This window comes from Flavobacterium sp. GNP010, from assembly GCF_056428945.1.
In genome coordinates this window covers 1-57,671 of record NZ_JBWJVK010000023.1, presented here as the reverse complement: position 1 = coordinate 57,671, position 57,671 = coordinate 1, and the positions used below count along the sequence as shown (strand labels likewise).

The following is a 57,671-nucleotide window of genomic DNA, read 5'->3' as shown; positions in this document are numbered from 1 at the left end:
AGGAAACTATTGAGGGGCTGCGCAAAAAATTAATCTCAGGCGAATATACTTCCGAGCAATTGGTGAACCTATATCTAAAACGTATTGAAAACTTAGATAAAAATGGCGCTAAACTAAATTCAGTTATCGAGGTAAATCCAGATGCAATTGCGATTGCAGTTGCAATGGATAAAGAATTAAAAGCAGGTAAAAATAGAGGACCTTTACATGGAATTCCAATTTTAATAAAAGATAATATTGATACTGCCGATAAAATGCAAACTACTGCTGGTTCATTAGCAATGTCAGGAAATATTGCTTCAAAAGATGCCTTTTTAGTAAAAAAGCTGAGAGAATCTGGTGCAATAATCATTGGGAAAACTAATTTGAGTGAATGGGCTAATTTTCGTTCAACGCAATCGTGTTCTGGGTGGAGTAGCAGAGGTGGTCAGACTAAAAACCCTTATATTTTGGATCATAATCCATGTGGGTCTAGTGCTGGTTCTGGTACGGCAGTTTCTGCCAATCTTTGCGTAGTTGCTATTGGAACAGAAACAGATGGCTCTATTGTGTGTCCAGCTTCGGTAAATGGAATTGTTGGAATAAAACCTACTGTTGGTTTGGTTAGTCGATCTGGAATTATTCCTATTTCAAAAACTCAAGATACAGCAGGACCAATGGCCCGAACTGTTACAGATGCTGTAATATTATTGGGTGTAATTGCAGCAATTGATGAATCTGATCCTGTGACACTAGAGAGCAAAGGAAAAGCTCAAAAGGACTATACTTCGTTTTTAGAAGTTAATGCTTTAAAAGGGAAACGTATCGGAATTGAAAAAAAGCCACAAGGGAATAATAAATATATCAATGCACTTTTAGAAGAGGCAATCAACCTGCTTAAAAAACAAGGTGCTACTATTGTAGAAATTGACTATTTGGAGAAAATTAACTCTTCAGGTCAAGCCGAATTTGAAGTTTTGCAATATGAATTTAAAGAGGGTCTTAATAGCTATTTAGCTACGGCCAATGCAAAAGTAAAAAATTTAAATGAGGTTATTGCCTTTAATACCGCTAACGCGGATAAGGCAATGCCATATTTTAAACAGGAAACTCTGGAGAGTTCTGAAGCCAAAAAAGGTTTAGACAGTAAAGAATATATCACAGCACTGAACGCAAGTTTTGAGGGAAGTAAAAGCGTTTTAAACACTGTATTTAAGGATAATAAACTTGACGCTATTTGCGGAATTACCATGGGTCCAGCGTGCAGTATTGATGTTATTTACGGTGATCGGTGGGGAGGATATTCTTTGACTTCACCAGCTGCGACAAGCGGGTATCCTCATCTTACAATTCCTTGTGGACAAGTATATGATTTACCTGTAGGCTTATCTTTTTTTGGACTGCCTTATACGGAAGGTGAATTGATTGGATTAGGATTTGCTTATGAGCAAGTATCAAAAAAAAGATTGATCCCTGCATTAAAACCTTCCTTTTTATTGTAAGTTCAACACCCATAATTAAGTACTGCGTTTTGTATAAAATAGAATACTCCTAAATTGTTAAACCTATTTAGGAGTATCTTTATGAAAAGTGAATTCAAATACAATTATATATTTAATATTTTATTGGTCTCAAAAATAGTTAAAACTATGTACTTTAGTGCATTTCCCTTTCAGGTTCTAAAAATATTTACCGCAAATTCGCAAATTATTTTTTACGTTGCAAGTCTTTAAATTTGCGAATTTGCGGTGGATTTTACATTTTAACCTCGCAGACTTTCAGTCTGCCAAACAAAATCTATGGACTTTAAGTCCATAGTGGTGTAGTTGTAGCTAAATATACATTAAAGTAAACTCAAAATATTACAGCTTTTGAAAACGTTTGTAATTACTAATCTTTACTTTTTGGTGTAAATTTACATTTAAAGATTGCGATTAATCAAACTTTCAAACTAATATTAAGAGTTATAAAATCAAATAGTACTAATCTTTAAAATCAACTGATAAAGAGTTTACACAGTACCTTTGTCCTGTTTTTGTAGGTCCATCATCAAACACATGTCCCAGATGACTTCCACAATTGGCACATAAAATTTCTGTACGTTTCATCCCGTGCGATACATCAGAAATGTATTGTACTTTGCCTGGTATGGATTCATCAAATGACGGCCATCCACAATGAGCATCAAATTTTGAATTACTCTCAAATAGTGCCTCTCCACAAGCTCCACAACAATAGCTTCCTTTTTCGAAATGCAAATTATAGGTTCCTGTATGCGGGTATTCGGTTCCTTTTTGACGAAGAATTTTGTAGCGTTCCTCACCTAATTGCTCTTTCCATTCTTGTTCTGTTTTTTCGATAGGATATGTCATAATTTTCTAATTTAAAATTCTGTTTATAGGTTTTGAATGAATTGTACTGTTTTTTCTATAACTTTTTGATTTCCTAAAATTTTTCTGTGTCCCAATCCATCTGTTAAAAATAATGTTCCGTTTTTTAAATAGTTATGAATATGAATTCCAGCCTTTACAGGAACTTCTACATCGTTGTTGTCGTGAATTACTAAAACGGGAATGTTGGTTACTTTGGCTGCTAAAAAAGCAGAATAATCATTCATTTTTTCTTTGTATTTCTTCTCAAAGTGTAAACTTAAAAGTGTACTTATTGTTGGTTTTAATTCTAATTTAGCTATAAAATCATCTATAATATCTTCTACAATATCACCACTTCCAATGACTACAGCATGATTTACTTGCAAACCTTTTTTTATCGCATTCAATACTGACATTCCACCCAATGAATGTCCAATGGCAGCATCGAAAGGTCCAAATTGCTTATCAATTTCTAAAATAGTAGTGATAAAATCGACCATGATTGTTGTTTTACCAGGCGATTTGCCATGAGCAGGTGCATCAAAACTTATTGTTGAGTATCCTTGTTTTAGGAGTTCATCTGCAATTTTGAACAACTGAGTACCACGTCCGGACCATCCATGCACTAATAAAACTCTTTTTTTACTTGCGCCATATTTATAAATAACAACATCTTTGTTAATTGCTGGAATCTTAATTAATTTTTGAATCGTGTTTTGATCCATGCTTAATTCTCTTTTTGGAATTTTATGTCTAATAGGCGTTGTAAAGAGTTTAGCGGTAAATAAAATAATCAGTTTTGTTGATATTAAAGCGATTAGTTTACTAGTTATTACTATAATTTTAGGAATTTTTAAAGTTTGTATAGTATTAGAACTGTTTTTTGTCATTTCAATAAATTTTCAAGCGTGTGATTATTTTGTAATTTTTTTAGTAAATTTAAAAAAACATAAAAGTAGTATTTTTTACAGATGGTTTTATAAGTATTAACACAATTGAATCAAATTTTAAGATCAAAAAAAGAAGTAAATAAAAACTATCAAAATTTCATAAATGGAAATATTTCATATTAGTGCAGAGTGTTATCCTGTTGCAAAAGTAGGCGGTTTAGCTGATGTTGTAGGTGCATTACCAAAATATCAAAATAATGCGGGACATAAAGCTCGGGTAGTAATACCAAGTTATGACACCAAGTTTATAAAAGAAAATGATTTTGAAAGTGTTCATTTAGGACATGTAAAACTGGGTAGTTTCAATTTTCCTTTCCATATTTTAAAAGAAAAAAAAGATATTTTAGGATTTGAATTGTATCTGGTAGAAATCCCTGACTTATTTGATAGGAAAGATGTATATGGATACCAAGATGATATTGAGCGATTTTTATCTTTTCAAATTGCAACTCTGGATTGGATTTTAACTAGACCCGACGTTCCGGATGTAATTAATTGCCACGATCACCACACTGGATTAATTCCTTTTATGATGCTGTATTGTTATAAATATGCAAAATTAAAAGACACTCCCTCAATTATTACTATTCACAATGGCTTGTACCAAGGACAATTTGGTTTTGATAAATTGTTTTATTTACCTGAATTTGATTTGGCTCATGTAAAAATTTTAGAATGGGACAATTGTATCAATTCATTGGCAACTGCCGTAAAATGTGCACAAAGTGTAACTACAGTTTCACCAAGTTATTTGAATGAAATCAATTATTCGGCGAACGGATTGGAATCACTGTTTAATTTAGTGCGCTACAAATCCAAAGGTATTTTGAACGGAATTGATTTTGAAGTTTGGGATCCCACTAATGATGCTATGCTTTCAACTAATTATTCAATAAACAATTTTGAAAAAGGAAAACAAGAGAACAAAGCAAAACTATGTGATCTTTTTAATTTAGATCCCACCAAGCCTCTTTTTAGTTTTATAGGTCGGTTATTAGAAGAAAAAGGTGGCGATTTATTGCCACAAGCTTCGGAGTTAGCTTTGTCAGAAAATTTTCAACAGATTAATATTCTAATTTTAGGTTCCGGAAATGAAGTAATTGAAAATCAGTTGAATGGCTTATTATCAGATCATAAAGGAAATTACAACACATTTATTGGGTACAATGAAGAATTAGCGCACCTAATTTATGCTGGTTCTGATTTTTTGTTAATGCCTTCGAGAGTAGAACCTTGTGGTTTGAACCAAATGTATTCGCAGCGTTATGGAACAATTCCTATTGTGAGAAGAACGGGAGGGTTACGCGATACCGTCATTGATTTTGGGGATGACGGGAATGGAATTTGTCACGATCAGGCATCTGTTGGCGACATTTGCTACTCTATTCAAAGAGCGATACGTTTATATGGGGACAAACAACAATTAAACAAAGTTATAAAACGTGGTATGAACGCCGACCATTCTTGGGAGCGGGTTTGCCAAGAATATATAGAAATGTACCAACTATTAATCAACAAAAAATGAAAGCTAAAAAGAAAAATGTAATTGCAATAATTTTAGGAGGTGGACAAGGTTCAAGATTGTATCCGTTGACAGAAACGAGATCCAAACCTGCTGTGCCTATAGGTGGTAAGTATAGATTAGTTGATATTCCTATTTCAAATTGTATGAATTCAGACATTTATAGAATGTTTGTTTTAACGCAATTCAATTCTGCCTCTTTAAATGCGCACATAAAAAACACTTATAATTTTAGTATTTTTAGTCATGCTTTTGTAGATATTCTTGCAGCTGAGCAAACTCCTGATAATCCGACATGGTTTCAAGGTACAGCTGATGCCGTGAGACAATGTATGCCACATTTTTTGAATCATGACTTTGATTATGCTTTAATTCTGTCCGGGGATCAATTGTATCAAATGGATTTTAACGATATGCTAGAAGAGCATATTAAAAATGAAGCCGATATTTCTATTGCTACTTTGCCCGTAAATGCTAAAGATGCGCCTGAATTTGGAATTTTAAAAACAAATGCTCAAAGTTGTATTGAGTCTTTTATTGAAAAACCAGCCAAGGAATTGCTTCCAGATTGGGAATCGAATGTGAGCGACCAAATGAAAAGTGAAGGTAAAAATTATTTAGCTTCTATGGGAATCTACATTTTTAATAAAAAATTGTTGATCGACATTATGTCTAATAAAGAGACTAAAGATTTTGGTAAAGAAATCATACCGCAAGCTGTAGGGCATAAAAAAATATTGAGTTATCAATACGAAGGATATTGGACAGACATCGGTAACATAGATTCATTTTTTGAAGCAAATATTGGTTTAACTGATGACTTGCCCAAATTTAATTTATTTGATAACGATAATAAGATTTTTACCAGACCTCGATTACTTCCGCCATCAAAATTTCAAAAAACAATGGTAGATCGATCGTTAATTTCTGAAGGTTGTATTTTGAATGCCAAAGAAATTAGTAACTCAGTAATTGGGATTCGTGCTAGAATAGGAGAAGGCACAGTCATTCAAAATTGCTATGTTATGGGTAATGATTTCTATCAAAATATGGATGACATGAACGAAGATGTTAGTAATGGCAAGCAATTGGTAGGCATTGGTGAAAGATGTTTTATTAAAAACGCATTAGTAGATAAAAATTGTAGAATTGGCAATGACGTTTTTATAAACGGTGGTCCACACCTTGAAGATTTTTCCAATGAAATATATGCTATAAAAGATGGGATTGTGGTTATAAAGAAAGGTGCAGTAATGCCGGATAACTATGTAATAAAATAATTCACAGACAAATTTTTGTAATAATTCTCTATTTTTAATCAAGTAGAAAGACACCTTTTTTTATGAGCAAAGTTATTTCGCATTCCCTTTTTACTGATTTTGATATCGACTTATTTAAGTCTGGAAAACATTTCCGACTGTACGAAAAACTGGGTGCTCATCTCGTAACAGTTGACGGAGTAAATGGTGTTTATTTTGCAGTTTGGGCTCCTACGGCACAATCTGTTTCTGTGATAGGCGATTTTAATTTTTGGACACAAGGTGAACATCAATTGGAAGTGCGCTGGGATTCATCTGGAATTTGGGAAGGATTTATTCCAAATATCGAACAAGGAACGATTTATAAATATAAAATAGAGTCGACTAATAATGGTATTGTTATAGAAAAAGCAGATCCTTTTGCTTTTTATTGTGAAAAACCTCCGCATACGGCCTCTGTAGTTTGGGATTTAAACTATAAATGGAAAGACGATAACTGGATGGAAACGCGTCAGCAGCACAATGGGTTAGACAAGCCCTATTCCGTTTATGAAGTGCACTTAGGTTCATGGAAAAGGCATGTGGAAGAAAATCGTTTTCTTACTTATTTAGAATTTGCGAACGATTTAGTAAATTATGTCAAAGAAACAGGTTTTACGCATGTTGAATTTATGCCTATTATGGAATATCCGTATGATCCGTCGTGGGGTTATCAACTCGTGGGCTATTTTGCTCCAACTTCCCGTTTTGGGAATCCACAGGAATTTATGTACTTAATTGATACATTACATGAAGCTGGAATTGGAGTAATTCTGGATTGGGTACCTTCTCATTTTCCTGATGATGCGCATGGATTAGGATTTTTTGACGGATCTAATCTATTTGAACATCCTGATCGCAAAAAAGGCTATCATCCAGACTGGAAAAGTTTGATTTTTAATTATGGGCGCAATGAGGTACGCTCCTTCTTGATTAGTAATGCGCTGTTTTGGTTGCATCATTATCATGCAGATGGATTGCGCGTTGATGCTGTGGCTTCGATGCTATATTTAGATTATTCAAGAAAGGAAGGAGAATGGGAACCTAATATTTACGGTGGAAGAGAAAATTTAGATACCATCAGTTTCCTGAAAGAATTTAATGAAGCGGTTTATTTAAATTATGAAGGTGTTCAAACCATTGCGGAGGAAAGTACTTCGTTTCCAATGGTTTCAAGACCAACGTCTATGGGTGGTTTGGGTTTTGGAATGAAATGGATGATGGGCTGGATGCATGACACGCTAGAATATTTTCAAAAAGAGACCGTCTACAGAAAATACCACCAAGATGACTTGACGTTCTCCATGACCTATACTTTTTCTGAAAATTTTATGTTGCCACTATCACACGATGAAGTGGTTTACGGAAAGAAATCTATTGCCGGCAGAATGCCAGGTGACGAATGGCAGAAATTTGCAAATCTAAGGCTACTTTATGGCTATATGTTTGTGCATCCTGGAACAAAATTATTGTTTATGGGTAGTGAATTTGGACAAAGCAATGAATGGAACTTTGAAGGAAGTCTAGATTGGCATTTGTTGCAGTTTCCGTATCACGCAGGAATAAAAAAATTGATTTCAGATTTAAATAATTTGTACAAAACACAACCTGCTTTGCATGAAAAACAATTTAGTCCTGAAGGTTTTGAATGGATTAATTATTCGGATCATCAAAATGCTGTAGTGTCATTTATTAGAAAAGGGAATGATTCAAAAAATGATGTGATAATAGTATGCAATTTTACTCCAGTAATTCGATTAGAGTACCGAATTGGCTTGCCTCAAAAAGGACAGTTAACGGAAATTTTTAATAGTGATGGTACAAATTATGGTGGAAGTGGAGTTTTAAACTCAGATAAAATAGTCATAGAAGCCATGCCTTATGATGGAAGAGATTATTCTGTTGCATTAGTTTTGCCTCCACTAAGTGTAGTAGTTTTTAAAGTTGCATAAATCGAGACGACTGTTTTTACCCTAACAAAACAATGGTTTTCATCACAAATGAAAACCATTGTTTTATCATTGATTTTACGAGAAATTTTGCTACAACGTTTTCGCTAATAAAACACACATATATAACTGTTTACAAAGTAATTTTGTATGTTTGGTTTTTTATAAAAGATTAAAATTAATACCTTAAAATATGATTACGAATACAGAATTAGAATACAAAGGCGATTTATACCCCACAAAAATTGTTTCTTTTGAACATGATGTAGATTCTATATATTTCCATACTGATAATAGTGTTATTTTGAAGGTAACTGTACTCAGAGACAGTTTAATCCGATTTAGGTTTACAACAAAAGGGTATTTTAGTGCTGATTTTTCATATGCAATTGATAAAAGTCATTCTCATGGCTATAATTTTCTTGCGGTTTCTGAACAAGAAGAGTATTACCAAATTAAAACTAGTAAAGTAAAATGTTGTATTCAAAAAACAGATATGAGGTTGTCTATTTTTGATTTAGAAGATGCAATTATTTTAGAGGATGAATTGGGTTTTCATTGGGAGGAAAGCTACGAATACGGCGGAAATATCGTAAAAATGAGCAAGGCATCAAAAGATGGAGAATGCTTTTATGGCCTTGGCGATAAAGCCACACAAATGAATTTGAAAGGAAAACGACTAGAAAATTTTGCGACCGATCAATATGCTTTTCAAAAAGATCAAGAGCCCTTGTACAAAGTGGTACCATTTTATATTGGCTTACAAAACAAGCAATCGTACGGTATTTTCTTTGATAACACTTTTAGAACCTATTTTGATTTTTGTCATGAACGAAGAAACGTAACGAGTTATTGGGCAGAAGGAGGAGAAATGAATTACTATTTCATTTATGGACCTCAAATGCAAGATGTAGTAACAACGTACACTGATTTGACTGGTAAACCAGAATTGCCTCCACTATGGGCACTTGGCTACCATCAATGCAAGTGGAGTTATTATCCAGAAAGTAATTTTAAGGCTATTGCTGCTAAATTTAGAGCACTCAAAATCCCATGTGACGCCTTGTATTTAGACATTGATTATATGGATGGTTTTCGATGTTTTACTTGGAATAAAGACTATTTTCCAGACCCGAAAAAAATGGTGGCTGAACTAGCTGAAGATGGTTTTAAAACGGTTGTTATTATCGATCCTGGAATAAAAATCGACAAAGAATATTCCGTTTACAAAGAGGCTTTAGAAAAAGATTATTTTTGCAAAAGAGCTGATGGGCCTTACATGAAAGGAAAAGTTTGGCCAGGAGAATGTAACTTTCCAGACTATACCAATCCAGCAGTACGAGAATGGTGGGCAGGATTATTCAAAGAACTCATTTCAGATATTGGAGTAAAAGGTGTGTGGAATGATATGAATGAGCCCGCAGTAATGGAGGTTCCCAACAAAACATTTCCTATGGATGTACGCCATGATTATGATGGTAATCCTTGTAGTCATCGAAAAGCACATAATATTTACGGTACTCAAATGGCCAGAGCAACATACCATGGTGTAAAACGTTTCGCTTATCCTAAAAGACCTTTTGTTATTACGCGATCAGCTTATGCTGGAGCGCAACGCTACTCCTCCTCATGGACAGGAGATAATATAGCTACATGGGAACATTTATGGATAGCCAATATCCAAATGCAACGTATGTCAATTTCGGGGATGGGTTTTACGGGTTCTGATATTGGAGGTTTTGCAGAACAACCCTCGGGGGAATTGTATGCGCGCTGGATTCAATTGGGTGTTTTTCATCCTTTTTGTAGAACACACTCTTCAGGCGATCATGGAGACCAAGAACCATGGGCTTTTGATGAGGAAGTGATTGACATTACAAGAAAGTTTGTCAACTTACGATACCAATTGTTACCTTACCTGTACACTATGTTTTGGCAATATATTGAAGAAGGAATTCCAATGCTAAAACCGTTAGTTTATTTCGATCAAGAAGATACCCAAACACATTATAGAAATGATGAATTTATTTTTGGTAATCAAATCTTGGTGTGTCCTATTTTAGAACCCAATGCAGTAGGTAGAAGAATGTATCTTCCGCGCGGTATTTGGTACAATTACTGGACCAACGAAGTGATAAAAGGAGGTAAAGAAATTTGGGTTGACACTAAATTTGACGAGATTCCAATTTTTGTGAAAGCTGGTGCCATCATTCCTAAATATCCAGTACAGCAATACGTTGGAGAATTACAGTTTGAAGAGCTTACTTTAGATGTTTATTACAAAGAAGGAAAAGAAAAATCTGTGGTTTACGAAGATGCACAAGATGGATATGATTACAAAAAAGGAAGGTATAGCTTCCTGTCATTCCAAGCGACAGGTAAAGAAAAGGAATTGAACATTCAGTTGCATAAAGAAGGGAAGTACGATACCAATTATTCGAAGTATAAAATCAATTTAATTGGTTTACCCTTCAAAGTCAAAATGATCGAAATAGATAATGTAGAAGTATCATTTGATATAAATACTTTAGAAATTTCAGGTTATTTAATTGTTGATAAGGAGTTTACGGCTTTGCACATTTCAGGAGAATAACAAATAAAGTTGATACTTTTACTTTTAATTATGTAAATATAAATATTTGTAATCATTGTAATTTTGTTAAACAATTAAAATATAAAATTATGAGAAAACATTTAATAGTAGGGTTTATAGCATTAGGTTTAGTGTATTCATGTGCTACTAATCCTATGACCGGAAAAAAGAGTTTGAATGTAGTTTCTAATGCTGCTTTATTTCCCACTTCTTTTCAACAATACGGCACTTTCTTAAACGAAAATAAAGTAATTACAGGAACCGCTGATGCCAGAAAAGTAGAAGCAGTGGGAATGCGAATCAAAGCAGCAGCTGAAAAATATTTAACCTATTTAGGTAAGACAGATTATTTAAATGCGTATCGTTGGGAATACAAATTGATTGATAGTAAAGAAGTAAATGCGTGGTGCATGCCTGGAGGAAAAATTGTAGTGTATTCTGGTATTTTACCCGTAACCTTAAATGATTCTGGTTTAGCAACAGTAATGGGACATGAAGTGGCACATGCACTATCAGATCACGGTGCACAACGTATGACAACAGCGCAAGCGCAACAATTAGGTGGTGCTGTCGTAGGCGCTGCCACTGGAGGGAAAAGTCAGCAAACGCAACAAATATGGAACCAAGCGTATGGTTTGAGTACTCAGTTGGGCTTCATGCTCCCTTTCAGTAGAGGTCACGAAACAGAAGCAGATCAAATAGGTTTGACTTTAATGACAATAGCGGGTTATAATCCAGAGGAATCAATTACTTTTTGGTCTAGAATGGCTGCAAAATCTACAGGACAAGCACCACCAGAATTTATGAGTACGCACCCTTCAGATGCCACTAGAATTGCAAATCTGAAAGCATTAATTCCAGAAGCTAGAGCTATAGCAGCAAAAGTTGGAGTGATGAAATAATCCAGATTTTTCGATGAACAAAAAAATATGGCTATCCCTAAAAGGATAGCCTTATTTTTTTTGCTCTTTTTATAGTGCACAGTTTCTTATCGTAATGATTTCTTAATGTGTAAAATGTTTGTATTTTTTATGGTTCTTAATTAAAAATAAATACATTCGTAATCAAAAAATAAATCATATGGCTGAATTAGAAAAAGGAAGTAAAAAATTATTAAATGCGTGGGCTTTTTATGACTGGGCAAATTCTGTATACACCTTAACAATTGCTTCTGCAGTATTTCCTATTTTTTACGATGCTTTATTTGCAGATCGCAGCCATTATATTGATGTTTTTGGGCTGCACCTTAAGAACTCCGCTTTAATAAGTTTTGTGACGGCTTTTGCATTCCTAGTTGTGTCTTTTCTTTCGCCATTATTATCTGGAATTGCAGATTATGTTGGAGATAAAAAATCATTTATGAAATTCTTTTGTTATTTGGGAGCACTGTCATGTATGGGTTTGTACTGGTTTAATTTAGAGAACATTTACATCGGATTGATGTTTTACTTTTTTGGATTGATCGGGTATTGGGGAAGCCTCGTTTTTTATAATTCCTACTTACCTGATATTGCTTATCCAGAACAGCAAGATAGTATTAGCGCCAAAGGATATTCATTAGGATATATTGGGAGTGTCATTTTATTAGTGATTAATTTGGGCATGATTATGAAGCCAAAACTTTTTGGAATCACAGGAACTGATGGAGAAGCAGCCATGAAAGCCATGCGTTATTCGTTTGTAATGGTTGGTGTTTGGTGGGTACTTTTCAGTCAGTATTCCTATTATTTCTTGCCAAAAGGTAACAAAAATAACGATCGTAAAGTTACTCGTCATGTCGTATTTAATGGATTTAAAGAATTAAAGAAAGTATGGGTTTTGTTGCAAGAGAACAGTGCGTTAAAGCGCTACTTAGAGAGTTTTTTTGTGTCTAGTATGGCAGTACAAACGGTGATGTTAGTTGCTACGTATTTTGGAGCACAAGAAATTGCTTGGTCTTCAAAAGAGGAAGGAACCATCGGTTTGATAATTTGTATTTTAATCATTCAATTAGTAGCGGTGTTAGGTGCTTTTTTAACTTCAAGAGCTTCAGCTAAATTTGGTAACATTCCTACATTGATTGGTATTAATTGTATTTGGGCGGCTTTTTGTGCACTTGCATTTTTTATCACTTTACCCATACATTTTTATGTAATGGCGTCAATTGCAGGTTTGGTGATGGGAGGAATTCAATCTTTATCACGGTCTACTTATTCAAAATTACTCCCAGAAACGCAAGATACCGCTTCGTTTTTTAGTTTTTATGACGTAGCAGAAAAAATAGGAATCGTAATAGGAATGGTAGTATATGGCGTTATTGATCAGATTACTGGTAGTCCTAGATTAGCAATTGTATTTCTTGGTGTATTCTTTGTGACTGCTGTTTTTCTTTTAAAAAGGGTACCAAAAAAAGGTGTTTTAAATGAATAAAACACCTTTAAAACAATACAAGTACTAGCTAATTTACATTTTTGAAATAGTTCCTGAACCGCTCACCTTTACATCTTTTTTTGTTGGGTTTCCCTTGTAATCAATATCTCCTGAGCCTGAAACTCTAGCGTAAAGAGTATCGCTGCAATAAATAGTGGTGTCGCCCGAGCCAGATATAGTTGCTTTAGCGTTTGTGGCTTTCAGGTTGGCTGCATCTATATCTCCAGATCCATTTAGATTTGTATCTAAATTTACTGTGGTTCCACTAAGTTGTATGTCGCCAGAACCACTCAAATTAATTTCAATATCATTTGATTCTATTCCTAACTTCATATCACCCGAACCAATTAGTTTGACTGCAAATGTTTTGGATTTAATACTGTTTTTAGTAATCACATCGCCTGAACCAGTCAAGGAAACCTGAGTTATGCTTTCAAAGGGAACAACAATTACAATTTGCTTTCCTTTGCTAGACGTAAAGTATTTGTTTTTTTCAGTTGAAATTTTCAATACCTGATTGACTACTTCAACTTTTATGAATGGTACTAAATTTTCCTCTCCTTTTACAGTTATATTTCCTTCTTTTCCTGCAACTAATTCTACATCAAAAAATCCCGTAATTGCGATTTCATCATAAGAAGCGGTACTTCTATTTTCAGTAATAAATTTCCCGTTTCCTTTTATTTTTTGATTGGATGACCATTGTGCGTAAGTCATAGTAGTTAGTAATAGCGAGCAACTAACAAATAATTTAATGGAATTTTTCATGATTAAAGTTTTAGAGTTATTGTTTTTTTAGGAGTGTTACATTTCCGTAATCTGACATTATAGTGATGTTGTTTACTCCTTTTTTCTTATAGAAACCACTGTATTTTTTCAAGTTATTAGAGTCTTCTTTTGAATCTATTTCTAATTCATTGTCATGTTTAAAACTAGCATATTTTACAGATACATTAAAATCAAAAGCAAAATTAGCATCAAATCCAATGTTTAATCCTGTGTAACCCGCTGCAATAGCTATACTTTTGGCTTTTGCACTAATAGTTCCAATAGTTACATTGCTGTATTTGGTCGACAGTTTTAAAGTATTGGACAGTTCACCAATTTTGAGCGTTAAATAATTGCCGCTTGCATCTAAGGATTTTACATTTTGAATTTTGATAGTTCCATATTTACTGCTGTATTTGATAACATCGCTTTCTTGAATTTCGATATCAGTATAATCAGAAGTCAAGTCAAGTTTTATGGCTTCTCCAATTTTTAGGTTTGAATATTTTGCAATGATGCTGGCATTTTTCAGATATGAAATAGTCGAGTTAGAGCAATATTCTACAAGTACATTATTAGAGTTTCCAGATAATCTACCTAATGCAATTTTACCATATTTACATTTAATTTCTGCCTCAGCAAATAAATCAGCCGTAGTGATGTTCCCGTATTTATTATGCAATTTTACACTTCCATTTCTTGGAATTTTCAGGGTATAATTAATCTGAAAACTATTGTTTTTACCATTGCTTTTATAGCTTGAGTTTCCCAAAATTGTTTTTGCAGTAATCAAACCTTTCAGCGCAATGATATCAATATTAATATCGGTTAAGCGTTGGTTCACCCAATTTTCGTTGTCACCACTCACTTTTATTACAATATCCAATTCGGTTTTATCTTCGTCCCAAGTAGTTACAGAAATAGTACCGTATGAATTATCGATGTAAAGACCCGCATCCGAATTTACGAAATACGTTTTCTTGATTATTTTTTGTTTAGAATGAATGTAATCAGGTTCATTTGAAAATCCTAAAAAGGGTATTAAAGCCAATAATAGGACTATTTTAAATTGTTTTTTCATCTGATATGGCTTTTAATTTTTCAGTGTTTTCAATATGTAGCAGAACATTTTGTAAAAAAGAAATTCGTGTTTGAAGATTGCTAATCATTGCATAAATAATTTGTTTGCTCTCGCCATTGGTTTCTAATTCCTTAATTATTTTGGTATAATCACTATCTAAAGATCTCATTTGCTGGAGTGCATCTGCAATTATTCTTTCATTTTCTGGAGACTTTTTTTCCTTAATTTTTTCTAATTCATTTTCTATTAAAATTGTAAAAATAGAATCGGTTTGTTTTGTTTCTTGTGATGCAAACCGCAATTCTTCCGTTTTTTTTGGTGTAGCATTGAAAATAGAAACTCCTAGCATAATTATTATGGAAGCCGCGATGCCAATTGAAACAAAGCGTTTCCAATTTGATTTTTCAGGCTTCATTTTTTTTAGGAATCGTTCTTCATGACTGGCTTCAAGGGTTTCGATGTCCCATTCGTTTTCATATTTTTCAAATAATTGATCCAGTTTTTTATTTTCCTCTTTCATATTTCCTCTAGTTTTTTACGTAAACAATCTTTGGCTCTACTTAGTGTAGTTCTGCAATTGGCATAACTAATATTCAGAATTTCGCTTATTTCTTCTTGATCATATCCTTCAATATAAAACAAGGTCAAAACCATTCTGTAATTGTATTTTAGTGTATTAATAGTCTCTAAAATTTGTTTTACTTTGAGTTCATTAAAATTTGGACTTTCTATTGAATCGGTATCATTCTCTTCAATTTTATAAAGCGTAGTATCAAAATCTTCGGGTTTAAATTGATTGTTTTTTTTATAAAAATCAATACTACAATTCACGATGATTCTTTTTAACCAAGCCCCAAAGACCACTTCTTTCTTGTAATCATTTATTTTAGTAAATGCTTTTAAAAAACCTTCCTGCATAACATCTTCTGCAAAATGTACATCTTTTACAATTCGATACGAAACATTGTACATCGCTTTTGCATAGCGATTGTAAACCTCGCATTGTGCTTTTTGATTTTTTTGCTGGCAAAGCACAATTAATTTTTCGATGGTATAGTTGGTGAAACTCAAACAGTTTATTTTAGTTTATTGTAAGGACTTGTTATTTTCTCGTTTGTTACAGTTTTTATAAAACTAATGTACATTTTTTCTTTTAACCTGTTTCAAATTGTTTTATTTGGTTGCTGTTGCTACAACCAAGAAAAGTTGTTTTGAATGGGAAATAGCACAAAGTGATTGTGTTTTGGCACAGTGATTGACTCTTTTAGAGTTTTGCAAATTATAAGAAGTAAACAATGATTTTATTTAAAAAGAATATTCTGAAACCTTATATTTGCTTAAAAGTTGCAATTTTTAATGACAAAAAGACTTAAATAATACTATGTCAAATCATAAAATACTTACTATTGACAATCTGTCACTTCAAGAATTTGATTCGGAAGCAGATTTAATTCCACTATTGACTCCTGAAGATGAGGAGGAAATGAACAACGAGGCTTTACCCGAATTATTGGCTATTTTACCGTTGCGAAATATGGTTTTATTTCCTGGTGTTGTTATTCCAATTACTGCAGGACGCGATAAATCAATCAAATTAATTAATGACGCTAATGCTGCTGGAAAAACAATTGGTGTCGTTGCACAAATTAACGAAGAAGACGAAGATCCAACTAAAAATGACATTCACCGCATAGGTACTGTTGCTCGAATTTTGCGAGTTTTAAAAATGCCTGATGGAAATATTACGGTTATTCTTCAGGGTAAAAAGCGATTCGAGATTGATACTGTTATTGAGGAACTACCGTATCTAACAGCAAAAATTAAAGAGGTTCCTGAGAAAAGACCGAAAAAAAATGATACCGAGTTTTTGGCTATTTTGGATTCAGTTAAAGAGCTAGCCATTCAAATTATCAAAGAAAGTCCAAACATTCCTAGTGAGGCGACCTTTGCTATCAAGAATATCGAGAGCCAATCCTTCTTGATCAATTTTGTTACTTCTAACATGAATTTGTCTGTTAAAGAGAAGCAAGACTTGTTGGCTATTAATGAGTTGAAAGGACGCGCTTTAGAGACGCTAAGATATATGAATATCGAGTTGCAAAAACTTGAATTAAAAAATGATATTCAGTCAAAAGTTCGTTTTGATTTAGACCAGCAACAACGTGAATATTTCTTGCATCAGCAAATGAAAACCATTCAGGAAGAGCTAGGTGGTGTTTCCCAAGAGGAAGAAATGGACGAAATGCTACAAAAGTCTTTGACCAAAAAATGGGATGATAAAACTAAAAAGCATTTTGATAAAGAACTATCAAAAATGCGTCGCATGAATCCGCAGGCACCAGATTTTGGTATTCAAAGAAATTACTTAGAGTTGTTTCTAGATTTACCTTGGAACGAATACTCTAAAGATATTTTCGACTTAAAACGTGCGCAGAAAATTTTAGACAGAGATCATTTTGGACTGGAAGAAGTAAAGAAAAGAATGATAGAACATCTTGCAGTTTTAAAATTGCGAAATGATATGAAATCGCCAATTATATGCTTAACAGGACCTCCAGGAGTTGGTAAAACTTCTATTGGTCGTTCTATTGCAGAAGCCTTAGGAAGAGAATATGTGCGTATTTCATTGGGTGGTTTGCGTGATGAATCAGAGATTCGTGGACACAGAAAAACCTACATTGGTGCAATGCCCGGACGGATTATTCAAAGCTTGAAAAAAGCAGGAACGTCAAATCCAGTTTTTGTTTTGGATGAAATTGATAAATTATCCAACAGTAATCAAGGCGATCCATCTTCGGCTTTGCTAGAGGTTTTAGATCCAGAACAAAACAATTCTTTTTATGATAATTTCCTAGAAATGGGGTATGATTTGTCTAAAGTAATGTTTATTGCAACGTCTAATAATATGGCGGCCATTCAACCTGCTTTGCGAGACAGAATGGAAATCATCAAAATGTCAGGCTATACAATTGAAGAAAAGGTAGAAATTGCGCGTCAGCATTTGTTTCCAAGACAATTGAAAGAACATGGTTTAACGACCAAGGATTTGACTATTGGAAAAAAACAATTAGAAAAAATTGTTGAAGGATATACTAGAGAATCTGGTGTTCGAGGTCTTGAAGCTAAAATTGCTCAAGTCATCCGTAATGCAGCTAAATCAGTTGCTATGGAAGAGGAGTACAATAAGAAAGTAACAGACGAGGATATTGTAAAAACACTTGGTGTTCCTCGATTAGAAAGAGATAAATACGAGAATAATGATGTTGCTGGAGTAGTTACTGGTTTGGCTTGGACATCAGTAGGCGGTGATATTTTGTTCATAGAATCGTTGCTATCTCCGGGAAAAGGTACTATGACGATTACTGGAAATTTAGGAACAGTAATGAAAGAATCAGCAACAATAGCTTTGGAATATATTAAAGCGAATGCGAAGCTTTTAGGACTGGATTCCGAGATTCTTTCTAAATACAACATTCACTTGCACGTTCCAGAAGGCGCTACACCAAAAGACGGTCCAAGTGCTGGAATTGCCATGTTAACTTCATTAGTTTCTTTGTTTACACAAAAACGGGTGAAGAAAAACTTAGCCATGACAGGTGAAATCACGTTACGTGGAAAAGTGTTGCAAGTAGGCGGAATTAAAGAGAAAATTCTTGCGGCGAAGAGAGCCAACATCAAAGAAATTATCTTGTGTCACGAAAATAAAAGTGATATCGATGAAATAAAATCGGAGTATCTTGATGGGCTTACGTTTCATTATGTAAAAGAAATGAGCGAAGTATTGCAATTTGCTTTAACCGATCAAAAGGTTAAAAATGCTAAAATTTTGTAAGTAAGTAGCTTTCGAAATCATTAAAAATCCAAATTCCTAGACTGTTTTTCAGCTTAAGAATTTGGATTTTTTTATAAAAACGATATCGTTATTGTAATAATGCGTTTACTTTTTGTATAAAAGTAATAGGGAATAATTGTGGTGCTTTCAAGTGGTCTCCCTCATATATCCAAAGTTCTTTTTTGGTTTTGGTATTGTTATACACCGTTTCGCAATGTGCAAAAGGAACATCTTTATCTGATTTTGAATGAATAAACAAAACTGGAATTGATTGTAAGGTTTTAATGTCTTCCTTTGGCGAATAAGGTGACTTTAAGTACATACTTATCATCGAGTGTTGTTCCTGTGGCGCTTTAGAAAGAGCTATATCAGTGAAGGAACTGATAACTCCGTCCAAGATAAGTCCAGCAATTTTTTCTGGATTGTTTTTTGCAAGATTTGTGGCTACTTGCGTTCCCATAGAGGCGCCGTAAATTATTAATTTTTTATTTTGGTATTTTTTATCTTGTAATAAGGAATTCAATATAAATTGTGCGTCAGCTGCAATGTTGATGTGAGTGGGTTTTCCGCTAGATTTTCCGTAGCCTCTCAAATCAAGCATAATTACTTCATAGCCATTTTTAACTAAAGGTTTTACAAAAGGCACATAACTCATACAATTACCGCCTGCACCATGAAAATAAAGAATAGTTGCCTTCGGTTGTTTTTGTTCGGGTAATAATACGACACTATTGATGGTATCTTTTTCAATGTAATAATTGTGCTCTTTGAATTGTAAAGTATCTATTCTGATGGTTTTTGCTTTTTTGGGATAATAAAATTTATCGTCCATTTGTGCTTGTATGTTGCAAAAACATAAAAATAGTAGCGTAGTAAAAAGTAAATCTTTCATGGTTTTTAGTTTTAGGTTTGAATTCTTTGTCAAAACTAGGTGCAAACCAAACGATTCAAAAAGGTTTTATACTGAACTGTTGATTTTAAGGGTTGAATTGTCCCTTTTTAAACTTTTCTTTTTCTAAAAAATAATATCTTCGCACTAGCGTTATCATTTTAAACTTTTGACGCTCTCGCAACATGTTTAAAAAAATTTTGATATTCAGTTTTTTATTTTACGGAGCCGCGTCAATCGGTCAGATAGGAGGTAAAACAATATATCAGTTTTTAAACCTAGTAACTTCTCCAAGACAAGCTGCGCTGGGCGGAAAAGTAATTACAATTTATGATAATGATGTCAATCAAGCTCATTTTAATCCAGCGACAATAAATCCTGAAATGGACAACCATTTGGCGTTAAATTACGGAAGTTATTATAAGGAAGTAACTTATGGAACGGCTTCGTATGCCTATACATACGACCGGCATTTGCAAACATTTCAAGCTGGAGTAAATTATGTAAATTATGGTAATTTTGAAGGCTACGATGAAAATGGTCAGGAGACATCAGGCTTTACAGGTAGTGAAATAGCGTTGTCTTTTGGATATGCTTACAATATTCCGAATACCGACATTCATGTAGGAGCAAGTGCCAAATTAATTTCATCAACTTTAGAAAGTTATAATTCATTAGGAGGTGCTGTAGATGTTGGAGCGCTTTTTATTGATGAAAAAAATGATGTCAATTGGGGCTTGGCAATTCGAAATATAGGAACTCAATTTTCTACTTACAATGGTGTTCGTGAAAAATTACCACTCGAGATAATTGCTGGAGTTTCGCAAGAACTAGAAAATGTACCTATTCGTTGGCATCTTACACTAGAAAACGTACAGCAATGGAATATTGCATTTTCAAATCCAGCTAGAACTACTTCTTCATTTAATGGAGAATCAACCGAAGAGAAGGTTTCATTTGTGAATAATGCGTTGCGACATGTCATCGTAGGAGTGGAGCTTTTTCCCAAAAAAGCATTTAATTTGCGCTTGGGATATAATTTTCGAAGAGCTGAGGAATTGCGGTTAGAAGAGCAGCGCAATTTTTCGGGGATTTCGCTAGGTTTCGGACTTAAATTGAATAAGTTGAAATTTAATTATTCCTACTCTAGGTACACATTAGCGGGAAACACAAGTCTTTTTGGCTTAACCATTAACTTTCAAGAGTGAGGGCTTAAATCAATCAATGACAAGTCAAGTTGATTAATTATTAAAAATTAAATACATTATTTTGAAAAATATTACCATTGCAATTGACGGTTTTTCCTCTACGGGAAAAAGTACGTTAGCCAAACAGCTCGCAAATCAACTAGGATATATTTACGTTGATACTGGAGCAATGTACCGTGCAGTAACTTTATTTGCGATGCAAAACGGATACATAACTGCCGATTTTTTTGACAAAGAAACCTTAATCAATAGTTTATCAAGTATAAAATTGCATTTCAAATTTAATCCTGATTTGGGTTTTGCTGAAATGTATTTGAATGAGGTTAGTGTTGAAGCAGAAATTAGAACTATTGAAGTTTCAAGTTTTGTGAGTAAAGTAGCTGAAGTTTCTGAAGTTCGTGCTAAACTAGTGGAACAACAGAAAGAAATGGGAAAAGACAAAGGAATTGTAATGGACGGAAGAGATATTGGTACTGTAGTTTTTCCAGATGCGGAACTTAAAATATTTATGACGGCAAGCGCTAGTACCAGAGCACAAAGACGATATGATGAGTTGGTAGCCAAAGGTGACGCCGTAACGTATGATGAAGTGCTCAAAAATGTAGAAGAACGTGATTATATAGATACGCACCGAGAAGATTCTCCTTTAGTGATGGCGGCAGATGCAATTGAAATTGACAATTCATATTTGAGCCGTGAGGAACAATTTTTACAAGTTTTAGAATTGGTCAATGAAATCACTAAAACGATATAATTATTTGCAGATATCATTTTTAATGGTAGATTTACGCCTTGTAAATTTTTTAAAGTAAAAAAAACAATTCATCTCATGGGAATTAAAAATAGATTGATCATAATGAGTTTTCTCCAGTTTTTTGTTTGGGGAGCTTGGTTGATTACCATTGCAAATTATTGGTTTGGTACGAAAAGTTGGGACGGAACTCAATTTGGATTGGTTTTTGGAACTATGGGAATTGCATCTTTATTCATGCCAACATTAACTGGAATTATTGCAGATCGATGGATAAATGCTGAAAAATTATACGGAGTATTACACATTTTATATGCTGGGGTTTTATTCTATATTCCGCAAGTAGCTACTCCTGAAACCTTTATTTATATTATGCTTTTGGCAATGTGTTTTTATATGCCTACTATAGCTTTAAGCAATTCTATCTCCTACAATGCATTGAAATTAAATAATAAGGATGTAATCAAGAATTTTCCACCAATTAGGGTCTGGGGAACAATCGGTTTTATTGTAGCGATGTGGATCACAAATCTAACGGGGAATAAGGCAACTGAATATCAGTTTTACATTGCAGGTTTAGCCGCAGTTGTACTAGGGATTTATTCTTTCACATTACCCAAATGTAAACCGCAACGATTGTCTAAAGAAAATGCTTCCATTATGGAAACATTAGGACTTGAGTCTTTTAAATTATTTGCTGATTATAAAATGGCTTTGTTCTTTATTTTTTCTATGTTTTTAGGAGGAGCGCTACAACTAACGAATGCTTATGGAGATGTCTTTTTGGATGAATTTAAGAATTTCCCCAAATATGCTGATTCCTTTGTTGTAGAATATTCGACGATTATCATGTCAATTTCTCAAATCTCAGAGACTTTATTTATTCTTGCGATTCCATTTTTCTTAAAGCGTTTTGGAATCAAACAAGTAATGTTGATTAGTATGTTGGCTTGGGTATTGCGTTTTGGATTGTTTGCTTACGGAAATCCAACAAGCGGATTATGGATGATTATTATGTCTTGTGTGGTGTATGGAATGGCATTTGATTTCTTTAATATTTCAGGATCCTTATTTGTTGAAACAAATACAGATCCAAAAAATCGTTCTTCAGCGCAAGGTTTGTTTATGATGATGACCAATGGTTTTGGTGCGGTTTTAGGAAGTTTTACTTCGGGATGGGCTATTGATAAATATTTTACGAAATCATTTAACAATACTACTGAGTTAGCTGGTTTTCTGGAAACAGAAACGACAAATTCCAAAATGATAGAATTTGTAACTGGTCAAGGGAATGCAATAGGAGCAGATGGATTGTTCAGCAAAGTAATTTTAATGAAAGACTGGCATACCATTTGGTTGGCTTTTGCTATTTACGCGTTAGTAATTGCAGTTGCATTTGCAGTTTTGTTCAAGCACAAACACAATCCTATAGATGTTGAAAATGTAAGTCATTAAGACTGGATTTAACTAAATTGAACTCGATATTTTTTATGAGATATCGGGTTTTTTTTTGCTCAAAAACCAATTGAAGTTAAATAGCCCCGAGTGAAGTGGAAATCCTCCCGATTTTTTCGTAAAATCACTTCGGTTAGCTTATGTTTTTATTGGAGTTCAGTGAACTTCGTTTGTAACGAAAAGTGGAGTTGTGTTGTATTTGTGTATAAAAAACAAATGAATTTTGTTAAATCAAAAATGTCAATTAGTAAAGAGGATATTTTTTATTATTATTGCTCATTTGTACTATTTAATTTTTTTGTAAATTTGTGATTATGAAAAATATTTCAAATACTAACCAAAGAGTACAATTTGCTTTAAAGCAAATGAAAACAGTAATGCCTTCAGTTAAGTTACAAGTAGCTGTTTATGAAGAAAACTTGAAATTGGGGAAAAATCAAAAAAAGCCCATTATTGCCCCACAATTCAAGAATGTCTAAGCCTGTTTTGCTTATAATAGCAGGATGTAATGGTTCTGGAAAATCAACTTTTTCTAAACCGCTAGCTCCTGACAATTTTACTCCTTTTGATTATGATTATCAATTTTTAAGATTCTATAATTCTTTGATTGACTCGGACCTGAAAGAAGCAATGGCTCATAGGATGGCATTTAATGAGTTAGAAAGCCAGGTAAAAAAAGCAATCGATAACAAATCCAGCTTTTGTTATGAAACCAACTTCAATTCCACACCTCTTCATTGGCCTGAAATATTCAAAAATAATGGATATGATTTGCATCTTATTTTTCTGTGTCTTGACTCCATACAAGAAGCTAAAAAAAGGGTAGCCATCCGAGTTGAAAATGGAGGACATTATGTGCCTGAAAATGAAATAGAAAAGCGATACAATGACGGATATAATAATTTAAATTCTTTTTTCAATTATTTTGACTACATAGATTTATTCGATTCGTCAAAATTCCTCAAGCATCCAACCCATATTTTATCATTTGAATCAGGAAAAGTTTCTTCCATAACAAAAATACCTGATTATTTGAAATCTTTGATTCCGGATATAATTAAATAAAAACAAATTAGCTAATGTTTTACAAGTTGCTATCACAAGAAAGGGTTTGTGCAATAGCGGGTAAGAGGCAGGGGAGATTTTGTAAGATTATTGTATAGAGGAAAACAAGTTGATTTGTTTTTTTTAGGAAGCATTTGTTTTTGAATTCCCCAAACGCCATAAATAGCCCCGAGTGAAGTGGAAATCCTCCCGATTTTTTCGGGAGATTGCAACGAAAAGCGGGAGTAATCGTCATAAAAACATCAAAAATGCTGGCTCCTGATTTTCAAACAATTATCGCTGCATAATTATTTTGCAATTTGATATAAATGTGTTACTTTTGCAGTCCTTTTGGTGAATAAGAGTTTCCTTTAGGGTTCAACTAATTATACAAACAACTTCTGTTGTTTTCTAGCACATTAAGAAACTCGAGAGAATACAGAATACAAATTTTTAATCAGCATGTCTGAACAAGTAAAATCACAAGAAGAGTTTTTAGCAAATTTTAACTGGCACAATTTCGAAGAAGGTATTGATGCTGTTGATGAGAAAAACTTATTAGAATTCGAAGCACTAGTTTCAAAAACATTTATCGCTACTGATCAAGAAGAAGTGGTAGATGGTGTAGTTGTTAGAATTACTGATAGAGACGTAATTGTTGATATCAACGCAAAATCGGAAGGTGTTATTTCATTAAACGAATTCCGTTACAACCCAGCATTAAAAGTAGGTGATACTGTTGAAGTATTAATTGACATCCGTGAGGACAAAACTGGTCAATTAGTTTTATCTCACAGAAAAGCACGTACTATCAAATCATGGGATAGAGTTATTTCGGCTAACGAAACAGGAGAAATCGTTAATGGTTTTGTAAAATGCAGAACTAAAGGTGGTATGATCGTTGACGTTTTCGGAATTGAAGCGTTCTTACCAGGATCTCAAATTGATGTTAAGCCAATTAGAGATTACGATGTATACGTAAACAAAATGATGGAATTTAAAGTTGTGAAAATTAACCACGAATTTAAAAACGTAGTTGTATCTCACAAAGCGCTTATTGAAGCGGATATCGAAATCCAGAAAAAAGAAATCATCGGTCAATTACAAAAAGGACAAGTATTAGAAGGTGTTGTTAAAAACATTACTTCTTATGGTGTCTTTATTGACTTAGGTGGAGTTGATGGATTGATTCACATTACTGACCTTTCTTGGTCTAGAATCAACCACCCATCTGAAGTTCTTGAATTAGATCAAAAATTAAACGTTGTAATCCTTGATTTCGATGACGAAAAAACAAGAATACAATTAGGATTGAAACAATTAAACGCTCACCCTTGGGATGCTCTAGATGCTAAATTAGCTATTGGAGACAAAGTAAAAGGTAAAGTAGTTGTAATCGCTGATTACGGTGCTTTCATCGAAGTTGCTGAAGGTGTTGAAGGTTTAATCCACGTTTCTGAAATGTCTTGGTCTACGCACTTGCGTTCTGCTCAAGATTTCGTAAAAGTAGGTGATGTTGTTGAAGCTGTTATCTTAACTTTAGATAGAGACGATCGTAAAATGTCATTAGGTATCAAACAATTGTCTCAAGATCCTTGGACTGATATCACTGCTAAATACCCAGTAGGTTCTAAGCATACAGGTATCGTTAGAAACTTTACAAACTTTGGAATTTTCGTAGAATTGGAAGAAGGAATTGATGGATTAATCTACATCTCTGACTTATCTTGGACTAAGAAAATCAAACACCCATCTGAATTCGTAAACGTTGGTGAAAAACTTGACGTTGTAGTATTAGAGTTGGATGTTGACGGACGTAAATTATCTTTAGGTCACAAACAAACTACTGCTAATCCTTGGGATCAGTATGAAGATTCATTCGCTGTAGGAACTATCCACAATGGTGAAATTTCTGAAATTGTTGACAAAGGAGCTACTGTAGAATTCGGAGATGATATCGTTGCTTTCATTCCTACTCGTCACCTTGAAAAAGAAGACGGAAAGAAATTGAAAAAAGGCGATACTGCTGATTTCAAAGTAATCGAATTCAACAAAGAATTCAAAAGAGTTGTTGCATCTCACACTGCTATCTTCCGCGAAGAAGAAGAGAAAAATGTGAAATCAGCTTCAGAAAACACATCATCTAACTCTTCTACAAATGCACCAGCTGCAACTTTAGGAGATAACAATGATATGTTAGCTGCATTGAAAGCTAAAATGGAAAAATCAGAGAAAAAATAATTCTCCGTTTTTTTATAAATAGAAAGTCCCACAGCAATGTGGGACTTTTTTTTGTGATTGTATTTTTCCAGGAGCTAATCCTGCTATTCGCTGCAATCTTTGATAAAGCTTCTAGCCAAAAGGCTAAAAGCTTTATCAAAGGATTTACGCTGCTATCAGGGCTAGAAAATTCGTATGCAGCATATAAATTCTTTACAAGTTTCACCTATTTTATATTCATTTAACATTAAAATTTACTCAGAATTTTACCAATTTACATTCGTGTGAATTTGTGTAATTCGTGTTTAATAAACAAAGCAATTCTAGATTAGGGATTGACTTTTAACTTGTTTTAATTAGCTGCCAATAATTGAGATTCTTCCGGCGTAAAGTCGTTAATGATGCTGTAGGTATCAATTTTAGCAATGGCCATTTCATCCAGAATGTCAATTAAATTTTTATAGTTGCATTTTTTACTCGGTTTTATGATAACAATTGGTCCTCTTGAAGTATCACCGTAATATTCTTGAATTAACCTTTTTTTACTGTGTAGTTCTTTACGAATTCCATTTTCGTCGTAGGATAGCGTTTTTGGTTTTTCAATCGGGTAGGATAAAAGGCCTTGATAGCTTACTAACTTGTCGTTGTTGTCTATTAAAATGGTTATCGTGCGTATTTCTGTACCTGATCCACAAATTATTCTACCATCCCATTCAGGATTTTTATCGGGTAAACCCAAACCAATACCTTTAGGCTTTGCCAAATCAATAGTGACCATAAAAAACACTATCAAAAGAAATGACACACTAACCATAGCGGTTAAATCTACTCTAGACTCCAATTTTTTACTTCTAATTTTTTCAGGTCGGTTTTTCATAGCTTTAAAATTGAAATCCTAAGGTATTAAAAATAGGTAACGGCTGTTAATATAGTCCTAATTTATTTCGTATTTAATTTATAAAATACTGATTTTTAGCGTTTTGAATACTATATAGGTTTTTATTGTATTTTTTATTAAAACCATAATCATAAAAGGAGCGTAAATGACTTTATATAACTTAAAAAAACAAATTTTATGAAAACTAGAAAATTTTTATCAATTGCATTTATGGCTTTAGTATTTGGAGCAACATCATACGCTCAAAAAACAGTAATGGTAGGCGGAGCAGCAATGTATCCTTCTAAAAATATTGTTGAAAATGCTGTAAATTCTAAAGATCATACTACGCTTGTTGCTGCAGTAACTGCAGCTGGTTTAGTAGAAACATTACAAAGTAAAGGACCATTCACCGTTTTTGCCCCAACAAATGCAGCGTTTGATAAATTACCAGCTGGTACTGTAGAAACAGTATTAAAACCAGAAAACTTAAAAACATTGCAAACTATCTTGACATACCATGTTGTTGCAGGAAAAATGAATGCTTCAGATATTGCAAAAGCAATTAAAGCTGGAAAAGGAAAAGCAACATTAAATACAGTAAGTGGCGGAACCTTGGTAGCAATGATGCAAGGAAAAGATTTAATTATTACAGATGAGAATGGTGGAAAGTCTAAAGTTACAATTGCAGACGTAAACCAATCTAACGGAGTGATTCACGTGGTTGATACAGTTGTACTGCCAAAACAATAAAAGTTGGTTTAAAGTTGATGTTTGGTTAGTTTGAAAAGCCCTGCACTTTTGTGTGGGGCTATTTTTTTATAAGTATAAGTTTTTAATATAGTTTAATGAAATTTAGCATTATTTTCTTATAAATAAACATTTTATAAAAAAACGTTAAAAAAAATTGTATTTTTGTTTAAACATTTTAAACATGAATAAAAAATTACCTTTCGATATTTATAAAATTTTTTATTTCTTCTTTTTTTTTGCAGCTACACATATTTCTTATAGTCAATGTAATGGAATAGCTGGTACTGACAATGTAGCATTGGATATTTGTGATATTACAAATGTATCTAGTAAAAGCATAGATCTTAATGCGCAACTAGGTTTGCATACATCTGGCGGAATTTGGAAAGATGAGGATAGATCTGGAGGACTAAATCGAACCACTGGGATTTTAAATGCTCAATTAATTCGCCGTAGCGGAACATATAGGTATTCTTACACAGTTACAACTACATCAGGTTGCAGTGATACTGCTATTGTAACGGTAAACATAGGCGGATATACGGGAGTTCCTGGTGCCAATTCCTCTATTTGCAATACAGAATCCGCTTATAATTTATTTGAAGCGTTTAATGGAGATTTTCTTCCTCCACAAATAGGAGGCACCTGGGTAGGAAATACCACTAATGTTGGTTTAACAAATAATACCCTAAATACCACAAATTTAATTCCAGGTAGCACGTATGAATATACCTATTCTATACCAGCAATAGGATCTTGTCCAGCTCCACCTGATGTAAAAATATTTGTAACTATTTATCGTTCTCCTATTGCTGGTAGCCCCGATGAAGTAAAATTGTGTTCAAACGAGTTGAATTCTTACAGGAGTTATAATCTTTTTGATGGTCTTACAGGCGAGGATGCAGGTGGTTTATGGAAAGAGAACAGTACGGATGAACTAGACAATAATGATGATACCGATTCTATTATTGATATTCAAAACATTTACAATACACGTGGTCCCGGTTTGTATCGATTTACCTATACTGTTTTTTCAGATAATAATGTTTGTGACGATCAAACATCTGTTTTATTTATTACTTTAGAAAAGCAACTGGATTATACTGGCGGCACTTTGCAAGTAAATGCTCCAATTTGTGAAAACGAATTAGCTTCCACCTCATTTACAGCATCAATTAAAGATGTAGTTAATATTCCTAATGGAGCCTATACGGTAACCTATACTATTTCTGGTAATACCAATGTTTTTTCAACAACTCAAAACTTTACCAATAACGTTTTTACTTTTCCTTTAGCAGCAAGTAGTTTTAGCACATCTGGTAATTATACTGTTTCCATTTCAAATATAGTAAGTGAATCATCATTAGGAATTTGTACTAATATAGTTCCTACTATTTCTGGGGTAGTGCGAATAAATCCTATTCCGCAAATTAATAATGCTACTATTCAAATTGACCCTGTATGTCAATTAACAAATGCAAATGTAGTATTATCGGGACCATGGAATCTAACAGATGGGGATTATAGTATTGTTTATACTCTATCTGGAAGTAATAGTCTTGTTAATCAAACTATGACAATTTCAGTACGTGCAGGAGTTGCATCATTCCAAATTCCTTCCTCTCAAATTCCTAATGCAGGAACGACCAACTTTACAATTAGCAGAATTACTAATTTGGCCACAAATTGTACTAATTCAGCTACTTTGTCTAAATCTTTCTTGGTTAAAGCCCTGCCTGATAGTAGTAATTTAATTGTAAGTATAAAGGAAGTTTGTGCAGGTCAGCCAGTTGTAGTGGAGCTCTCGGGATTAGGAGCTTTAACTGGAATTACAATTAATTATTCTTTATCTGGTGCAAATAATATTGGGGTTCAAATGGTTCCTTTATTTGTAAATGCTGGGAGGACAAGTTATACCATTCCTAGTTCATTTATTCCAAATTCCGGGCTTTCATCATTTAACTTACTAAGTCTTTCAGATTCTAGTACAGGCTGTTCTGCTTCGATGAATACCAATACTAAAAATATCGTAATCAATGCCTTGCCAAATGTACCATTGACTAGTAATCAAGAATTTTGTAAAGTGCAAAATGCAACCGTAGCTAATCTAGTACCTAATGGCTCTCAGTACAGGTGGTATAATTCTATAACGAATACAACTGCACTGACTGCCAAAACGGTATTACATTCAGGAAATTATTATGTAAAAGAGGTAAATGCAACTACAGGGTGTGAATCTGGTTTGGCTCTAGCTCAAGTTGTTATAAATGAATTGCAAACTCCTATACTACTTCAAAATGGAGAAAAATTTTGTGGGTTAGATCTGCCTACTATTCAAAGTTTATCCAGCAATGTAACTTCAAATGGAACTGTAAAATGGTATGATGCTGCTACGGGAGGAAATTTGTTATCTAACACAGCATTACTGCGAGATAATGGAATTTATTATGGTTTTGATTCAACAAATGCAAACAGTTGTTTGTCAACAACTCCTTTACAAGTAACAGTTTCACTTACCAATTGTGATGCAACTCCAGAATTTTTTATACCTGATGGGTTTTCGCCCAATGGAGATGGCGTAAACGATACTTTTTCTATTCCAGATATTGATTTTATTTATCCCAATTATGTATTAGAAATATTCAACAGATACGGAAGTCTCATGTATACGGCTAATAAAAACAAGCCAAAATGGGATGGTACTTCATCAGACTCCAAAACAAGTAGCAACGGAAAAGCGCCTGAAGGAGTTTATTTTTATGTTATTCACTTCAATAAAGGAAGCATTTCCCCTAAGCAAGGACGTTTTTATTTGAATAGATAACAATCTTTATTTTTTAAAAAATAGTACATGAAAAAGTTCATACTACTTTCAAGTCTTTTCTTGATAATTACAAAATTAACAGCACAACAAGACCCTCAATATACCCAATACATGTATAATATGAGTGTTTTAAATCCTGCTTATGCTACAGGCATAGAGTCTGATTTAAATTTGGGTGCCTTGTATAGATCCCAGTGGGTGGGCGCTGTGGGTGCGCCAAAAACATTGACATTATTTGCTCACATGCCAGTAAATAAAAAAGTAGAAGTAGGGTTTTCATTAATATCTGATGATATTGGTGGAGGAGTGAAAAAAGAGAATAATTTTTTTGCAGATTTTGCTTATTTACTAGAGTTTAATAACAATCACAAAGTATCCTTTGGAGTAAAAGCAGGGTTTACCAATTTGCAAACTAATTTTGATGGCTTTGTTTTTGAAAGTGGTACTCTAGGAACAGATGATGCTTTTTCAGAAAATAGAAATGATATCATGCCAAATGTAGGTGTTGGAGCCTTTTATTTTACAAACAATTATTATGTGGGTTTATCTGCCCCAAATTTATTAGCAACAAAACAATTTGAAAATAGGTCAGGTACCAATTCCTTTAACAGAGAAAACACCCATGTTTTCCTAACAGCTGGATATGTATTTAAAGTATCAGAACAATTCAAATTTAAGCCAGCTCTTATGTCAAAATACGTTTCAGGTGCGCCAATATCTCTTGATGTCACTGCAAATGTTTTGTACAATGAAAAATTTGAGTTTGGAGCAGCATATCGATTTGGGGATTCTGTAAGTGCTATGATGAATGTAAAAGCTACACCCAGTATTCGTGTTGGGTACGCTTATGATTACAATACCTCTAGCCTAGGAGAATTTAATTCGGGAACCCATGAGATTTTTGTATTGTTTAATTTAGATTTATCCAGTAGAGGATACGATAAATCTCCACGATTTTTCTAAGACATAAATTATGAAAAAAATATTCTTGCTACTATTGGTACTTTCCATCCAATTATTACAGGCTCAAGACGACAATCTAAAAAGAGCTAACCGACTTTTTGAACGCACTTTTTACATTGAAGCAATTCCATTGTACAAATCAATTATTCAAGATAACACTTCGCAAATTGTACTTAAAAACCTTGCTGACTGCTACTATTATACCAATGATTTTAATACTGCTCAGTACTATTACAAAGTTTTAATCACAAATTTTGGAAGTGAAATTGGGGAAGAATATTACTTTAAATATTCACAAACTTTAAAAGCATCTGGGAAGTATGATGATGCTAATGCTGTATTGCAAAAATATTATGCTTCCTTATCGGATAAAGACATTTTGATTCGATACCAAAAAGGGCTTCAAGTTCTTGAAAATGTTACTGCGATAGGTGAAAGATATCAAATTAAAAATCTAAAAATAAACACACCCAATACGGAGTTTGGAGGTTTTGTAACTAACGATACATTTGTATTTACAGCTGTCAAATCTAAAATGGTTATGTTTGATAAACGTTTTAAATGGAATGGAGAATCCTATCTTGATTTGATGGCAATTCCATTGCGCAATGTAAACGCAGTGGACTCATTAGCCATTGGTTTTGACAGTAAAATAAACACAGCTATGCATGAATCTAATGCTGTATTTACAAAAGATGGAAAAACCATGTTTTTCACCAGAAATAACTATAAAAAAGGCAGACGCGGAAAAAATAAAGATAAAGTTTCCAATTTACAGTTGTTTAGAGCTTCGTGGAATAACGGAAAATGGACAAATATCATTTCGTTGCCTTTTAATAATGATAATTATTCAACAGAACATCCAGCATTAAGCATTGATGAAAAAACATTGTATTTTGCTTCAGACATGCCGGGAACATTCGGTTCATTTGATATTTTTTCAGTAGAAATTTACGGAGATACTTTTGGAATACCTGTTAATCTTGGCAATTTGGTTAATACTGCACGAAAAGAGCAATTTCCATTTTTTTCAAAAGACAACAAATTGTATTTTTCTTCAAATGGACATGAAGGGTATGGTGCATTAGATGTATTTGTTTCGGCTTTACAAAATGGAGTTCCTACGCAAGCTGAAAATGTTGGGTTACCCATAAACTCAGGATATGATGACTTTGCTTTTTTTATCAATTCCGATACAAAGGAGGGTTTTTTCTCCTCTAACCGCTTAGGTGGTCAAGGAAGCGACGATATTTATTCTTTTACAGAAGAGAAACCATTGATTATTGAAGATTGTAAGCAGTATATAACTGGAATCATTACTGATGTGGATACTAAATTACCGTTAGAAAATGTAATGGTACAATTGCAAAACGCTGATGGTGAAATAGTACAACGTAGCATAACAACTAGCGAAGGTAAATTAAGTTTTGAAGTTTTATGTAAAGTCACTTATAAAATTACTGCAGAAAAGGACAATTATACTTCCGCATCCAAAAAAATAGTAATTAATGCTGAGCGCAAAAAAAACAATGATGCTTCCATGCAAATTAAATCAAATGAGGTCATTAAACGAGAGCAGCAACTTGTTTTAGAGGAAGAAGAAAGAAATAGACTTACTGCTTTAGCTTTGCAACAAGAAAAAGAAAAAGTAGCTCAGGCTGAGAAAATAAAAAGCATTGCCTTAACTGCAAAAAGAAATCAAGAATTAGTTGAAGCCAAAAAAATTGAAAAAGTTGCTACTATTTTAGCAAATGAAAAAGATGTTGTAAAAGATAAAGACCGCTTAATTATCAAGACCGATCCTATATATTTTGATTATAATTTGTGGTACATCAGAAAAGACTCTAAAACTATCTTGAATAAAGTTGTTGCTTTAATGAAAAAATATCCAGAAATGATAGTGGAAATAGGTTCCCACACAGACAACAGAGGTAATGGAAATTTTAATAAAGATTTATCCCAAAAAAGAGCACAGGCTACTAGAGATTACTTTTTAGAACAAGGAATTTCACCAAAACAAATTTTTGCAAAAGGCTACGGAGAATCAGTTCAAATTGTAAAATGTATACCCGAAGAAAGCTGCACCGAAGAGGAGCATGAGCTCAACCGAAGAAGTGAATTTGTCATTAAAAGCTTGTAAATAAAAATCCCGATACTTTAATTTAGAGTATCGGGATTTTACATTTAATGAAATAATTACCTCAAAACAGCACCAAGTTCTGTTTCAAAATTCGTTTGTAATTTGTTCATAATTTTATCAATTTGCACATCAGTCAGTGTTTTGGCACTGTCTTGGATTGTGAAACTCAAAGCATATGATTTTTTTCCTTCCGGAAGATTATTCCCTTCGTACACATCAAATAAATTGATGTCTTTTAAAAGCGTTTTTTCTGTTTGACGCGCAATTGTATAAATACTATCATACGTTACGGCTTGATCAATTAGTAGTGCTAAATCTCTTCGAACTTCTGGATATTTTGGAATCTCAGTATATTTTATTTTGGTAGCAATTAATTTTAAAATTAAATTCCAGTTAAAATCTGCAAAAAATACTTCTTGTTTGATTCCAAAATGTTTATTAATCGATTTTTTTACTACTCCTAATTCAACCACTATTTCCGTCCCTACACTAATCGCAATTCCCTCTGAAAAAACATCTGAAGTTACGGGCATGTTTTGTGTTTTTTGGATGCCAAGTCTAGATAGAATTCCATTTACATATCCTTTAAACATAAAAAAATCAGATGGCTTTTGTGCATTAGTCCAATTTTCCTGTGTTCTGTTACCAGATAGAAATAAAGTCAAATGTTTTTTCTCTTCATAACCTGCAAGATAATTGTGGTAGGTTTTTCCAAATTCAAATAACTTCAAATCGGAGTTTTTACGATTGATATTATACGAGATCGCTTCAAGTCCAGAGAATAACAAAGATTGACGCATCGTAGCTAAATCTGCACTTAAAGGATTTAACATGGTCACATTGTTAGCTGGATTTAAAGCCTCCGAAAGCGCTACATATGATGCCGATGTTAATGAGTTTGCCATCATTTCATTGAAACCTTGAGAATTCAATTGTGAGGCAATCACATTCTGTATTTTATAATCTTCATTTCGAGGTGACTTAGAAACTGTAGCATTCAATTTTTTAGAAAAATCAATGTTGTTGTATCCATACACTCTTAATAATTCTTCAATCACATCAATTTCTCTTTGAACGTCAACACGATACGATGGAATAGTCAATCCTAATCCTGCATCAGAAACGCTGTTGACTTTAATATCAAGTGAAACTAATATTTTTTTAATGGTATCTTTTGGTAATTCTTGACCAATGATTTTGGCTACTTTACTAAAGTTCAAAAACACAGAAAAGTCTTCTATTTTCTTTGGGTATACATTGACTACATCTGACGTTATTTCTCCGCCTGCTACTTCTTGTATTAAAAGAGCAGCGCGTTTCAACGCATATTCCGTAATGTTAGGATCAATTCCGCGTTCAAAACGGAACGAGGCATCAGTATTTAATTGATGTCTCTTTGCTGTTTTACGAATACTTACTGGGTTAAAGTAGGCGCTTTCTAAAAATATAGCATTGGTATTTTCTGAAACTCCTGATTTTTTTCCACCAAAAACACCAGCAATGCACAAAGGTCCTTTTTCGTCGCAAATCATTAAATCTTCCTCGTGAAGTGTCCTTTCAATATCATCAAGAGTGGTAAATTTTGTACCTGCAGGTAGTGTTTGCACTACTATTTTGCCATTAATTTTCGAAGCATCAAACGCATGCAGCGGTTGTCCCAATTCGTGTAAAACATAATTTGTTACATCGACAATATTATTTTTTGGATTTAATCCAATGGCTTTAAGCCTGTTTTGCAACCAAGCTGGAGAAGGTTTTACTTCAATTCCTGAGATGGTAACCCCGCAGTATCTAGGTGCAAGTTTAGGTTCTTTTATATCAATATCAATTTTGAGCGTTCTTTTGTCTACTCTAAAATTGCTAACAGAAGGTGTGATAAGCTCTACATTTACACCATTTTGTAGCATACCCGCTCTTAAATCTCTAGCAGTTCCTAAATGACTCATCGCATCGGCACGATTGGGTGTTAATCCAATTTCAAAAACTTCGTCATTTTCTATTTTAAAAACCGTTGCCGCAGGAGTTCCCGGTACTAATGTTTCGTCCAAAATCATAATCCCGTCATGACTTTCACCAAGGCCTAACTCATCTTCGGCACAAATCATTCCATGACTTTCTTGTCCACGAATTTTTCCTTTTTTTATTGTAAAAGCAGCACCAGTTGCATCGTATAAAATAGTTCCTATTGTTGCAACAAGTACTTTTTGTCCTGCAGCCACATTAGCAGCACCGCAAACAATTTGTACAGGGACACCATTTCCTAAATCTACGGTAGTTATTTTCAGTCGGTCGGCATCTGGATGCTGTATGCAAGTAAGTACATGTCCTACAACAATTCCTTCCAAGCCTCCTTTTACCGATTGGTATTTGTCAACAATTTCTACTTCCAGACCTAAATCAGTTAGTAAAGCTGCTGTTTCTTCCGATTTACAGTCTATTTTAATGAATTGTTTTAACCAGTTATAAGATATTTTCATCTGTCAATTTTAATGAGAGTACATCGTCAGTTCGACCTTAAGTCTCGGATGCAAATATAATTAATGTTTCTTGAGGTTCAAAGTGAGTAGAGAACAAAGTTTTAAAACCTTTTTAAAGCAGAATTAGGCAATTTTACAGCAATTCTTCCACATGTTTTTTGATGTTCTCAGCAATTTTATGAGTTGGTAAATCATTTTCATCGCTTCCAAAAGGATCTTCAATTTCCTCAGCAATTAACTCTAAACTTGCTAATACATAAAAAATAAACACCACAACCGGAACTACATAATAACCCAAATTGAAAGAATATCCAAAAGGCAATGTCATCACATAAAAGAAAATGAATTTTTTAAGGAAAGCGCTGTAAGAGTAGGGGATAGGCGTGTTTTTGATTCGTTCGCAAGCACCGCAAATATCAGTAAATGATTTTACTTCTTCGTTTAAAATAATCAGTTGATCGCCAGTTATTTTTTTGGAATCATACAAATCATTAATTTTTTGAAACAACATTTTTGCGACTTGATTGGGTTTGTGTTTGTGATGATCAATCTCTAAATCAACACCATCAAACAACTGCTGGCTTGTCTCTTCATCCTTTAAATGATTATGTAAAATGGAAGCATAACCGGGAATCATCTTTCGAAAGTATTTGCGATCTTTTTCGTCATGCAAAATTGCAGATAATTTAATGGCAAAATTACGGCTATTATTTACTAATGCACCCCACATTTTTCGTCCTTCCCACCATCGATCATAAGCGGTATTGGTTCTAAAAACGAGTAGAAGCGAGATCACGAAACCAAGCATTCCGTGCATGATGGTAATATTTTTCACATAACTAGTATCGGCTAACTTCCAATATTCAACTTCTAAATAACCAATGACTCCAGAGTAAACTCCAATAGCAAACATTATTGGCATCAATGTTCTAAAGGTGTCAGCTTTGTGAAAACGAAAAATAAATGTAAACCAATCTTTTGTATTGTATGAAACCATTTAAATACTTTTTTTAGCAAAAGTAAATTAAAAATTAAGATTTCCTGCCAACTCGCGAAGTGCAATTTCAGATAATTTTCCTTGGAATTGCGCATTACTGTAACGCACTTTTGCATTCACATAATTTAATTGTGCTGTCCTGAATTCTAAAGTTGTTATAGTCCCAATTCTGAATTTATCTAAAGTTATATTTAAATTTTGTTTGGCGATAGCTTCGTTATTTTCCTCTAAAGCAATCAACTCTAAATTGGTTACATACGTTTGATACGAAGTTGCCAACTGCGCATTTAAAGCTAAACTTTGCTGGTCTATATTAAGTTTAGAGTTTTCAATTTGAATTTTAGCAATTTTTTCATTTCTATTTTGTGCAAAACCATCAAATAGATTTAATGAAGCACTAAAACCATAGTTCAAACCTCTAGACTGGGATTGTGCCACAAAACCAAGACTGGATTGACTTTCGGAAAAATTATAAGCAGTATTTACTCGAACAGTAGGGTAGCGTGCCGCTTTAATTTGCTTGAGTTCTAGTTCAGTTACTCTTTTATTAATAATCTGTGCTTCTAATTGGGGATTTTGTTTCTCGGCCAAAGCTTTTAGTTCAGGAAGTAGTAATAATGCATCTACTTCAAGTTTATTAATTACTTTAAAATCTGTAGCCACATCTCTGGCCATTAGCTGATTTAATAAAATTTTACTGTTAGCGTATAATTCTTTTTGTCGCAACAATGCCACTTGATCCGTATTTAAATCGACTTGGGCATTCAAAACTTCAAGTTTGGAGGCTTTTCCAATGGTAAATCGATTTTGTGCCAAGGTCAATCGCTGGTTTGAAATCACAATTGTTGTATCCAAAGCCGCTAATTGTTGTTGCTGTTGCACTAAATTGTAATAGGCCGCATTCACATCACTTATTCGCGTGATAACGGTTAATTTTAATTGCGCTTCACCCAGTTTTTGTAATTCCTTTAACTGATCTAGTCTGGCAAACATGCGCATTCCGTCAAAAACGGTCCAATCCAATCCTACACCGTAGGTTAAACTATTGTTTTTGGCATTGTCTAATTCAGTTTTTGTTCCGTCCTGACGCGTTTGTGAACTGTTTTGAATGCTGTTATTGTCCAGAACGGTTGCAGTAACTGTAGGCAACATTCCGGCATTTCCAATTGCCACATTTGTTTTTTCAATCGATAGCGTATTGGTAGCAATTTTTATTTCGTAATTGTTTTCCAAAGCAATTTTTACTGCATTTTCTAATGTCAAAATTTCTTGAGCATTCGATGTTACAACTCCAAATAAGAGAAAAGCAAAAGGCAACAATATTCGTTTAGTATGTTTCATAATTGTATTTATTTGCCTAGAAATATCCACATGAACTTTTAAAATACAGCTTCATTTTTGGTATTTATGGCATCAACGTTTTATTCAAAATTATTTAACTTCTCTTTCGTATTCTTCGATATGATCAAATTCTGGATAGTGTTTTCTTGCTTTAGACCACATTAAATACATAGCTGGAATTACAAATAATGTTAAAACTAAAGAGAAAATAGTACCGCCTACAATTACAACTCCCATTCCAATTCTACTGGTAGAAGCAGCTCCAAGTGACATCGCAATTGGTAACGCTCCCAATGAAATGGCTAAACTAGTCATTAGAATAGGTCGCAATCTCGCTTCCGAAGCTTCTAAAATAGCTTCTAGTTTAGGTTTACCTTGTTCGCGTAATTGATTCGCAAATTCAACGATTAAGATGCCGTTTTTGGTTACCAAACCAATAAGCATTACGGTACCAATCTGACTAAAGATATTCCAAGTTTGGTCGAACAACCATAAGGAGAATAAGGCGCCAGCTACTGCCATAGGAACGGTCAAAATGATGATAAAAGGATCGATGAAGCTTTCAAATTGTGCTGCAAGAATTAAAAATATTAATACCAAAGCTAATCCAAAAGCAAAAGCGGTGTTTGAACTACTTTCAACAAAATCTCGAGATTCGCCACCTAAATCTGTGGTGAAAGTATCGTCTAAAACTTTAGCTTTAATGTCGTTCATTGCGTCAATTCCGTCGCTTATACTTTTGCCTGGAGCAAGACCTGCAGAAATAGTTGCGGCCATGTAACGATTATTATGGTACAACTGTGGCGGATTACTTTTCTCTTCAATAGTCACTACGTTATCCATTTGAATGAGTTGTCCCATACTATTCTTGACATACATAGAGGTTAAATCCAATGGTTTCGAACGATCTTTTTGATCAAATTGCCCAATAACCTGATATTGCTTACCATTTTGCATAAAATAACCAAAACGTTGTCCGCTTAATGACAGTTGTAAGGTTTGCGCAATGTCAATAACTGAAATTCCTAAACTTTCGGCTTTTTCCCTGTCGATAGTAACATTTACCTCTGGTTTATTGAATTTTAAATTCACGTCACTGATAGCAAATGTTTCATTTTTTGAAACTTCATCCATAAAAACTGGAATTTTTTCTTCTAGTTTTTTAAAGTTAGGTGCCTGAATAATATATTGAATTGGCAATCCACCACGTCTGTTCACAGCGATAGTAGGTTGCTCAATTACAGAGGTTTTGGCATCTGGGTATTGTTTGGTCCATTTGGTCAATTTCTCCGCAATTTCTTTTTGAGATTCTTTTCTCTCATTGGGTTGTACCAAAGAAACTCGAATGAATCCGCTGTTTACAGAGGAAGATCCAAAACCTGGAGAGGTAATAACCAAAGCAACTTTCTTACCTGGAATGGAGTCATCGACTAACTGTGAAATTTCTTGCATGAATCGATCGGTGTATTCATATGATGAACCTTCGGGAGTAGACATTCGCAATACAAAACCACTACGATCATCATAGGGTGCCGTTTCTTTTTGCAAAAGATTGAAAAATAAATATATTAAACCAAAACATGCAATCAAAATAGGGAAACTCAACCATTTCTTTTTCATAAAACGACTTAGTGAACTAGCATATCCACTATTTAATTTTTGAAAATAAGGTTCTGTTCGAATGTAAAATTTAGATTTCTTTTGTTCGCCGCCCTTCATCAAATAAGCATTCAACATGGGCGTTAATGTCAACGATACAAAAGCCGAAATTAACACGGCAGCGCCAATTACGACGCCAAATTCCCTAAACAATCGCCCGACAAATCCTTCGAGGAAAATCACGGGCAAAAACACCGCTGCTAACGTGATAGAAATCGAAATTACCGCAAAAAATATTTCATTAGATCCTTTTATAGCTGCCTCAATAGGCGACATACCTTCTTCGACTTTTTTGAAAATATTTTCGGTGACTACAATTCCATCATCAACTACAAGTCCTGTTGCCAGAACGATTGCTAATAAAGTCAATACATTGATGGAAAAACCAAAAAGCCACATTATAAAGAAAGTAGCAATTAAGGATACCGGAATATCAATTAATGGTCTGAACGCTATGGCCCAATCTCTAAAAAATAAGTAGATAATTAAAATTACCAAAATAATTGAAATTCCCAGTGTTTCTGCAACTTCAATTACTGATTTTTTAACAAAAACGGTATTGTCAATGGCTATATTCAGTTTGATATCCTTGGGTAAATCCTTTTTTAAACGGGCAAACTCTTTGTAAAAAGCGGTAGAAATATCTAAATAATTAGCTCCAGGAAGCGGTACAATAGCAACACCTACTAATGGCGTTCCAGATTGTGTCATTTTAGTTTCGGTGTTTTCTGGTCCAAGACTTGCGTTTCCAACATCGCTAAAACGTACTACTTTTTCTCCTTCGGTACGAATAATGATGTTATTGAATTCTTCGGGAGTAGAGAGGTTCCCCACTGTTTTCACCGTTAACTCCGTATTATTTCCTGTTAGTTTACCTGATGGTAATTCTACATTCTGCTTGTTCAAGGCAGCTCTCACTTCAGAAACAGTGCAACCGTAGGAAGCCAGTTTCACAGGATCGATCCACAAACGCATGGCATATCGTTTTTGTCCCCAAATTTGTACACCACTTACTCCCGGAATAGTTTCTAATCGTTGGGAAATTACATTTTCGGCATAATCACTTAATTCTAAGGCATTTCTAGTATCACTTTGAACCGTCATAGAAATGATGGCTTCGCCATTGGCGTCCGCTTTTGACACAACAGGTGGGGAATCAATATCTTGTGGAAGGTTTCGAACGGCTTGTGAGACTTTATCCCGCACATCATTAGCAGCTTCCTCTAAATCTTTATCCAGATTAAACTCGATAGTGATGTTGCTACTGCCTTGCGCACTAGATGAAGTAACGTTTCGGATACCATCGATAGAGTTGATTGCTTTTTCTAAAGGTTCTGTGATTTGGGATTCAATGATATCTGAATTTGCACCGGCATATCGTGTGCTAATAGACACTTGAGCAGGATCAATAGAAGGAAATTCTCGTACACCTAGAAAACTGTACCCAATTAATCCAAATAATACAATCGATAAATTGATTACAATGGTAAATACGGGTCTTCTAATACTTGTTGTGGATAAACTCATTTAGATTTTAGATTTTTGATTGCTGATTTTAGATTTTTGATGTTTTCGAAGAAATCTAATTTCTCAACTATTTAATTTTAACAGTAACCGGAGTTTCATTTTTTAAAGACATTACACCACTAGTAATAATGGTATCTCCAGCTTTTAAACCAGAAAGGACTAAAATAGAGGCATCTGTTCGTGTTGCAGTTTCTATCATCACTTCTTTGGCTTGACCGTTACTAGAAATAAAAACTTTTTTACCATTTTGTACCGGGATAATAGCTTCTGTAGGAACTACAATGGCATCTTTTATAATGTCTAACGGTAATTCTACATCAGCAAATGTACCTGGCAACAGTTTTCCGTTTTTGTTATCAGTAATGGCACGAACTTGTAATGTTCTGGTAGCTACAGCCACTTCAGGCTCGATAGCATACACTTTTGCAGTAAATTTTTCAGTAGATCCAGAAATGGTAAACGTGATATTGGTATTTGTTTTTACCTGAGTGGCATATTTTTCTGGAATTGAAAAAGTGATTTTCAATTTTCCGGTATTTACTAGTTTTGCCACTAAAATGGCTGGTGTAATGTAGGTACCCGGCGAAATAGATCGCAAACCAATTCTTCCTGAAAATGGAGCTCTTACAGCTGTTTTGGCAATTTGTGCTTTAATCAACTGGCTTTGGGCTTGCGCCGATTTTAAATCAGCTCGTGCCAAATCATATTCTTCCTGACTGATGGCTTCTTTTTGTAATAATAATTTGGCTCTTCTTTCATTTTCTGAAGCCAATCCTTCTCTGGTGGAAGTTTGTCGCAATTGTGCTCTTAATTCTAAATCATTTACTTTAAAAAGCACCTGTCCTTTACTCACAGTACTGCCTTCTTGAAAATAAATAGCTTCTACAATTCCAGATACTTCGCTGCGAATTTCAACTTGTTCATTGGCTTCAATAGAGCCCGAAAGCGATAAATTATTATCAAATGTTTGTGGAGTTGCCACAATTCCCGTCACATTAATCGATTTTCCTTTTCCTTTTGGATCTTTTGAATCGGTATTTGCACTCTTGTTTTCGGTGATTCTATAACCAATAAATCCAATAATTGCTATGGTTAACAAGGCGTAAACTATATGTTTAATTTTCATAAGTAAAAAGTAAAGTAGGTTAAGGTTTAAAAATTATGGTTAAAGCAAATTTAGTTGATACAAACGAAACTTGAAATTTTGTTAATCTATATTTAACGTTTGTACATACAAATATCAATACGCATTTTTCATTAGACCTTTTCGAGGACAAAAGGTTTAACCAAGTATTAAAAAAAATATAGAAAACAGATTAAAAACTCAAATAGCCAAGTGGTATTACAGTATATTTTGCAGAGGTATCAATTAGTAAATTCTAACTAATGTAATTCCAGATATTTTTCTTTTTAGTCATTTCTATAAAAATAGAACGCAACGTTGCATGTTCTGGTTTTTGCATGCCTGAGTCTTCTTTGAGTAATTTCAAGGCATAGTTTCTGGCTAATGCCAAGGTATCTCTGTCCCGAACCAAATCGGCAATTTGAAGATTAAGCACGCCGCTTTGTTGGGTTCCCATAAGATCACCGGGACCACGAAGTTTTAAATCTACTTCGGCAATTTCGAAACCATCATTCGTTTGAACCATAGTTTCCATTCGGGTTTTGCTATCAGCACTCAATTTATGACTCGTCATTAAGATGCAATAACTTTGCTCCGCACCACGTCCTACGCGACCGCGAAGCTGATGCAACTGTGACAAACCAAAACGCTCTGCACTTTCAATAATCATTACACTAGCATTTGGAACATTTACACCTACTTCAATAACGGTTGTAGCGACCATAATATTGGTTTTTCCTTCTGAAAAGCGTTTCATTTCGGCATCTTTGTCAGCAGGTTTCATCTTACCATGCAAAATGGATATGGAATACTGAGGCAGCGGAAAATCTCTTGAAATGCTTTCGTAACCGTCCATTAAATCCTTAAAATCCATTTTCTCCGATTCCTGAATCAACGGATAAACAATATAAATTTGGCGTCCCAAAGCAATTTCATCTCGCAAGAATTTCCAAACTTTCAATCTGTTGCTGTCAAAACGATGAACGGTCTGAATTGGTTTTCGTCCCGGAGGCAATTCATCAATCACTGAAATGTCTAGATCGCCATATAAACTCATCGCCAATGTTCGCGGAATAGGCGTCGCAGTCATCACCAAAACGTGTGGAGGAATTATTTCCCCTCCCTTGGAGGGGTCAGGGGTGGATTTCTTCCATAATTTTGACCGTTGTTCTACGCCAAAACGGTGTTGTTCATCAATTACTGCCAGTCCTAAATTCTTGAATTTTACTTTATCTTCCAATAAAGCATGCGTTCCGATGAGAATGTGTAACGTGCCGTTTTCCAATTCTTCATGGATAATTCTCCGTTGTGCTATTTTTGTAGAACCCGTCAGGATTCTGATATTTATATTTAAAGTTTGAGCCAATTCAGACAGTCCAATAAAATGCTGATTGGCAAGAATTTCTGTTGGTGCCATTAAGCAGGCTTGGAAGCCATTATCAAGTGCCAAAAGCATGCTCATAAAAGCCACAATTGTTTTCCCAGAACCTACATCGCCCTGAAGTAATCGGTTCATTTGGGCGTTGCTGCCCATGTCCGTTCGTATTTCTTTGATCACTCTTTTTTGAGCATTGGTCAATTGAAAAGGCAAATGATGCTGATAAAAATCATTGAAATTTTCGCCCACAGTTGCAAATGGATATCCCTTTATTTTGTGTTTCCGAATCCTGTTTTTCGTGATTAATTGCAACTGAATAAAGAACAATTCTTCGAATATTAGACGGAATTTGGCTTTTGACAAAACTTCAGCGCTCGTAGGAAAATGAATGTTGAATAACGCTACTTTCTTTGGAATCAACTTTAAATCTTGGAGTAAATAATCTGGCAGAGTTTCGGTGAACAACGCTTGCGTTTCCAGAAACAATTGTTGCATCAATTTATTAATAACTCGGTTTGAAATCCCGCGATTCGTTAAGGTTTCGGTCGAAGGATAAACGGGTTGCATCGCTGAACGCAAACTTTGCTCGTGTTCGCTCATCAGTTCAATTTCAGGATGTGCCATGTTGAAAGTACTTCCAAAAGACGTGCATTTCCCGAAAACTACACACATTTCATTCAGCTTTAAACTCTCCCGAATCCATTTATGGCCTTGAAACCAAACGAGTTCCATTTGTCCCGTATCATCTACAAAAGTCGCCACCAATCGTTTTTGGTTTCTGCCAAATTCGACTGTTTTAATGTTGATAATTTTACCAATAATCTGAACTTCGGCAATGTTGTTCTGCAGTTCATTAATCTTATAATACCGTGTGCGGTCAATGTATCTGTTTGGAAAAAAATTTACCAAATCCACATACTTATAAATCCCCAGCTCCTTACGCAGCAACTCGCCCCGATTGGGACCAACGCCTTTCAAGTATTCGATGGGAGTGAGTAGGAGGTTTTGTTGCATAGTGCGAATATAGTTTTTTGTTGGGAAATTATAAAACTGTAGTTGATTCTAAAATACTTTATTAAAAATGTAAAGTTAAAACTTAAGTTAATTGTGAAATTACTATCAAACACAATATCTTCGCAAAAATAAAAAGCTTAAACAATGACAACTCATCTCGCATTACTCCGTGGTATTAATGTTTCCGGTCACAGTATGATAAAAATGGACTCGCTAAAAACGACTTTGGAAGCTATTGGTTTTCAAAATGTGCAAACCTATATTCAATCCGGAAATGTTTTTGTAGATACAGAGGAGGAAAATGCGGCTGCTGTTGGATTCAAAATTAAGCAGGAAATTTTTAAGGTATTTGGTCATGAAGTACCTGTTGTGGTTATTGGTTCCGCTGATTTAGAAGCATGTTTCAAGAACAATCCTTTCTTGAAGGAAAAGGAAATTGATACTAAAAAATTGTATGTGGCATTTATTTCTACTACCCTTCAAAGCACCAGTATGAATGATTTGAAAATTAGCCAATTCAAGCCAGACGAAGCCAGTATCGACGGCAATAAAATCTTTATAAAATATGCTGTTGGTGCGGGAAAAACGCGATTTGATCAAAAATACATCGAGAAAAAATTGAATGTAATAGCAACAATCCGCAATTGGAATACAGTCACGCAATTGCTAAAAATGTACGAGGAAAGATAATAAGGCTTTAGGTTTGGTTTAACCGCTAATTTGCTAATTTTTTAATTGGGTTAACCCATTTTAAATTTGCGAATTAGCGGTATTTTTTTAGAGTCAAAAGAACAATGTTTCAGAATCTATTTTTAACTCTAGAAAAAAATAATTTTAATTTTACGCAACCTTTTGCAAGAAGTAGTACCTAAAAATTATGTTTAAAATCTGATACATGAAAAAACTAATCATTCTTGTTGCTTTTTTTTCTTTATTAAGTTCTTGTTCAAAGGGTGATGCTGTAATAACAGATAGTAGTGGTTATTATGGAAAATGGACTTTGATATCAATGTCGGGTTCTATTCCAAATTCTGAAACTACTGGCGCAGCAATGGAATGGCAGGAATTTTATTTGTTCAATACTAACGGAACATTTACAAAATCCAGCGAAAGAAATTCGGTTAAAACTACCATTTCGGGAACTTACACGACAACAACTCAATCTGACGGAACATCTTTTGAATTAACATATCCCAATGACAGCGTAATTATAGGCAGTTGTTACGGAAATCGTAAAGAAGGACTGTTTTTAGACACCAATAATTCCTTGTCCAGTACATGGAGTTATTGCGATGGTCCCGTGTTAAAATATAAAAAGTTAATCATAAGTGGTTATTGAAAAGCATTTTCATAAAATTTAGTTCTGGTTAATTATAGAATGATAAAGCACTTTTGCTAAAGAGTAGTCTGAAGTTGAAAAACTTTTGATGCTCTTTTTCTATTTCTAGTCTAAAAGATAAGTGCTCCAGCAATAAAAGTTGGAGGATAAGTACAAAAAAAATTATATTTACTTACAAATTAATGCAAATGCAACCTTACATTGAGGATGTAAACCTCTAATATCTAGTGCTATGAATTTAAAACTTTCTTTTGTTTTTACGGTGTTTTTTGTTTGTGTTTCAATGGCGCAAAACGGAAATCCAAACGATTATTTATCGGCTCAGTTTCATAAAGAGCGAAGAGCGGCATTGCGTACCAAATTACCTCAAAATAGTGTTGCACTATTTTTTAGCAATCCCATTCGGAATCGAGCTAATGATGTAGACTTTATTTTTCACCAAGATCCTGATTTTTATTATTTGACAGGATATAAAGAACCAAATGCAGTTTTAGTAGTCTTTTCGAACAATCAGCAAACAAGTGATGGAAAGTTTTACAACGAATTATTATATGTTCAGGAGAAAAATCCTAGAGCGGAGCAATGGACAGGTGTGCGTTTAGGAATGGAAGGAGCAAAAAAAGAGCTGGGTTTTGAAAATGTATTTAATGGATCAGCGTTTTTAAATACGGGGATTGATTATGCCAGTTTTGATACTGTTTTCTTTAAGGAATTTCAAGAGGATACCCGAAATTTAAAAAATGAAAAAGCGGATTTATACAAATTAATTGGAGCGTTTAAATCCCAAATCGGCTACAACGAAAAAGTAAAGTCTCAAATGGATTCGAATATGCAAAAAGAAGTTAATGCTAAAAAAAGCGTCACTTTAAAAAAAGCAACAATAAATACCAAATCGATTTTGACGTATATGGCGAGTTTGCGAGAGAAGAAAACCAAAGAGGAGTTGGTTTTATTGACAAAAGCAGTTCGAATTTCGGCAATGGGACAACGTGAAATTATGAAAGCAATGCATCCGGGAATGTCTGAATCAGAAATACAGGGAATTCACGAATTTGTATACAAAAAATACGGTAGCGAGTTTGAGGGATATCCTTCAATAGTGGGCGCAGGGAACAACGGTTGTGTGTTACATTATATTGAAAACAGCAAAATGAAAGTCGAAAACGAATTGGTTCTAATGGATTTAGGGGCTGAATATCATGGTTACACGGCAGATGTTACCCGAACTATTCCTGCTAACGGAAAATTTTCTACGGAGCAAAAACTAATTTATGATTTGGTTTATGAAGCTCAAGAAGCGGGAATTGCTGCCGCAAAAATTGGAAATAATTTTAATGCTCCTGATGCTGTAGCACGAAAAATAATTAGTGTTGGTTTAGTTAAACTAGGAATTGTTAAAAATGAAAACGAATCTCGAAAATATTTTCCGCACGGAACTTCGCATCACATCGGGTTAGATGTTCACGACCCGGGTTTATATAACTCCTTTGAAGCCGATATGGTTGTGACAGTTGAGCCTGGAATTTACATACCAATTGGAAGTGATTGTGATAAAAAATGGTGGGGAATTGCGGTACGAATCGAAGATGATATTCTGATTACTGCAAACGGCCCCGTAAATTTGTCGGCAGAAGCACCAAGAAAATCAGATGCAATTGAACAGCTTATGCAAGAAAAAAGTATGTTGGATGGATTTACGTTACCGACCTTAGATAATTAGGTAGAGTTGTTTTTGTTCACGATTTGTATTGAATTTTTTAATTTTGCTAATAATAATTTGGATAATGAAAGTATTGTTTGTTAAGTAAAAAAATAATAATGATAGCTTCCTCTCATTTATTAAAGTTTCCATAAAATAAAAAGGGTACAAAATTTATGGATTCTAAAATTTGTAATATTGTAGTCTTATTTTCTTTTCGCATCATTATAATCGAGCATTCCTAATGATGTAATACAAAAAATATCTAAAATTAAATTTTCAGAAATAAAGCATAAAAATACCTCAAAAATGATCAAACCTGAAAAATCCCTAAATGAAGAAGAAAGATTAAATCTACTTGAATCGTATGCAATTTTAGATACTTTGCCTGAGGAAGAGTATGATAATTTAACCTTGATCGCATCACAAATATGCAACACTCCCATTGCTTTTATTAGTTTTATCGATTCTGAAAGACAATGGTTTAAATCCGTGATGGGTTTAAATATGACAGAAGTAGAGCGTGATTTATCTATGTGTGGCCACGCCATAAATGATCCTTCTAATGTTATGGTTGTACCAGATACTAGAAATGACGTTCGGTTTTTTGACAATCCGGCAGTTACTGGTGAAGCAAACGTAGTTTTTTACGCGGGTGTACCACTCGTAAATGATAAGGGAATACCGCTAGGAACCTTGTGCGTTATAGATAACAAGCCCAAAACATTGACAGATGTCCAAATAGCTTCCTTAAAAGCATTGTCTCAACAAACGATGAAGTTATTAGAATTGCGACTGAATAAATTAAATCTAGAAAAAACTTTAGAAGCGTTAGAAAAAACGAATACAGAGTTGGAACGGTTTGCTTACATAGCAGCTCATGATCTCAAATCACCATTGGCGAACATAAGTGGATTAAGTGACCTTTTAATTTCTGATTATAGTGATGCAATGAATCAAGAAGGAAACGAAATATTAAACTTAATTAAGAGTTCTTCAGACAAGTTGAAAGAAATGATTGATAGCTTGCTTATTTTCAGTAAATCAATTACAATTGAAAAAGTAAAAACTAGTGTACTAAATATTTCAGTTTTAGAGCATGAATTGAGACAACTTTTTGCTTTTAATACTGAAGTTTCTATTGTTTTCAAATCGAATGTTACTGCTATAAATACTAATAAAACAGCTTTTGAACAGATGTTAATTAATTTAGTTTCAAACGCAATAAAATACAACGATAAAGAAAAAACAAGTATCAACATTGAAATAATAGACAAGGAGAATTTCTATACCATCACCGTAAGCGATAATGGACCTGGAATATTAAAGGAAGACCAAGAATCTATTTTTGAGCTATTTGAGGTAGCAGCGGCAACAGATAAATTCGGAGATCGCGGAACTGGCATTGGTTTAGCTACAGTAAAAAAGTTAGTTGAAGCGCTTCATGGCACTATCAAAGTTGAGTCGGAAATGGGTATAGGAACAAAATTTATTATGACACTTGCACACTAATAAAAATGCGCAATTAGTGTTATTGACTTCCATAAATTTTAGGTTCAGGAAGTGGTAGTAAATCACAATACCAAAATCCATAATCAAAAGCATCAGTTGCACTAGTATCGCAAGCGGTATCTGAGGCGTCTTCTTTCTCGGGTTTTTCATATTTACGGTATACGACTTCTCCTATTTCGAAAGCTATTGTTTTTGAGAATATGGGCCCATCAAAAGTGAAAGTATGAAATTCGCCGTTTTCGCCACAAACATCAACATTTTCAGGTAAATCATTGATGAAATTTTGATCTATAACGCGACCAACAAAGCTTTTATCTAAATATCGTTCGTTTGCACAAACCACAATCGTTTTAAATCCTAAACTGATAAATTCTTGAATGAGTTCGTGAGTTGGTATTTTCCATAGCGGAAAAATGCCTTCAAAACCTATTTCGGTTAATTTATCTTCACGGTATTTACGCAGATCTTCGAGGAAGATATCTCCAAAAATAGAATGCGTGACACCTTGTTTTTTTAGTTTGGCCAATGTTTCGCGCATTACATTTTCATAGACTTCCATCGTGGGCATTACAGGAATTTGCATAATTTCAAGTGGTAATCCAATGCTTTCGGCCTGTTGTTGCAATAATTCCACTCGCACGCCATGCATCGAAATACGCTGATATTGCTCATTTACGCTAGTCAGTAAACAGGCAATTTCAATTTCTGGATTTTGTAGGGTTTTGTATAAGGCGAGTGCCGAATCTTTTCCGCTGCTCCAATTAAATAAGGCTTTCTTTTTCAATGTAATTATCTTCTGATTATCTGGAGGTAAACTTACAAAATTAGTCGGATTAGTTTGGAAAACCTTTGTAACTTTGGGAATTGCAGCATTAAATGCCATGATAATGAAATACCTCTTCTTTTTTATTTCCACGTTCACATTCGCCCAACAAACCCAATTTGTTGATTTTAAAACGGTTCAGGGAAAAATTACCGTAAATTCAATTGAAAAAATAGTTTCAGGAGATGTTAATTATGATTTTGATGTTTTGAAATCTATTGACACGATTAAAATTGATGCACAGAATATGGAGTTTTCGGATTTGAAATTAGACGGAAAACCGATTAATTATATCAATACTCAAAAACAATTACAAATCGTATTTCCGTTCAAAAAAGGAAAAAATAACCTGACTTTTCACTATTTGGCTAAGCCAAAACAAACCATGTATTTCGTTGGCTCAGAATCAAATGACAATGTTCAAATTTGGACGCAAGGACAAGGAAAATATACCAGTCATTGGTTTCCGAGTTTTGATGATGTGAATGAGAAAGTGATTTTTAATTTAAATGTAGAATATAATAAAGACTATCAGGTAATTTCGAATGGAATTTTGAAATTTAAATCAACACTTGATGGACTTTCGGTTTGGCAATACCAAATGCAAAAACCAATGAGTTCTTATTTATTGATGCTTGCCATCGGAAAATTTGAAAAAACCAGTCAAAAATCAAAATCAGGAATTTCCTTAGAAATGTATTTGGAAAAAAAAGACGCCACTAAAGTTGAACCAACTTATAGGGATTCAAAACGGATGTTTGATTTTTTAGAAAAGGAAATAGGAGTGAAGTATCCTTGGGGAATTTATAAACAAGCGCCTGTTCGAGATTTCTTGTATGCGGGAATGGAAAACACATCGGCAACACTTTTCAACACGCGTTATGTGGTCGATTCTATAGGTTTTGAAGACAGAAGTTACACAAATGTCAATGCACATGAATTAGCCCATCAGTGGTTTGGGAATTTAATCACTGCCGAAAGCGGAAAACACCATTGGTTACAGGAGGGTTTCGCTACCTATTATGCGTTGCTGGCCGAAAAGGAAATCTATGGTGAAGATCATTTTTATTCAAAATTATATGAGTCGGCTTCACAATTAAAATTTGCTTCTCGAACGGATACCATTCCAGTTTTGAATGCCAAAGCCAGTTCACTGACTTTCTATCAAAAAGGCGCATGGGCACTTTTTGTTTTACACGAAGAAATAGGAGATAAGGCATTTAAAAAAGCGGTATCAAACTATTTGAAAAAACATGCATTTCAGAATGTGAATACAGAGGATTTCTTTATTGAAATCGAAAAAAAATCGAACTATGATTTGAATAATTTTAGTAAAGTATGGCTTGAATCTAGTGTTTTTAATACGCAACAAGCCAATAGGTTATTACTTAAAAATAAAGCGATTCAGCTGCTGTTTGAAGTTGATAAATTAAAAAACAAGCCGTTATTAGAGAAAAAGGATTTTCTTGAAAAAATAATGCAATCTGACGTTTATTTTTCGGTAAAAGAAGCGATTCTGAATCAATTGAAAAATGAAAAATGGGAAGATAAAAAGAGTCTTTTTATTTTAGCTTTAGAAACTAAAAATGTGCAATTGCGCCAAACAGTTGTAGCAACATTGAATGAAATTCCGGAAAGTTTCAGAACGCAATATGAAACTTTATTAGACGATAAATCATATCAAACACAAGAACTAGCGCTGTATAATTTATGGAATAATTTTCCAGAGCAACGCAGTCAGTATTTGGATAAATCAAAAATTTGGATAGGTTTTAATGATTATAATTTAAGGACTTTATGGCTAACTTTAGCACTTTCGACACCAAATTATACGAATGACAGACAAGCTTTGGAAACCGAATTAATACACTATTCATCCATAAATTATGAAGCGAATACTAGGCAAAATGCTTTAGAGAAATTAATCGCTTTCAAAATAACAAATGACGTTGTTTTGAAAAATCTCGTAAATGCTACCACGCATCACATGTGGCAATTCTCGAAATTTGGTAGAGATAACTTAAGAAAATTATTGATAAACCCAGTAATGAGAGTTTCTTTGGAAAGAATAGTTCCTGATTTAAATGAGGCGGAACAATTTCAATTGAATCGATTATTGAAAGAATAAGTCGGAAATTAAGAGGGATTTAAAAACGCAAATTCACTAATTTCAATCGATAATTCTTTTAGAAATTAGTGAATTTGAGCATTTTTTATGGCTGTACAATGTTTTACCACATCAGACTCACTTCATTTTTGATATAAGCTAAAGCAGCGTTGCTAGGCGATTGTTTTTCCATCAAATCGCTTAAAACTACTTCACGCAATTTATCAGCATTGTCAACACGATCACTCATATTCGCTTTTCGAATCATTTGGATTGTTGCATTTTTTGCTGTGACAATTATTGTCCAACATTCATCTGACATATAGATTTGTTGTGTCAAATTATGTTCAAATTCTTGTTCGACATGCGCAATTATTAGATTTTCATAATCGTTTTTATCGTTAGAAATTGGAGCAATCCGAATTAATAACTTAGTGGGATTAATGCGTTCCAAATACAGAGACATTCGTTCATATGCCTGTAAACGTTGTGGTAAGGCCTCTTTTTGAACCTCTTTTTGTAACAACCAGCGTCTTGTATTTTGCTGATCTTTGAAATAAGAGTTAAATAAATAGTAGGCTACGCCGCCAGTAATTATTGAAGGAAGTGTGTAAGCGAGTATTTCTATGATTTTTGTTGAATCCATTTTATTATAAAAATTATAGGAGCAAAAATATACTTTTTTAGGAACAAATTAATTTCTATTTACTAGCAATAAATCAAACCGAATAGTATTTTTGTGAATTAAAATGGACTATTGAAATTGCAAATTATAATGGAAACCTACATATTAGTTTTACTTTGTTTAGCTGCCTTTGCGGCAGGATTTATTGATGCTATTGTTGGCGGTGGAGGGCTGATACAAACTCCCATGGGATTAATCTTATTACCTAATTTGCCTGTTTCAACAGTTATAGGAACCTTGAAAGTTCCTGCTTTTAGTGGGACATCTTTTGCAGCGTATCAGTATTTGAAAAAGGTAGATATGAACTGGAAACTATTCTCGATTATGATGCTTTTGGCCTTTCCTTCGGCATTTTTAGGCTCTACTTTATTGACGTTTGTGAGCAATGATTTCATGAAACCGTTATTGCTGGTTGTTCTTTCTTTTTTAGTGATTTATACCTACGCCAAGAAAAATTTTGGGCAACACATTGAAAAGAATCATTCTCCAAGAACTCAAATTTGGAATGCGATTGCAATCAGTTTTGTTGTTGGTTTGTATGATGGGTTTATTGGTCCAGGAACGGGAAGTTTTTTGGTAGTGGCTTTTATAGCCATCATGGGATTCGATTTTTTACATGCTTCCGCAAATGCCAAAATGGTAAACTTATCGACTAATTTTGGCTCTATCTGCCTTTTTATGTTGAAAGGTAAAATCATTTGGGCGATTGCCATTCCAATGGCTGCTAGCAATGCTTTGGGCGGTTGGATTGGCGCCAAACTGGCCATCAATAAAGGAAATAGTTTTATCCGAATTTTCTTTTTGGTCGTAGTTGTGGGGACTTTAATCCGTTTTGCATACGATGTCTTTTTTAAAGATTAGCAACTTTGTTAATGGCTTTCTTGCAAGTGAGTTTTTGGTTAAATCAGAACTCATTATGATTGTAATTTAAACCTGTTTCTAAATCTTAAATTCTTATTTTTGCATAATAAATTTTAAATTTTTCCATGCATAAATATATCGATCAACTTAACGAAGCCCAACGTGAACCTGTTCTTCAAAAAGACGGGCCAATGATTATCATCGCTGGTGCGGGCTCTGGGAAAACGCGTGTGTTGACTATTAGAATTGCTTATTTGATGAATCAGGGCGTTGATGCCTTTAATATTTTATCGCTTACGTTTACCAATAAAGCGGCACGGGAAATGAAAACCCGAATCTCCCAAATTGTAGGAGCAAGTGAGGCCAAAAACCTTTGGATGGGGACATTTCACTCGGTTTTTGCCAGAATTTTACGTTCCGAAGCCGATCATTTGGGCTATCCTTCGAATTTTACGATTTATGACTCCCAAGATTCATTGCGTTGTATTTCCGGGATTATCAAAGAAATGCAACTCGATCGTGATGTCTATAAACCAAAACAGGTTTTAAGCAGAATTTCCAGTTATAAAAACAGCTTGATTACCGTAAAAGCCTATTTTAATAATCCTGAATTACAAGAAGCGGATGCAATGGCTAAAAAGCCAAGATTAGGAGAAATTTATCAAAATTATGTTGATAAATGCTTTAAATCTGGCGCGATGGATTTTGATGATTTGTTGTTGAAAACCAATGAATTATTGACTCGTTTTCCAGAAGTTTTAGCTAAATACCAAAACCGTTTCCGTTATATATTGGTTGATGAGTACCAAGATACAAACCACTCTCAATATTTGATTGTTCGTGCATTGTCTGATAAATTTCAGAATATTTGCGTTGTGGGTGATGATGCGCAAAGTATTTACGCGTTTCGTGGTGCGAATATCAACAACATTTTGAATTTTCAGAAAGATTATGATGGTGTGAAAACCTTTAGACTGGAACAAAATTACCGATCAACAAAAAATATTGTAGAAGCAGCAAATACCATTATCGATAAAAATAAAGTAAAGCTGGATAAAATAGTTTGGACTGCGAATGATTTTGGTCCAAAAATAAAAGTGCACCGCAGCATGACCGATGCCGAAGAAGGGCGTTTTGTGGCCAGTACGATTTTTGAACAAAAAATGCAAAACCAGCTTAGTAACGGCTCTTTTGCTATTTTATATCGTACCAATGCGCAATCCCGTGCTATGGAAGATGCACTTAGAAAAAGAGATATTCCGTATCGCATTTATGGTGGTTTGTCTTTTTATCAAAGGAAAGAAATCAAGGATGTGTTGTGTTACTTGCGATTGGTTATCAACCCAAAAGATGAAGAAGCTTTGGTGCGTGTAATTAATTATCCAGCTCGTGGAATTGGAGATACAACAGTCGAAAAACTTACGATTGCTGCCAATCACTACAAACGTTCCATTTGGGAAGTAATGCAAAATATTGATAAAATTGACCTAAAACTGAATTCGGGAACCAAACAAAAATTGCAAGATTTCGTAACGATGATTCAGAGTTTTCAAGTTATCGATCAAAATCAAGATGCGTTTTATATCACCGATCATGTGGCCAAAAAAACAGGATTGGTTCAAGAATTAAAGAAGGATGCTACTCCGGAAGGAATGGCAAAAATTCAAAATATAGAGGAATTATTGAACGGTATCAAAGATTTTACCGAAGGTCAAAAAGAAATCGATGGTGCTCGAGGAGCCTTGTCTGAGTTTATGGAAGATGTGGCATTGGCAACAGATTTAGATAAAGACACTAGTGATGAAGACCGCGTGGCTTTAATGACGATTCACTTAGCAAAAGGATTGGAATTCCCTCATGTTTTTGTGGTGGGAATGGAAGAAGATCTGTTTCCGAGTGCAATGAGTATGAGTACAAGAAGTGAACTCGAGGAAGAGCGTCGTTTGTTCTACGTGGCTTTGACGCGTGCGGAGCATCAGGCGTATTTGACGTATGCACAATCACGCTATCGTTGGGGCAAATTGACTGATAGCGAACCTTCCCGATTTATTGAGGAAATTGACGCACAGTATTTAGAATATCTAACGCCAGCCGAGTCCAATTACCGGTTTAAACCAATGATTGATAGTGATATTTTTGGAGATGTGGACAAATCTAAATTGCGTCTGGCAAAACCTGCCAACGGAACGCCGCCGACCAAATATAGTTCAGATAATGAACCTAAAACTGAGATCAATATTCGTAAATTAAAACCTGTCAGTAGCAATGCACCGTCTGGTAGTGCGAATTTGTTTGATAATAAATTGGTTGCCGGAAATGTTGTAATGCACGAACGATTTGGAAAAGGCGAAGTTTTAAACCTTGAAGGAGTGGGAGCAGATAAAAAAGCTGAAATCAAATTTGAAGTTGGTGGAATCAAAAAACTATTGTTACGCTTTGCGAAACTGGATATTATTGGATAGTATCTAGTGGTCAGCTTCTTAGTGTTCAATGACAGTTTGAGTAAACTAAAATCAGATTACTAAAGTTTTAAAACAGGAAATCAAAAATTGTTAATTAAAAATCTTAAATCTGATGGCTCAATTTATAAAAATATACGAAAACAAACCCAACGAAGCCGCGATCGCAAAAGTGGTGAAGGTGCTCAAAGAGGGCGGTTTAGTGATCTATCCTACAGATACCGTTTATGGTTTGGGTTGTGACATTACCAATACCAAAGCGTTGGAACGCATTGCAAAGATTAAAGGGATAAAACTGGAAAAAGCTAATTTTTCCTTTATTTGTCACGATTTAAGCAATTTGTCAGATTATGTTCGGCAGATCGATACGCCAACATTTAAATTGTTAAAAAGAGCTTTGCCTGGGCCGTACACCTTTATTTTACCTGGAAATAATAATTTACCAAAGGAATTTAAAAAGAAAACTACGGTGGGAATTAGGGTTCCAGAGAATGAGATTGCATTAGCAATTGTGAAGTTGCTAGGGAATCCAATAGTTTCTACTTCTATTCACGATGATGATGATGTGATTGAATATACCACTGATCCGGAGCTTATTTTTGAGAAATGGCAAAACCTTGTCGATATGGTTATTGATGGCGGTTATGGTGATAATATGGGCTCTACAATTATTGATTTATCAGGCGACGAGCCTATTGTAGTTAGAGAAGGTAAAGGAAGTTTAGATATTTTATAAAATTTCACTGCTATCCGAAAGTCTAAAATAAAAAGAGCCTTAGAATCCCGTATTTTT

The 57,671-nt window shown here is 34.2% G+C and carries 42 protein-coding genes (1 of these 42 running past the window's edge); 26 read left to right on the top strand and 16 right to left on the bottom strand.

Features of this window, described 5'->3' with window-relative positions:
• Window positions 1-1,481, top strand: the 3' portion of a protein-coding gene (locus AC061C_RS10960) for an amidase (RefSeq protein ID WP_478291206.1). 145 nt of this gene lie to the left of the window's left edge; 1,481 of the gene's 1,626 nt are visible here — the last part of the coding sequence; its start codon lies beyond the left edge, outside the window; the stop codon is at window positions 1,479-1,481.
• Window positions 1,482-1,961: 480 nt separating this feature from the next.
• Here the strand turns inward: AC061C_RS10960 and msrB are convergent, their stop codons facing one another.
• The gene (msrB, locus tag AC061C_RS10955; RefSeq protein WP_478291205.1) at window positions 1,962-2,351 is read right to left on the bottom strand and encodes a peptide-methionine (R)-S-oxide reductase MsrB; all 390 of its coding nucleotides are present in this window, start codon (window positions 2,349-2,351) and stop codon (window positions 1,962-1,964) included.
• 23 nt (window positions 2,352-2,374) lie between these two features.
• Window positions 2,375-3,241, bottom strand: a complete 867-nt coding sequence (locus AC061C_RS10950) for an alpha/beta hydrolase (RefSeq protein WP_478291204.1) — start codon at window positions 3,239-3,241, stop codon at window positions 2,375-2,377.
• Between the two features lie 163 nt (window positions 3,242-3,404).
• Here AC061C_RS10950 and AC061C_RS10945 point away from each other — a divergent pair, with 163 nt between their 5' ends.
• From AC061C_RS10945 to AC061C_RS10920, 6 genes are all read left to right on the top strand, one after another.
• On the top strand, window positions 3,405-4,826 hold the full coding sequence (locus tag AC061C_RS10945) for a glycogen synthase (protein ID WP_478291203.1): 1,422 nt from the start codon (window positions 3,405-3,407) through the stop codon (window positions 4,824-4,826).
• Complete coding sequence (locus AC061C_RS10940) at window positions 4,823-6,103, top strand: glucose-1-phosphate adenylyltransferase (RefSeq protein WP_478291202.1); 1,281 nt, start codon at window positions 4,823-4,825, stop codon at window positions 6,101-6,103. The genes AC061C_RS10945 and AC061C_RS10940 overlap by 4 nt, the downstream gene beginning before the upstream one ends.
• Before the next feature lie 62 nt (window positions 6,104-6,165).
• Window positions 6,166-8,073, top strand: coding sequence for a 1,4-alpha-glucan branching protein GlgB (gene glgB / locus AC061C_RS10935; RefSeq protein WP_478291201.1), 1,908 nt, complete (start codon window positions 6,166-6,168; stop codon window positions 8,071-8,073).
• A gap of 190 nt (window positions 8,074-8,263) precedes the next feature.
• Window positions 8,264-10,663, top strand: coding sequence for a glycoside hydrolase family 31 protein (locus AC061C_RS10930; protein ID WP_309757958.1), 2,400 nt, complete (start codon window positions 8,264-8,266; stop codon window positions 10,661-10,663).
• A gap of 89 nt (window positions 10,664-10,752) precedes the next feature.
• Entirely contained in the window at window positions 10,753-11,565 is an 813-nt protein-coding gene (locus AC061C_RS10925; protein ID WP_478291200.1) for a M48 family metallopeptidase, read from the top strand.
• Window positions 11,566-11,683: 118 nt separating this feature from the next.
• Window positions 11,684-13,072 carry an MFS transporter gene (locus tag AC061C_RS10920; protein WP_417969561.1) on the top strand — a complete coding sequence of 463 codons (1,389 nt, stop codon included), beginning with the start codon at window positions 11,684-11,686 and terminating at the stop codon, window positions 13,070-13,072.
• A 33-nt stretch (window positions 13,073-13,105) separates the two neighbouring features.
• Here AC061C_RS10920 and AC061C_RS10915 read toward each other — a convergent pair whose 3' ends face one another.
• Genes AC061C_RS10915 through AC061C_RS10900 form a run of 4 tightly spaced genes read right to left on the bottom strand, consistent with a single transcriptional unit; the run spans window position 13,106 to window position 15,992 of the window.
• On the bottom strand, window positions 13,106-13,840 hold the full coding sequence (locus AC061C_RS10915; RefSeq protein ID WP_478291199.1) for a head GIN domain-containing protein: 735 nt from the start codon (window positions 13,838-13,840) through the stop codon (window positions 13,106-13,108).
• A 16-nt stretch (window positions 13,841-13,856) separates the two neighbouring features.
• Window positions 13,857-14,921: a hypothetical protein gene (locus AC061C_RS10910; protein ID WP_478291198.1), complete on the bottom strand. Its 1,065-nt coding sequence runs from the start codon at window positions 14,919-14,921 to the stop codon at window positions 13,857-13,859.
• Window positions 14,905-15,441: an anti-sigma factor gene (locus AC061C_RS10905; protein WP_478291197.1), complete on the bottom strand. Its 537-nt coding sequence runs from the start codon at window positions 15,439-15,441 to the stop codon at window positions 14,905-14,907. The genes AC061C_RS10910 and AC061C_RS10905 overlap by 17 nt, the downstream gene beginning before the upstream one ends.
• Window positions 15,438-15,992, bottom strand: a complete 555-nt coding sequence (locus tag AC061C_RS10900) for an RNA polymerase sigma factor (protein ID WP_478291196.1) — start codon at window positions 15,990-15,992, stop codon at window positions 15,438-15,440. The genes AC061C_RS10905 and AC061C_RS10900 overlap by 4 nt, the downstream gene beginning before the upstream one ends.
• Window positions 15,993-16,302: 310 nt before the next feature.
• Between AC061C_RS10900 and lon the strand changes: the two genes are divergently transcribed.
• Window positions 16,303-18,753, top strand: coding sequence for an endopeptidase La (gene lon / locus AC061C_RS10895; RefSeq protein ID WP_478291195.1), 2,451 nt, complete (start codon window positions 16,303-16,305; stop codon window positions 18,751-18,753).
• 88 nt (window positions 18,754-18,841) lie between these two features.
• Here the strand turns inward: lon and AC061C_RS10890 are convergent, their stop codons facing one another.
• Complete coding sequence (locus tag AC061C_RS10890) at window positions 18,842-19,645, bottom strand: alpha/beta hydrolase (protein ID WP_478291194.1); 804 nt, start codon at window positions 19,643-19,645, stop codon at window positions 18,842-18,844.
• Between the two features lie 182 nt (window positions 19,646-19,827).
• On the opposite strand from AC061C_RS10890, the gene porQ reads away from it, so the two are divergent.
• The 6 genes from porQ to rpsA all read left to right on the top strand — a co-directional run bounded on the left by porQ (window position 19,828) and on the right by rpsA (window position 26,341).
• Window positions 19,828-20,850: a type IX secretion system protein PorQ gene (gene porQ, locus AC061C_RS10885; RefSeq protein WP_478291193.1), complete on the top strand. Its 1,023-nt coding sequence runs from the start codon at window positions 19,828-19,830 to the stop codon at window positions 20,848-20,850.
• A gap of 61 nt (window positions 20,851-20,911) precedes the next feature.
• Window positions 20,912-21,604, top strand: coding sequence for a (d)CMP kinase (gene cmk, locus AC061C_RS10880; RefSeq protein ID WP_478291192.1), 693 nt, complete (start codon window positions 20,912-20,914; stop codon window positions 21,602-21,604).
• Between the two features lie 75 nt (window positions 21,605-21,679).
• Window positions 21,680-23,056 (top strand): nucleoside permease, encoded by a 1,377-nt coding sequence (locus tag AC061C_RS10875; protein ID WP_478291191.1) that lies wholly within the window; start codon window positions 21,680-21,682, stop codon window positions 23,054-23,056.
• Window positions 23,057-23,370: 314 nt separating this feature from the next.
• Window positions 23,371-23,535, top strand: a complete 165-nt coding sequence (locus AC061C_RS10870) for a hypothetical protein (protein ID WP_478291190.1) — start codon at window positions 23,371-23,373, stop codon at window positions 23,533-23,535.
• Window positions 23,528-24,121 (top strand): ATPase, encoded by a 594-nt coding sequence (locus tag AC061C_RS10865; protein ID WP_478291189.1) that lies wholly within the window; start codon window positions 23,528-23,530, stop codon window positions 24,119-24,121. Before AC061C_RS10870 ends, AC061C_RS10865 begins: the two co-directional genes overlap by 8 nt.
• A 441-nt stretch (window positions 24,122-24,562) precedes the next feature.
• Entirely contained in the window at window positions 24,563-26,341 is a 1,779-nt protein-coding gene (rpsA, locus tag AC061C_RS10860; protein WP_309755729.1) for a 30S ribosomal protein S1, read from the top strand.
• Window positions 26,342-26,672: 331 nt separating this feature from the next.
• Here the strand turns inward: rpsA and AC061C_RS10855 are convergent, their stop codons facing one another.
• Window positions 26,673-27,197: an ExbD/TolR family protein gene (locus AC061C_RS10855; protein ID WP_478291188.1), complete on the bottom strand. Its 525-nt coding sequence runs from the start codon at window positions 27,195-27,197 to the stop codon at window positions 26,673-26,675.
• A gap of 198 nt (window positions 27,198-27,395) precedes the next feature.
• Here AC061C_RS10855 and AC061C_RS10850 point away from each other — a divergent pair, with 198 nt between their 5' ends.
• The 4 genes from AC061C_RS10850 to AC061C_RS10835 all read left to right on the top strand — a co-directional run bounded on the left by AC061C_RS10850 (window position 27,396) and on the right by AC061C_RS10835 (window position 33,877).
• Window positions 27,396-27,950, top strand: a complete 555-nt coding sequence (locus tag AC061C_RS10850) for a fasciclin domain-containing protein (protein WP_417943904.1) — start codon at window positions 27,396-27,398, stop codon at window positions 27,948-27,950.
• 181 nt (window positions 27,951-28,131) lie between these two features.
• Window positions 28,132-30,774, top strand: coding sequence for a T9SS type B sorting domain-containing protein (locus AC061C_RS10845; RefSeq protein ID WP_478291187.1), 2,643 nt, complete (start codon window positions 28,132-28,134; stop codon window positions 30,772-30,774).
• A 27-nt stretch (window positions 30,775-30,801) separates the two neighbouring features.
• Window positions 30,802-31,737, top strand: a complete 936-nt coding sequence (locus tag AC061C_RS10840; RefSeq protein WP_478291186.1) for a PorP/SprF family type IX secretion system membrane protein — start codon at window positions 30,802-30,804, stop codon at window positions 31,735-31,737.
• Window positions 31,738-31,747: 10 nt separating this feature from the next.
• Entirely contained in the window at window positions 31,748-33,877 is a 2,130-nt protein-coding gene (locus AC061C_RS10835; protein WP_478291185.1) for an OmpA family protein, read from the top strand.
• 56 nt (window positions 33,878-33,933) lie between these two features.
• Here the strand turns inward: AC061C_RS10835 and pheT are convergent, their stop codons facing one another.
• The 6 genes from pheT to recG form a co-directional block, all read right to left on the bottom strand.
• A complete protein-coding gene (gene pheT, locus AC061C_RS10830; protein WP_478291184.1) occupies window positions 33,934-36,354 on the bottom strand; it encodes a phenylalanine--tRNA ligase subunit beta in 2,421 nt (806 codons plus the stop codon).
• A gap of 133 nt (window positions 36,355-36,487) precedes the next feature.
• A complete protein-coding gene (locus AC061C_RS10825) occupies window positions 36,488-37,351 on the bottom strand; it encodes a bestrophin family protein (protein WP_417943899.1) in 864 nt (287 codons plus the stop codon).
• Window positions 37,352-37,378: 27 nt separating this feature from the next.
• Window positions 37,379-38,692, bottom strand: a complete 1,314-nt coding sequence (locus AC061C_RS10820; protein WP_478291183.1) for a TolC family protein — start codon at window positions 38,690-38,692, stop codon at window positions 37,379-37,381.
• Between the two features lie 90 nt (window positions 38,693-38,782).
• Window positions 38,783-41,878: an efflux RND transporter permease subunit gene (locus tag AC061C_RS10815; RefSeq protein ID WP_417943897.1), complete on the bottom strand. Its 3,096-nt coding sequence runs from the start codon at window positions 41,876-41,878 to the stop codon at window positions 38,783-38,785.
• Between the two features lie 67 nt (window positions 41,879-41,945).
• Entirely contained in the window at window positions 41,946-43,004 is a 1,059-nt protein-coding gene (locus AC061C_RS10810) for an efflux RND transporter periplasmic adaptor subunit (protein WP_478291182.1), read from the bottom strand.
• A 253-nt stretch (window positions 43,005-43,257) separates the two neighbouring features.
• Window positions 43,258-45,393, bottom strand: a complete 2,136-nt coding sequence (recG, locus tag AC061C_RS10805; protein ID WP_478291181.1) for an ATP-dependent DNA helicase RecG — start codon at window positions 45,391-45,393, stop codon at window positions 43,258-43,260.
• Window positions 45,394-45,537: 144 nt separating this feature from the next.
• Between recG and AC061C_RS10800 the strand changes: the two genes are divergently transcribed.
• The 4 genes from AC061C_RS10800 to AC061C_RS10785 all read left to right on the top strand — a co-directional run bounded on the left by AC061C_RS10800 (window position 45,538) and on the right by AC061C_RS10785 (window position 49,943).
• Window positions 45,538-46,083, top strand: coding sequence for a DUF1697 domain-containing protein (locus tag AC061C_RS10800; protein ID WP_478291180.1), 546 nt, complete (start codon window positions 45,538-45,540; stop codon window positions 46,081-46,083).
• A 205-nt stretch (window positions 46,084-46,288) separates the two neighbouring features.
• Window positions 46,289-46,732: a hypothetical protein gene (locus AC061C_RS10795; RefSeq protein WP_478291179.1), complete on the top strand. Its 444-nt coding sequence runs from the start codon at window positions 46,289-46,291 to the stop codon at window positions 46,730-46,732.
• A gap of 232 nt (window positions 46,733-46,964) precedes the next feature.
• A complete protein-coding gene (locus AC061C_RS10790) occupies window positions 46,965-48,452 on the top strand; it encodes an aminopeptidase P N-terminal domain-containing protein (protein WP_478291178.1) in 1,488 nt (495 codons plus the stop codon).
• Window positions 48,453-48,740: 288 nt separating this feature from the next.
• The gene (locus tag AC061C_RS10785) at window positions 48,741-49,943 is read left to right on the top strand and encodes a sensor histidine kinase (RefSeq protein ID WP_478291177.1); all 1,203 of its coding nucleotides are present in this window, start codon (window positions 48,741-48,743) and stop codon (window positions 49,941-49,943) included.
• 19 nt (window positions 49,944-49,962) lie between these two features.
• Here the strand turns inward: AC061C_RS10785 and AC061C_RS10780 are convergent, their stop codons facing one another.
• Window positions 49,963-50,727, bottom strand: coding sequence for a Dph6-related ATP pyrophosphatase (locus AC061C_RS10780; protein WP_478291176.1), 765 nt, complete (start codon window positions 50,725-50,727; stop codon window positions 49,963-49,965).
• 103 nt (window positions 50,728-50,830) lie between these two features.
• On the opposite strand from AC061C_RS10780, the gene AC061C_RS10775 reads away from it, so the two are divergent.
• Window positions 50,831-52,894, top strand: coding sequence for a M1 family metallopeptidase (locus AC061C_RS10775; RefSeq protein WP_478291175.1), 2,064 nt, complete (start codon window positions 50,831-50,833; stop codon window positions 52,892-52,894).
• Window positions 52,895-52,997: 103 nt separating this feature from the next.
• Here the strand turns inward: AC061C_RS10775 and AC061C_RS10770 are convergent, their stop codons facing one another.
• On the bottom strand, window positions 52,998-53,519 hold the full coding sequence (locus AC061C_RS10770; RefSeq protein WP_478291174.1) for a DUF7935 family protein: 522 nt from the start codon (window positions 53,517-53,519) through the stop codon (window positions 52,998-53,000).
• 129 nt (window positions 53,520-53,648) lie between these two features.
• Between AC061C_RS10770 and AC061C_RS10765 the strand changes: the two genes are divergently transcribed.
• From AC061C_RS10765 to AC061C_RS10755, 3 genes are all read left to right on the top strand, one after another.
• Complete coding sequence (locus AC061C_RS10765; protein ID WP_478291173.1) at window positions 53,649-54,419, top strand: sulfite exporter TauE/SafE family protein; 771 nt, start codon at window positions 53,649-53,651, stop codon at window positions 54,417-54,419.
• A 125-nt stretch (window positions 54,420-54,544) separates the two neighbouring features.
• Complete coding sequence (locus AC061C_RS10760; protein WP_417943885.1) at window positions 54,545-56,881, top strand: ATP-dependent helicase; 2,337 nt, start codon at window positions 54,545-54,547, stop codon at window positions 56,879-56,881.
• Window positions 56,882-56,993: 112 nt separating this feature from the next.
• A complete protein-coding gene (locus AC061C_RS10755; protein WP_417943884.1) occupies window positions 56,994-57,614 on the top strand; it encodes an L-threonylcarbamoyladenylate synthase in 621 nt (206 codons plus the stop codon).
• Window positions 57,615-57,671 lie beyond the last annotated feature (57 nt).

Bases quoted from the DNA above. Each gene is read 5' to 3' on its own strand.
- AC061C_RS10835 (WP_478291185.1), top strand. From the start codon at position 31,748: ATGAAAAAAATATTCTTGCTACTATTGGTACTTTCCATCCAATTATTA.
- AC061C_RS10785 (WP_478291177.1), top strand. From the start codon at position 48,741: ATGATCAAACCTGAAAAATCCCTAAATGAAGAAGAAAGATTAAATCTA.
- AC061C_RS10945 (WP_478291203.1), top strand. From the start codon at position 3,405: ATGGAAATATTTCATATTAGTGCAGAGTGTTATCCTGTTGCAAAAGTA.
- msrB (WP_478291205.1), bottom strand. From the start codon at position 2,351: ATGACATATCCTATCGAAAAAACAGAACAAGAATGGAAAGAGCAATTA.
- porQ (WP_478291193.1), top strand. From the start codon at position 19,828: ATGTTTAAAAAAATTTTGATATTCAGTTTTTTATTTTACGGAGCCGCG.
- AC061C_RS10855 (WP_478291188.1), bottom strand. From the start codon at position 27,197: ATGAAAAACCGACCTGAAAAAATTAGAAGTAAAAAATTGGAGTCTAGA.
- AC061C_RS10820 (WP_478291183.1), bottom strand. From the start codon at position 38,692: ATGAAACATACTAAACGAATATTGTTGCCTTTTGCTTTTCTCTTATTT.
- AC061C_RS10795 (WP_478291179.1), top strand. From the start codon at position 46,289: ATGAAAAAACTAATCATTCTTGTTGCTTTTTTTTCTTTATTAAGTTCT.
- AC061C_RS10950 (WP_478291204.1), bottom strand. From the start codon at position 3,241: ATGACAAAAAACAGTTCTAATACTATACAAACTTTAAAAATTCCTAAA.
- pheT (WP_478291184.1), bottom strand. From the start codon at position 36,354: ATGAAAATATCTTATAACTGGTTAAAACAATTCATTAAAATAGACTGT.
- AC061C_RS10810 (WP_478291182.1), bottom strand. From the start codon at position 43,004: ATGAAAATTAAACATATAGTTTACGCCTTGTTAACCATAGCAATTATT.
- AC061C_RS10930 (WP_309757958.1), top strand. From the start codon at position 8,264: ATGATTACGAATACAGAATTAGAATACAAAGGCGATTTATACCCCACA.
- AC061C_RS10850 (WP_417943904.1), top strand. From the start codon at position 27,396: ATGAAAACTAGAAAATTTTTATCAATTGCATTTATGGCTTTAGTATTT.
- AC061C_RS10815 (WP_417943897.1), bottom strand. From the start codon at position 41,878: ATGAGTTTATCCACAACAAGTATTAGAAGACCCGTATTTACCATTGTA.
- AC061C_RS10840 (WP_478291186.1), top strand. From the start codon at position 30,802: ATGAAAAAGTTCATACTACTTTCAAGTCTTTTCTTGATAATTACAAAA.
- recG (WP_478291181.1), bottom strand. From the start codon at position 45,393: ATGCAACAAAACCTCCTACTCACTCCCATCGAATACTTGAAAGGCGTT.
- AC061C_RS10865 (WP_478291189.1), top strand. From the start codon at position 23,528: ATGTCTAAGCCTGTTTTGCTTATAATAGCAGGATGTAATGGTTCTGGA.
- AC061C_RS10845 (WP_478291187.1), top strand. From the start codon at position 28,132: ATGAATAAAAAATTACCTTTCGATATTTATAAAATTTTTTATTTCTTC.
- AC061C_RS10915 (WP_478291199.1), bottom strand. From the start codon at position 13,840: ATGAAAAATTCCATTAAATTATTTGTTAGTTGCTCGCTATTACTAACT.
- AC061C_RS10910 (WP_478291198.1), bottom strand. From the start codon at position 14,921: ATGAAAAAACAATTTAAAATAGTCCTATTATTGGCTTTAATACCCTTT.
- AC061C_RS10790 (WP_478291178.1), top strand. From the start codon at position 46,965: ATGAATTTAAAACTTTCTTTTGTTTTTACGGTGTTTTTTGTTTGTGTT.
- AC061C_RS10925 (WP_478291200.1), top strand. From the start codon at position 10,753: ATGAGAAAACATTTAATAGTAGGGTTTATAGCATTAGGTTTAGTGTAT.
- AC061C_RS10765 (WP_478291173.1), top strand. From the start codon at position 53,649: ATGGAAACCTACATATTAGTTTTACTTTGTTTAGCTGCCTTTGCGGCA.
- rpsA (WP_309755729.1), top strand. From the start codon at position 24,563: ATGTCTGAACAAGTAAAATCACAAGAAGAGTTTTTAGCAAATTTTAAC.
- AC061C_RS10870 (WP_478291190.1), top strand. From the start codon at position 23,371: ATGAAAAATATTTCAAATACTAACCAAAGAGTACAATTTGCTTTAAAG.
- AC061C_RS10755 (WP_417943884.1), top strand. From the start codon at position 56,994: ATGGCTCAATTTATAAAAATATACGAAAACAAACCCAACGAAGCCGCG.
- AC061C_RS10940 (WP_478291202.1), top strand. From the start codon at position 4,823: ATGAAAGCTAAAAAGAAAAATGTAATTGCAATAATTTTAGGAGGTGGA.
- AC061C_RS10800 (WP_478291180.1), top strand. From the start codon at position 45,538: ATGACAACTCATCTCGCATTACTCCGTGGTATTAATGTTTCCGGTCAC.
- AC061C_RS10760 (WP_417943885.1), top strand. From the start codon at position 54,545: ATGCATAAATATATCGATCAACTTAACGAAGCCCAACGTGAACCTGTT.
- AC061C_RS10775 (WP_478291175.1), top strand. From the start codon at position 50,831: ATGAAATACCTCTTCTTTTTTATTTCCACGTTCACATTCGCCCAACAA.
- glgB (WP_478291201.1), top strand. From the start codon at position 6,166: ATGAGCAAAGTTATTTCGCATTCCCTTTTTACTGATTTTGATATCGAC.
- AC061C_RS10905 (WP_478291197.1), bottom strand. From the start codon at position 15,441: ATGAAAGAGGAAAATAAAAAACTGGATCAATTATTTGAAAAATATGAA.
- AC061C_RS10890 (WP_478291194.1), bottom strand. From the start codon at position 19,645: ATGAAAGATTTACTTTTTACTACGCTACTATTTTTATGTTTTTGCAAC.
- AC061C_RS10825 (WP_417943899.1), bottom strand. From the start codon at position 37,351: ATGGTTTCATACAATACAAAAGATTGGTTTACATTTATTTTTCGTTTT.
- lon (WP_478291195.1), top strand. From the start codon at position 16,303: ATGTCAAATCATAAAATACTTACTATTGACAATCTGTCACTTCAAGAA.
- AC061C_RS10770 (WP_478291174.1), bottom strand. From the start codon at position 53,519: ATGGATTCAACAAAAATCATAGAAATACTCGCTTACACACTTCCTTCA.
- AC061C_RS10875 (WP_478291191.1), top strand. From the start codon at position 21,680: ATGGGAATTAAAAATAGATTGATCATAATGAGTTTTCTCCAGTTTTTT.